Here is a 53,753-nt window from a genome sequence, read left to right as displayed (position 1 = left end):
CGCTACGGTCTTGTCGCTCTGCAAGGCGAATTCGCCAATGAAGGTCGCCGCGCCGTAAGGCACACTTGCCGTCACAGCGTAGGCGTTCAAGCTGGGATTGCCGCTGCTAGGGTCAGGCCTGTTGCGTGCCACATAAGCGCCAATACGAACCACCTTGAAGTCATAGGCTGCAGCCAGCATGGTGTGCTTGAGTGCTGTGACATCATTCGGGCCTTTCTGATTCTCGTAATCCAGGCCGATAAACAATGGCCCCTGCGCATAGCCCAAATGCAGGTTGTAGGCGCCAGTCGTTTTGTTGAGGCCGATGCCATCGCCAAACTGGTACATGGCCGCGGCATTGAAGCCGTTGATGCTGGGCGAGTAATAGGCAATTGCCTGGCTGTACCAGACGGGCTCGCCGATAGTGGCGACATTGGTATTGCCGAACGGACTCAGACTGTCGCTGTGCAAGGGATCGATGACGTAGAAGTCGCCATTGCTGAGAGTAAACATGCGCCCCATCTGGAACGTGCCATAGTCACCTTTCAATCCGACGATACTGGTGCGGCCCATGAAACCCGGGCCGCAGAATTGCGCGCTGGCACTGGTGGCCCCCGGGGCGACGCCATTGGCACAGAACGAAGTCTCGGTCTGAAAAAACACCGAAGTACCGCCACCCAAATCTTCCTGGCCTTTGAGCCCGATGACGCTGGGGTTGAGGATGCCGTTGCCTAACTTGTTGACGCTTCCAGCACCGTTGTTGAAGTGCTCAATACCTAGATCAACGGTTCCGTAGAGTTGGACGCTGGATTGGGCGTGGGCCACAGCACTCAGACCCAAGCCCAAAGCGATGGTCATGATGGCGAGTTGTTTATTCATTTCTTGTCCCTTGATGATTGTGGAAATAAAACAGCAAACAGTCGTCCGTGATGTCTAACTGCCACGGTAAGTCGAATAACTCCAGGGCGACACCAGCAAGGGCACGTGATAGTGCTGCTGCGCATCGGCCACGCCGAACTCCAGGGGAATCTGATCGAGAAAAGGCGGCTGCGGCAAGGCCAGCCCGAGCGCCCTGAAATAGGCGCCGATCTGGAACACCAGCCGGTATCTTCCGGGCTGCAGATCGGCGCCGTGCAGCAGCGGCGCATCGCAACGACCATCGGCATTGGTCTGCACGGAACGCAACAGCACCCACTCTGCGCCTTGCTCGGCGTACAGATCGATCTGCACGGCAGCGGCTGGCCGTCCGTGCGCGGTGTCGAGAATGTGTGTGGTCAAGGCGCCCATTGTGGTCATCGATCCATTCGTTGATTTCGGTCTACATTTTTTGCATACAATCGCAATTTAAGTTGTATGCTATTGCATGTCAAACGGAATCACAACAATGCAGACGCTGCAAGTGAACACGCCCTGGAGACAGCAAACACCGTCCCGGAAAACATCGCAAGGAGTGAAACCATGACAGCAAGCCGCAAAAAAACCTCCAAGGCCCAACAAACCCCAGCTGGAACGATCGTGAGTGCGGTGGCCGCTGCCGAAAGCCCGCTGCCTGACTCGACGCAGACCATCGTCGCAGCCATCACCGCAGCCATCATCGAACACCGTCTGGCGCCCGGCGCCAAGCTCACCGAGCAAAAGATTGCGGCGATCTACGGGGTGTCGCGCACCATCGTGCGGCAAGCCTTGTTCCAGCTCGCGCGCGATCATTTGGTCACGCTGGAGCCCGCCCGGGGCGCCTTTGTCTCGCAACCTTCAGTCGAGGAAGCGCAGCAGGTGTTCGCGGTGCGACGAATGCTCGAACAGCATCTGGTCGAGGAGTTTTGCGAAAAGGCCGTGGCGAGCGATTTCCGCGCCCTGCGTGCCCACCTCAAGCAGGAGCAGGCCGTGGTCAGCCGGGTGGATGTGACGGGTCGTACGCGGCTCTTGGGCGATTTTCATGTGCTGATGGCCGAGCGCATCGGCAACCATGTGCTGGCGCAGATTCTGTCGGAGCTGATCTCGCGCTGCGCCCTCATTACGCTGATGTATCAGTCGTCGCGCGCGGCGCAGCATTCGTCAGACGAACACGTCGACATCCTCAAAGCCCTGGAAGCACGCGACGTTGCCAAGGCCAAGGCTTTGATGGAGGCCCATCTTCTGGCCACCGAAAACAGTCTGCTCTATCACCCGAGAACCAGCAGCGCCGATCTCGCGCAGGCGTTGGGCAGCTACGCGGCCTGAGAGTTAACTATGTCGACCCATCCCTATCCCCGCGACCTCGTCGGCTACGGCCGCAACCCGCCCCAGGCCAACTGGCCGGGCAAGGCCCGCGTGGCGCTGCAGTTCGTGCTCAACATCGAAGAAGGCGGCGAGAACTGCGTGCTGCATGGCGACGCGGGCAGCGAGCAGTTCCTCTCCGAACTGTTCAATCCCGCCGCCTACCCGGCGCGGCACCTCACCATGGAGAGCATTTATGAATACGGCTCGCGCGCCGGCGTGTGGCGCATCCTGCGCGAGTTCGAGCGCCGCGGCTTGCCGCTCACGGTCTTCGGCGTGGGCATGGCCTTGCAACGCACACCCGATCTGGCCCGCACCTGCGTGGAACTGGGTCATGAAATCGCCTGTCACGGCTGGCGCTGGATTCACTATCAAAACCTCGACGAAGCCACCGAGCGCGAGCACATGCGGCTGGGCATGGAGGCGATTGAAGCCGTCTGCGGCGTGCGTCCTCTGGGCTGGTACACCGGCCGCGACAGCCCCACCACCCGCCGCCTGGTGGCCGACTTCGGCGGCTTCGCCTACGACAGCGACTATTACGGCGACGACCTGCCCTTCTGGCTGCAGGTGCGCAAGACCGACGGCAGCCTTGCGCCCCATCTGGTCGTGCCCTACACCCTGGACAGCAACGACATGCGCTTCGCTCTGCCCCAGGGTTTTGCGCAGGCCGAAGACTTCTACATCTACCTGCGCGACAGTTTCGACGCGCTCTACGCCGAAGGTGAAGATCAGCCGAAGATGCTCAGCATCGGCATGCACGCGCGCCTGCTGGGCAGGCCTGGCCGCATCCGCGCGCTGCAGCGCTTTCTCGACCATGTGCAACGCCACGACCGGGTGTGGATCGCGCGCCGCATCGACATCGCACACCACTGGCGCGCCGAGCATCCCTTCGATGCGGCCACCGCTTTTATCTGGGAGTGATCATGCCCACTCTGGCTGAACTCAACGCCGCGTCGGCGCCGGCTTTCACCGACCTGCTCGACGGCGTCTATGAACACTCGCGCTGGATTGCCGCGCGCACCTGGGCGGCCCGCCCTTTTGCCACCCTGGCCGCCCTCAAGGCGGCGCTGGTGCAGACGGTGCGCCAGGCCAGCCGCGATGAACAGCTCGGGCTGATTCGCGCTCACCCCGAGCTGGCGGGCAAGGCGGCCGTGGCGGGCCAGCTCACAGCCGAGTCCACGGATGAACAATCGCGCGCCGGGCTGTCGCATTGCACTCCCGGTGAGTTCGCCCGCATTACCGCGCTCAACGCCGAATACACCGCGCGCTTTGGCTGGCCCTTCATCCTCGCAGTGCGCGGTCCGCGCGGCGCCGGGCTGAGCCGGGCTCAGATCATCGCCACGCTGGAGCGCCGCACCGACAACCCGCCGGACTTCGAGTTTGCCGAAGCCCTGCGCCAGATCCACCGCATTGCCGAACTGCGGCTGAACGACAAATTCGGCTTCGTGCCGGAACAAGGCAACCGCGTGTGGGACTGGTGTGAACACCTCGCCACGCACAGCGAACCGGCGTGGAAAGAACGCGGCGAACTCACCACCACCTACCTCACCGACGCACACCGCGCCGCGGCCGCCGAGATTGCCGCCACCATGCGCGAATGCGGCTTCGACACCGTGAACATCGACGCCGTCGGCAATGTGGTCGGCGTCTACCAAGGCAGCGACCCCGCAGCCCCGCGCCTACTCACCGGCAGCCACTACGATACCGTGCGCAACGCCGGCAAGTACGACGGCCGCATCGGCCACTTCATTCCCATGGCCTGCGTGCGCGCCATGCACCGCGCGGGTCGGCGCCTGCCCTTCGGCCTCGAAGTCGTGGCCTTCGCCGAAGAGGAAGGACAGCGCTACAAGGCCACCTTCCTCGGATCGGGCGCGCTCACCGGCGCGTTCAATCCGGCCTGGCTCGACCAGCAAGACCGCGACGGCATCTCCATGCGCGACGCCATGCGACACGCCGGGCTACCCGCAGACTTGCCCGTCATTGCAGCGCTGCGCCGCGACCCGGCGCGTTACCTCGGCTTCGTCGAAGTGCACATCGAACAGGGCCCGGTGCTCAATGCGCTCGACCTGCCGCTGGGCATCGTCACCTCGATCAACGCCAGCGTGCGCTGCGTCGGCGAGATCATCGGCATGGCCAGCCACGCTGGCACCACGCCGATGAACGCGCGCCGCGATGCCGCCTGCGCCGCCGCCGAACTGGCGCTGTTTCTTGAGCGCCGCGCCGCCGCCGATGGCGATAGCGTCGGCACCGTCGGGCTGCTTGAAGTGCCCGGCGGGTCGATCAATGTGGTGCCCGGCCGCTGCCGTTTCAGCCTCGACATCCGCGCGCCCAACAATGCCCAGCGCGACGCCGTACTGGCCGACACCCGTACCGAGCTGGCCGCCATTTGCGCCCGCCGCAAGCTGCGCTTCACCCTCGAACAAACCATGCGCGAGCAGGCCGCCACCAGCGACCCGGCACTGCAACAACGCTGGGAACGCGCAGTCACCGCACTCGGCCTACCGCTGCATCACCTGCCCAGCGGCGCCGGACACGACGCCATGATGCTGCACACCGTCATGCCGCAGGCCATGCTGTTCGTGCGCGGCGAAAACGCCGGCATTAGCCACAACCCGCTCGAATCCAGCACGGCCGACGATCTCGACCTCGCCTGCGCCGCCTTCCAACATCTCCTCGACACCCTCGCCGCATCATGACCGACACCACTCGCGACTCACCTACCTACGCCGCCCTCGACCGATGGGTCGATACCCACTTCGACGAACAGACCCGCATGCTGCAGGAACTGGTGCGCGTGCCCACCGACACCCCACCGGGCAACAACGCCCCGCATGCCGAACGCACCGCCGAGCTGCTGGCCGACTTCGGCCTGACGGCCGAAAAAATCACCATTCCCGCCGAAGCCTGCAAAGAGCAGGGCCTGGAGTCCATCACCAACCTCATCGTGCGGCGCAACTATGGCGCGGGCGGCCCGGTCATCGCACTCAATGCCCACGGCGACGTGGTGCCACCGGGCGAAGGCTGGACGCACCCCCCCTACGGCGGCGAGATCGAAGACGGCAAGCTCTACGGCCGCGCCGCCGCCGTAAGCAAATGCGACTTCACCACCTACACCTTTGCCGTGCGCGCCCTTGAAGCGCTGGGCGTGCCGCTCAAGGGTGGCGTCGAACTGCACTTCACTTACGACGAAGAATTCGGCGGCACCCTCGGCCCCGGCTGGCTGCTGGAGCATGGTCTCACCAAGCCCGACCTGGAAATCGCCGCCGGTTTCAGCTATCAGGTGGTTAACGCCCACAACGGCTGCCTGCAACTCGAAGTGACGGTGCACGGCGTCATGGCGCACGCCGCCATTCCGCACACCGGCGTGGACGCACTGCAGGGCGCCGTGGCCATTCTCAATGCCCTCTATGCCCAGAACACGATCTACCGCAAGATGCATTCGCAGGTGCAAGGCATCGACCACCCGTATCTCAACGTCGGGCTGATCGAAGGAGGCACCAACACCAACGTGGTGCCGGGCAAGGTGGTGCTCAAACTCGACCGCCGCATGATTCCCGAAGAAGACCCGGCCACGGTCGAAGCCGAGTTGCGCCGTGTGATCGAACAGGCCGCCACCACCGTTCCCGGCATCACCGTGGACATTCGCCGCATGCTGCTGGCGCGTGCGCTCAAACCCATTCCCGGATTCGAGCGCCTGGCCACGCCACTGCAGCGCCATGCGCAAACCCTGTTCGGCGAACCCGTCCCGGTCATCGGCACCCCGCTCTACACCGATGTGCGGCTTTACGCCGAACACGGCATTCCCGCCGTGATCTACGGCGCGGGCCCGCGCACCGTGCGCGAGAGCAATGCCAAGCGGGCCGACGAACACATCGTGCTCGAAGACCTGCGCCGCGCGACCAAAGTGGTAGCGCGCACCTTGTTCGATCTGCTGCACTGAGTCTGCCTGCCCGCAGGCGACCGAATCGACGCCAAGCCCTATATAGTCCGCGTAGTTTCGTATTCGCCTGAAGGACGCCGCCATGCGCCAAGACAGCGTGTTATTCAAAACCGAAAAGGGCCAGGACGAGATCGCCAAGCGGGCGGTTCTGCAATCGCGTGTGTTGCGCAATGTGCTGCTTCTGGTGGACGGCAAACGCAACCTGCAAACCCTGCGGGAGTTGATGCAGGCCATCTCCGCTCCCGAAGACGCGCTGGAGCAACTGCTCGCCCTCGAACTGATCGCAGCACCCACAGTTGAGGAGGAGGCTGACTCATTTCTGCACGATGACGATGAACTGCCCTCCGAACTGGCGCTGGAGCCCGTCGACGTGCAGTCCGCAAAGGTCAACACCACTGCCGACTTTTCCAGTCTTTACGAGCAGATCAACGGCCTGGTGAGCAGCCATCTGGGCATGATCAAGGCCTACGGACTGCAACTCAGAATCGAGCAATGCCAGACGCCCGACCAGTTGCTCGCTTTGCTCCCGGAAATCAAGGCTGCACTGGTCGCCAAACATGGCGAGCCCAAGGCCATCAACCTGCTGCGCCAACTCGGACGGTAGCGCTACAAGCGCTCAATGCGGCGCGAAGAACCACGCGCATACCGCGATCGATGCCACTACTCCGGCCAGATCGGCCGCCAACGCGCAACCCACGGTGTGGCGCACGCGTTTGATGCCCACCGCACCGAAGTACACCGCCACCACGTAGAACGTCGTCTCGGTGCTGCCCTGCATGGTCGCGGCCAGCAGCGCCGGGTAGCTGTCCACGCCGTAATGCTGCATGGTCTCGATCAGCATGGCGCGCGCGGCGCTGCCGGAAAACGGCTTGACCAGCGCCGTGGGCAGCGCCGCGACGAAGTCGGTGTTCATGCCCAGCGCGTGCACCACCCAGCGGATGCCCTCCAGCGCATAGCCCAGCGCGCCCGAGGCGCGCAACACCCCCACCGCGCACAGCATGGCCACCAGATAGGGCAGCAGGTCGCGCGCCACGCCAAAGCCGTCCTTGGCGCCTTCGATGAAGGCCTCGTACACCGGCACCCGTTTGAACGCGCCCGCCAACAGGAAGGCGAGGATGACGCCGAATAACACCAGGTTGCCAACCAGCGCCGAAACGCTGGCCAGCGCCGCCGCGCTGAGCGTCGTCAGCCCCGCGAGCAGCGCGCCCAGCAGCAGCGCGCCGCCGCCCAGATAGGCCAGCGCCACCGGGTCCCAGAGTTTGAGCCGCTGCATCCACGCCACGCTGAGCAGCCCCGTCAGCGTGGACGCGCTGGTGGCGATGAGAATGGGCAGAAACACCAGCGTCGGGTCGGGCGCGCCCTGCTGCGCGCGGTACATGAAAATGCTCACCGGCAGCAGCGTCAGCGACGACGCATTGAGCACCAGGAACAGGATCTGCGCATTGCTCGCCGTGTCCGGACTGGGGTTGAGCGTTTGCAATTCGCGCATGGCGCGCAGGCCGATGGGCGTGGCGGCGTTGTCCAACCCCAGCACATTGGCGGCGAAGTTCAAGGTGATCAGGCCGATGGCCGGATGGCCTTGCGGCACTTCCGGCATCAGCCGCCGGAACAGCGGGCCCAGCGCCCGCGCCAGCACCTCAACCAGCCCCGCGCGCTCGGCGATGCGCAGCAGCCCCAGCCACAAGGTGAGGGTGCCGAACAACAGCACCATCACCTCGACCGAGAGCTTGGCCATGGCGAACAGGCTGTCGGTGATCGCGGCGAACACCGCCGCATCGCCCAGTGCCCAGCGCGTCAGAGCCGCAACGGCGGCCACCAGAAAAAAGCCGAGCCAGAGTCGGTTGAGCATCCGTTTTGCCGACGCCGCGCTTTCAGACCCCTGCTTCGTCCCGCCGCGTCAAGGCTTGCGCTTGAACGACTTGCCACCGGGCATCGGCGCGGCGCGGCGCTTGGGCGCGGGCGACGTGTCGCCCGAATCGAAACGTCGTGCGGGCGCTCGGGCCGCCGGACGTTCCCGGGCGGTATCGCGCACCGGCTCGGCTTTGGTGAGCTGCAGTTGACGCCCGCTCACCCAGGTTTTTTGCAGGGTGCGGAACACATCCTTGGGCATGCCTTCGGGCAGCTCGACAAAGCTGTGGTCGCCGCGAATGGCGATATTGCCGATGTGCTTGTTTTCAAGCCCGGCCTCGTTGGCGATGGCGCCGACCAGATTGCGCACTTCCACGCCATGATCGCGTCCGACTTCCACCCGGTAGGTCTCGAAGCGCACATCGCTGGCGGTATGCGGGCCTCGCGCGGCGCGCTCGCTGTGCGGCGGATGTTCGGCCGACGCGACCTCGCGCGGCGCCGAATGGGGCGCCGCATCGGCCGCTTCACGCGCCTGCATCAGGGTTTGGGTGAAATCGTCGAGATCGCGGGGCTTGGCGCGCTCACGCGGCGCACGCGCCGCAGGGGCCTCCTCGCGTGTGGCCCGCGTGGGGCGTGGCGCGCGCGGTTCGCGCTCGCGGCGTGGCGCGCGGCTCTCCTCGCGGGTATCAGCGTTGTAGGACGGTTCACTGCCCGGGCGCATGAGCAGCGGCTTGTTGCCTTGCACCATACGCGCCAGCGCGGCGGCAATCTCGATGGCCGGAATGTCGAACTCTTGCTCGTAGCGCTCGACCAGGCGCTGGTAATCTTCCAGCCCTTCCTGCTCGCGTGCCTCGGTGATGCGCTCCATGAAGCGGCTGATGCGGCTGTCATTCACCGCTTCGGTGCTGGGCAACTGCATCTGCGTGATGGGCTGGCGCGTGGCCCGCTCGATGGCGCGCAGCAAATGCCGCTCGCGCGGGGTAACGAACAGAATGGCGTCGCCGCTGCGCCCCGCACGACCGGTGCGGCCGATGCGGTGTACATAGCTTTCGGTATCCGTCGGAATGTCGTAGTTCACCACATGGCTGATGCGCTCCACATCCAGCCCGCGCGCCGCCACGTCAGTGGCGACAAGGATGTCGAGCTGCCCGTCCTTGAGCCGCTGCACCATGCGCTCGCGCAGCGCCTGCGGCACGTCGCCATTGAGCGCCGCTGCGGTGAATCCACGCGCTGCCAGCTTCTCGGCCAATTCCTCGGTGGCCTGCTTGGTGCGGGCGAAGATGATCATGCCTTCGAACGGCTCGACCTCCAGAATGCGGGTGAGCGCGTCGAGCTTGTGCAGACCGCTGACCATCCAGTAGCGCTGCTGAATGTGCGTGGCGGTGGTCGTGGCCGCCTTGATGGTGATCTCCTGCGGATCGCGTAAATAGGTTTGTGCAATTCGGCGGATGGCCGAGGGCATGGTGGCCGAAAACAGCGCCACCTGACGCTGCGGCGGGGTCTTTTTCAGGATGGACTCGACATCGTCGATGAAGCCCATGCGCAGCATTTCGTCGGCCTCGTCGAGCACCATGTGCGCGAGCTGGTCGAGCTTGAGCGTGCCGCGCTCCAGGTGATCGATGATGCGCCCTGGCGTGCCCACCACCACATGCGCGCCCCGCTTGAGCGAGGCGAGCTGCGGCACGTAGCTTTGCCCGCCATAGATCGGCAGCACGTTGAAACCCGGCAGATGCGCGGCATAGCGCGCAAAGGCTTCGGCCACCTGGATGGCCAGTTCGCGCGTAGGCGCCAGCACCAACGCCTGGGTGTGGCGTGCATTGCAATCGATCTTGGCCAGGATGGGCAGCGCAAACGCCGCCGTCTTGCCCGTGCCGGTCTGCGCCTGGCCGAGCACATCGCGCCCAGCCAGCAGCGGCGGAATGGTGGCCGCCTGAATGGGCGACGGGGTTTCATATCCCACATCGCGCAGGGCTTGCAGCAACGGTTCGGGCAAGCCGAGTTCGGCAAAGGGGGAGATTTGTTGTGAAGTCATGGATTGTGGGCCTTGAAGACGGCTAAACCTCTATTGTGCGCGCGACACCGAAACCTGATGCGCATCGTTCATGCGATAGCGTCGCTTCAGGCTCAAACCTTGCATATCGGCCTAGCAAAATGCTTAAAAAGCCACAATTCGTCAAGATTGCGCACTCAGAAAGCGTTTATGACCGAAAAACACCATAAAAAACTTCTAGTATCTGGCGGCTGCGCCGTCTGATAGTCGGGCAGGCCCGCTTTTTCATCGATAACAACTTGGAGTCCAGATCAATGATGCATCCATTCAAGCGCCTAACAGCCCTAGCTGCGGTCCTTTCCCTTGCCGCATGTTCCAGCATGGACATGGGATCAAAAGCTGCAAAAACCGAAGCCACAGGATCGGCTGGCGGCGCCAACAGCCAGAACGCGAACAGCAAACTCGCTCGCTGCAATGCGCCGCTGGGCACCATTGCCGTGGTGGAAGACACCAATACACCTTGGTACGGCATTCTCACCAGCCAATACCAGCTCGGCCCGACCACGCCGGTGCTCAAGCTCATGATCCAGCAGTCGAACTGCTTTGTGGTGGTCGATCGTGGCCGCGCCATGAACAACATGATGCAAGAGCGCGCGCTGGCCCAATCGGGCGAGCTGCGGCAGAACTCGAACTTCGGTAAGGGGCAAATGGTTTCGGCGGACTACACCCTGAGCCCGACCATCACCTTCTCGAACAATAACGCTGGCGGCATTGGCGGCTTAGTGGGCGGTCTGCTCGGCCCGGTTGGGGCCATTGTGGGTGGCAGCGTCAGCGCCAAGGAAGCCAGCACCCTGCTCACGCTGGTGGACAACCGTTCAGGCGTGCAGCTTGCTGCTGCCGAGGGTAGTGCGAAAAATTGGGATTTCGGCGCCATTGGTGGCTTGTTTGGCGGCGCAGCGGGCGGCATCGGCGGCGGTTATGCCAACACGGCGCAGGGCAAAGTCATTGTGGCGGCGTTCATGGATTCGTATAACGGTGTCGTCAAGGCTGTCGAGAACTACAAAGCGCAGGAAGTCAAAGGCGGCCTGGGCACCGGCGGCCAGCTCGGCGTGCAGGGCGGATCGACCCCGGCCGCACAGCCTGTGGCCGCAGCGCAGACCGCCCCCGCCACCATGACGCTCAAACAGGCGCAGGAAAAGCTCAACGCGCAGGGCTTTCCGGTCGGTACGCCCGACGGCGTCATGGGACCGCGAACCCGCGCTGAGCTCAAGCGCTTCCAGAATTCGCGCGGCCTGCCTGAATCGGGCGTGCTCGACCAGGCCACGATCGCGGCGTTCAATCAGTAATTTCAGGGTAGTCTGCCTGTGAGGGCAGACCTCCACCAAAAGCCGACGCCTGTCGGCTTTTTTCATATGCACAAAACGCAACATGTCAGACAAACTTTGCCAACAAAGTCACGAAATTTGACTATAAAGCGGCCTGCAGCGGCAAAAGTTCCTGCCGCCGCATCCCGGGGAACAACGACAAACTTGGAGTCATGAATGGCATCTTCTCTTAGCACCCCCCTCTCTAAACCGGGCCTGCTCGACCGCGAAAGCACGGTTGCAGGTCCCAATTTCAACCGCTGGCTGGTGCCTACCGCCGCGCTTGCGATTCACCTGTGTATCGGCATGGCCTACGGCTTCTCCGTGTTCTGGCTGCCGATGAGCAAGCTGCTTGAAGGCACCGATCCTGCCGTATGCGGCTCGATGGGTTTCTGGGGCCATCTCACCACCACGACTTGCAACTGGACGGTGCCGTCGGTGACGCACATCTTTGAAGTATTCATCGCCTTTCTGGGTATTTCGGCCGCCATCTGGGGCGCCTGGCTGGAACATGCGGGCCCACGCAAGGCCGGTTTCATCGCCGCGCTGTGCTGGGGCGGCGGCCTGGTGCTCGGCGGCATCGGCGTTTACATCCATCAGCTCTGGCTGGTGATCCTCGGGGCCGGCGTGCTGGGAGGCATTGGTCTGGGGCTGGGCTATATCACGCCCGTCTCGACCCTCATCAAATGGTTCCCGGATCGTCGCGGTCTGGCCACCGGCTTTGCCATCATGGGATTTGGCGGCGGCGCGATGATCGGTGCACCGCTGGCTGTGGCGCTGATGAAGTATTTCAGCGCTTCGGGCACGCTGGGCGTCGCTCAGACTCTGATCATCATGGGCTTGCTCTATTTCGTGGTGATGTCGGCGGGGGCGTTCGGCTTCCGGGTGCCGCCCACTGGCTGGAAGCCGCGGGGATGGACGCCCAAGGCCAAGGGCGGCAATGCCATGATCACCGACCATGAAGTGCATCTGAACAAGGCGATGAAAACGCCGCAGTTCTGGCTGGTCTGGTGGATTCTGTGCCTGAACGTGACGGCGGGCATCGGCGTGATCGCCATGGCCAGCCCCATGCTGCAGGACGTGTTCGGCGGCCGTCTCATCGGCCTCGACAGCGGCGCAGCACTCGATGCGGCGCAGAAGGCCGCGCTGGTCGCGGCAGCCGGTGGCCTGGTCGGTTTGATCAGCCTGTTCAACAGCGGTGGACGTCTGTTCTGGGCCGCGCTGTCTGATTACATCGGCCGCAAGGCGACTTATGCGGTGTTCTTTGCGCTGGGCGTGGCGCTTTACGCCAGCCTCCCCGCGCTGGGCCATAGCGGTGCGGCAGGTCTGTTCATTCTGGTGGTCTGCGTCATCATGACCATGTACGGCGGCGGCTTTGCCACTGTGCCGGCCTATCTGGCCGACTTGTTCGGCACGCAGATGGTGGGCGCGATTCACGGCCGTCTGCTCACGGCGTGGTCGGTTGCCGGTGTGGCCGGGCCCTTCCTCATCGCCGCCATCCGCCAGACCCAGATCGACGCCGGTGTGGCGAAGAACCTGGTCTATGACCGCACGCTCTACATCCTGGCCGGACTGCTGCTGGTGGGCTTCATCCTCAACCTGCTGGTGCGCCCTGTGGCGGCCAAGTACCGCATGACGCCGGAAGAACTCGCCCGCGAACGCGCCCTCAAGCACGAAGACCGCATCGCCGGTGACGCCGAGCACGCGGCACGCGGCAGCTTCGGCATGGTTGGCGTGCTGGCCTGGGCTGCGGTCGGTATTCCCTTCTTTATCGGCGTCTATATCGCCCTACAGAAGGCAGCCGTACTGTTCTGAGCTTGCGGCAGGGGGCTGATTGCTCAGCCCCCGTTCAGCGCCGGGTGCGAAGCCCGGAGCCGCGCGCATCGACCAGGGCGATCTGGTGCCGACCGGGCTGCGGAAACCAGGGCAAGCGCGCGCCACGGCCCAGAGGGCGACCATCAACTTGCCTGCGCGCATCGGCCGTGGAAGCGGCGGTCAGCCAAACGCGCGGCAGATCGCTCGGCGGCGTCTGTTGGCGGCTTGGCGTTTTTGGCGTGCAGAGCCCGCATCACCGCAGCCCAGACGAGCGCAGCGCCGCCGCCATCGCGCATGGGAGCGCTTGGCATCAATCCCAGAAACAGGCTAAATGCGGCCCACCAGCGTTCGTAACCCATCTCTCACCCTCATCGCCTGCAAAGTTGTTTTTATATGCGATAAGAATGACAAAACGTGACAACTTGTTTGGCTACAAACCGTGAAACTGCGCGGGAAAGTCGGCCCGTTGCCAGAATTTCCAGTCTTGCGGACGGCGGATCTGCAGGGTGCGCCAGCGCAGCTCGCCCGCGAGGGTGAGACGCACGCCGCCCGTCTGCTGCACCGCCTGCGCAATGGCGGCGGAAAGGCTGGCATCGAGCTGACGCAGACCGGCGGCGGGGTCATCGGCCAGCAGCGCGCGGGCGTCGAACAGACGCAGGATGTCGAGCGGCCCGTTGCGCAGGCGCAAAGCAAGGCCGCGCAGCGCGGCGGCGAGGGCCGGATCGCTCACCGCATCGCCGTCGTGGGCCTGTTCGGCAAGGCGCACCGGGCTGCGCCAATCGGCCGCCAGGGGGCCGCAGCCGTGTATCCAGAGGGTATTGATGTCGGGCAGGCCGCGCTGTTCGCGCGCTTCGTTGACGGCATGGTGCTGCCAGGTCATTTGCACTTCGGTGAGCAGTTGCCGCCAAGGCCGGGCCGCCGGGCCGCCGGGCATCCAGGCTGCGACGCTGCGGCCAAGAGAGCGCGCCACGCCCGCCGTCACCACTGCGCTAAGGCTTGGGTGGGCGGCGTACCAGCGCATCGGCGTGACTTGGCGCAGCGTCCATCCCGCGCTGGCAAACAAGGGCTCGACGGCGGCGAAGAGCGGCTGAGCTTCATCCACCGTGAGATCGAGCGCGGCAGGATCGGTGAGCGTCAGGCTGTCGCGCCCCAGCCGCAGATGTGCAGGGGTGAGCAGGCACAGCGCCTGATCTGCGGGAAAAGCGTCGGCCACGCCATCGGCCAGCGCGGCCAGACGCGCCCAAGGCGCCTGCTCCGCTTCGGCGCCTTCCAGACGCAGGGCGTGCAGCAGCCAGCGCTCGGCGGGCGTCAGCCAGGCGGCTTGGGCATCTTCTCGAGGGGCTTCCTGCTCCAGCACTACGGCCTGACGGCAAAGAGCGGCGGTTGCAGGCAAGCCGGGCTGCGCCAGCAGTTGCACAAACGCCGGCGAGGTCGAGGGCAGATCGGACAGCAGCAGATGTTCACTCATAGCGCAAAGCCTGCGCCGGTTGCACCCGCGAGGCGCTCCAACTGGGATAAAGCGTGGCCAGCAGCGACAACACCAGCGACGCCACGGTGATGGTGGCGATGTCTGAAAAGCGCGGATCGCTGGGCATGGTGTGGATCAGGTACACGCTGCGCGGCAGGAACTGGGTGTGCAGCACGGCTTCGAGAAACGAGACAATGGGATCGAGGTTGAACGCAATCAGACAACCCAGCGCGACACCGGCGAAGGTGCCGAGAAAACCCGTCACCGCGCCCTGGAGCAGAAAGATGGACATGATGGAGCCGGGGCTCGCACCCTGCGTGCGCAGAATGGCGATATCGGCCAGCTTGTCGGTCACCGTCATGACCAGGGTAGAGACGAGGTTGAACGCCGCCACCGCCACGATCATGGTGAGAATGATGAACATCATGCGCTTCTCGATCACCACGGCCTCGAACCAGGTGCGGTTCTGCTCGGTCCAGGGCTGGGCCACGAGTTCAGGTGGCAGCACGCGCTGCAGGTCTTGCGCAATCTGTGGGGCGTCATTCATATTGCGCGTCTGCACCCGCAGTCCGGTGGGGCCTCCGGTGCGGAACAGCGCCGAAGCGTCCTGCAGATTCACCAGCGCCAGGGTGCTGTCGTACTCGTAGTGCCCAACATTGAAAATGCCCACCACCCGCAGGGTGCGCAGGCGTGGAATCATGCCCGCCGGGGTGATGGAGCCGCTGGGCACCACCATGGTGATCTGGTCGCCCACGCCAACCCCCAGCGCATTCGCCAGCTCGTTGCCCAGTACCACACCGAAGTCGCCCGGCTTGAGCGCGGCCAGACTGCCCGCCACCATGTGCTCGGGAATCTGCGACACCTGGGTTTCTTCGCTCGGCTCCACCCCCCAGACCAGCACGCCCTGCAACTGACTGCCCTGCGCCACCAGCGCCTGACCTTGCACAAAGGGCGCCACCCCGGTCACTGCCGGATTGCTTTTGACCTGCTGCGCCACGCCGCGCCAGTCGGGCAAGGCCTGACCATTGACATTGAGAATCTGGATGTGCGGAATGACGTTGAGCATGCGGTCTCGCACCTCTTTCTGAAACCCGTTCATCACCGAGATGACCACGATCAGCGCGGCCACCCCGAGGGCGATGCCGCCAACGGAGACCGCAGAAATGAAGGAGATGAAGCCGTTGCGCCGACTGCGCCGCCCGCTGCGGGTATAGCGCCAACCGATAAGCAGCTCAAAAGGCCAGGAGAAGGATGCAGACATAACTGCGCAGTGTAGGCGACGGCCGCAGGCAAGACGGCGCGCGGGACATGTGGATTCGTGATGCCGGGCAAAGGCACAATGTCGGTTTATCGCGTTTCTCTACCGCACCCCATGTTGCACGCCACCGCCCTGTCCGCCCTGCTCTGCTGGCTGGGATGCGCCGCCCTCATCGTGCTGGGTCGGCACAGGCATTTCGGCCTGGACGAAACCCAGGGCGTGCAGAAATGGCATCGCCACCCCACGCCGCGCACCGGCGGCTTCGCCCTGGCGCTGGGCATATTGGTGGGCCTGCTATGGCTCATGCACCTCACCTATGTCAGCGAGCCCGTCACAATCCGATTGGCCGTCGCCATTGCGCCGGTGCTGCTCGCCGGGGTGGTGGAAGACCTGCGCCGCCATGTGCCCCCCTTGTGGCGGGCGCTGGCCACGGTGCTCGCCGCGGGGCTAGCGGTCTGGCTGCTTGAGGCCAGCGTCACCCGTCTGGGGCTGTGGCCGCTGGACGCATGGATACACGCCTGGCCGGTGCTGGGTTGGCTTATCGCACTCGTCGCCATCAGCGCCCTGCCGCATGCGGTCAATATGATCGACGGCTACAACGGCCTGGCCGGCATGGTGAGCTTCATGATTTTCGGCGCCATCGGCTATGTGGCGTTCAAGGTCAGCGACCCGCTGATCATGGCGCTCAGCCTCACCGCCATCGGCGCGCTGCTGGGCTTTCTGTTCTGGAACTGGCCGCGCGGCCAGATCTTCCTGGGCGATACCGGCGCTTATCTGCTCGGCTTCTGGATGGCGCTGCTCAGCGTGTTGCTGGTGGCGCGCAACCCTGCCGTTTCACCCTGGTTCGCCCTCATGGTGCTGGCCTACCCGGTGTGGGAGTTACTGTATTCGCTGTGGCGGCGCAAGTTTCGCCAGCGCGCGGGCACGGCGCCAGACACGCTGCATCTGCATCATCTGGTCTACTGGCGGCTTACCCGCCTGCTCAACGAGGACGATCATCCCGATCCTCGGCAACGCCGCAATGCGGCCACCTCGCCTTATCTCTGGGCCGTCGCGGCTTTCAGCGTGGGCCCGGCCATGCTGTGGTGGGGCAACACCCCCCTGCTCATGGCCTGCTGTGTGGGCTTCGTTACCCTCTATCTGCTGGCCTATCGTCTGCTGGTTCAGCGCCGCATCTGAGCTACAGCGTCAGGCCACGTCCTGCCAGTCGAAGCTCCAGGTGTTTTGCAGCAATTTTTCCAGCCAGAACGCGCCGATCACGGTCTTGACGTCGGTGAGCTGACCATTGCGCACCCAGTCGAGGGTGTCTTGCGGGCTGGCCTCGAAAACATCGAGCAGTTCGTTGTCGTCGAGCGATTGGCGACCTGCGACCAGACCGCGCGCGAAAGCGAGATGAATGGTTTCGTCTGAGTAGGAAATCGCGTTGTTGATCGGTCCGATATAGGCCCACTGCTTCGCGCTGTAGCCGGTTTCCTCGCGAAGTTCGCGCTGGGCACAAGCCAGCCAGCTCTCACCCGCATCGAGTTTGCCCGCGGGAAACTCCACCATCACCCGCTGCATCGGCGTGCGGAACTGGCGCTCCATCAGCACCTTGCCGTTATCGAGCAGGGGAATGATCATCACCGCGCCGGAGTGGCGGATGTATTCGCGGGTCACCTGCGCGCCGTTGGCCAGACGCACCAGATCGCGCGAAATATTGAGGAAGGTGCCGCGAAACACCATCTCGCTGTCGAGCGTATGTTCGCGCAAGGCCGCTGCCTGCGGCACACGCGCCGGATCGCCGCTCATGTGCGACTCGGGGCCGGATGACGCTTGACCATGTAACGCAGCACATAACCCGGAAAGGCCAGCACCAGGAACATGGCGACAGAGACGGCATAGAACTCCCAATGCTGTGGATAGTTCTGGCCGATCCGCGCTTCAAGCGCCATGCCAATAAAGCCGACGACAAAGAACAGGATCAGCAGCTCGAGCAGACGTAGCCAGATCGACTTGGGGGTTTTCTTGAGCGGAATGACCAGGAAGAAGCGGTTGGAAACAAACGGCAGGTTGGCGGCGACGAACGCCAGAACGATAACCAACCAGATTGCGGAATTCTGCATAGGGAAACGCTTTCAGTGCAGGGTATTGGCGATGGCCTGATAACACAAGGTCATCAAACCACCGGGCATCAACCCAAGAAATAAAACCGCCAGACCATTGAGCGACAGCAGAGCACGCGCTCCGCCCACTCCACTTGCGCGCGAGGCCGAAAGCGCCGTGGGTGCATCAAAATACATCACCTTGATCACACGAATGTAGTAATACGCACCGATGACCGAGAGGATGACCGAGTACACCACCAGCCAGACCCGCCCGGTATTGAGCAGAATGGTGAGCACTTCGAGCTTGGCATAAAAACCAGCGAACGGCGGTATGCCTGCCAGAGAGAATAAAAGAAACGTCATGACACCTGCCATCCAGGGGTCAGTTTTGGCCAGACCGGCAAAATCGCGGATGTCTTCGGCCTCGAAACCTTCGCGGGCGAGCAGCAGAATCACGCCGAAGGTGCCCAGCGTGGTGAGCACGTAAATGACCATGTAGAACATCGCGCCGCTGTAGGCAGTGGAGGCGGAGAGCCCATTGCCGTTGAGCATGCCTGAGAGCAGCGCGAGGAGCACGAAGCCGATCTGGGCGATGGTGGAATACGCCAGCATGCGCTTGAGGTTGGTCTGCGCAATGGCCGCCAGATTGCCCAGACCGATGGACAGCACCGCCAGCACCACCAGCATGCCCTGCCAGTCCATCGCCAGCGGGAACATGCCTTCCACCAGCAGGCGAATCGCCATGGCGAAGGCCGCCAGTTTGGGCGCCGCGCCCACCATCAGCACCACAGCCGTGGGCGCGCCCTGATAGACGTCGGGAATCCACATGTGGAAGGGCACGGCTCCGAGCTTGAACGCCAGACCTGCAACGATGAACACCACCCCGAGCACGAGCACGGCGCGGTTGATCGGCTCGACCGCGATCATGCGGAAGATGGTGACCAGATCAAGCGAACCGGTGGCGCCATACAGCATCGACATGCCATAGAGCAGGAAACCCGAAGCCAACGCGCCGAGGATGAAATATTTCATCGCCGCCTCGGTGGACTGCGTGTGATCGCGGCGCAGCGCAACCAAGGCGTAGAGCGCGAGCGAGAGCAATTCCAGCCCGAGGTAGATGGTCAGCAGGTTGTTACCCGAGATCATGATGAACTGCCCGAGCAGCGACAGCAGCACCAGGCTGAACAACTCGCCGCCCCACATGCCGCGATCCAGGGCGTAGCGCCGAGAGTAAACCAAGGTGACGATGGTGGCGATGACCGTGAAAAGCTTGAGCAGCATGGCCATCGGATCGACGATGAGTGCACGCGCCATGGCGAACTGCTGCATGCCCGAGGCGTAGTAAAGCCCGCAAAGCGCGCCGATGCCCACCAGTCCCAGCAGCGTCAGCCAATAGCTCAATCGGTGCTGCGCATCTTTGACGAACAGGTCGACGAGCATGACCACGCAGGCCAGCACGAGCAGGAGAATTTCCGGATAAATGGCGATCCAGTTCATGGCGGTTGTTGTCACTGCAATTTGGAAGACGCCGCAAACTGCAGCAGATGTTGCACCGAAGCCTGCATCGGATTGGTGAAGAATTTGGGATACACGCCCATCCACAGCACCGCGCCGACCAGCACGGCGAGCATAAAGAATTCACGGGCGCCGATGTCCTTGAGCGCGGCTACATGGTCATTGCCCACCGGCCCGAAATACACCCGTTTGATCATCCACAAGGTATAGCTCGCAGCCAGAATGAGCGTGGTCGCGGCCAGCAGGCCGATCCAGAAATTGAATTTCACCGCAGCCAGAATCACCATCCACTCGCCGACAAAACCGCTGGTGCCCGGCAAGCCGGCGTTGGCCATGCCGAACAGCACGGCCAGTGCGGCGAACTTGGGCATGGTGTTGGTCACTCCGCCGTAATCGGCAATCTGGCGGGTGTGCATGCGGTCATACAGCACCCCGATGGTCAGAAACATGGCGCCGGAAATGAAACCATGCGAGATCATCTGCACCAACCCGCCCTGCACACCCAGGTCGGAGAACAGGAAAAAACCCAGAGTGACAAAGCCCATGTGCGCGATGGAGGAATACGCCACCAGCTTTTTCATGTCGGCCTGCACCAGCGCGACAAAACCGATGTAGATCACCGCAATGAGCGACAAGGCGATCATGACCGGCGCGAGCGCATGGCTGGCATCAGGCAGCATGGGCAGAGAGAAGCGGATGAAACCGTAGGCGCCGAGCTTGAGCATGATGGCCGCCAGAATCACCGAGCCGCCGGTAGGCGCTTCAACGTGCGCATCGGGCAACCAGGTGTGCACCGGCCACATCGGAATCTTCACCGCGAAGGCGAAGAAGAAGGCGATGAATATGAAAATCTGCGCGGTCATCGACAGCGGCACGTGGTACCAGTTGGCGATGTCGAAACTGCCGCCCGACTGCAGATAGAGATAGATCAGCGCCACCAGCATGAGCAGCGAACCAGCCAGGGTGTAGAGGAAGAACTTGAAGGCGGCATACACCCGCCGCGGCCCGCCCCAGATGCCGATGATCAGATACATCGGAATGAGCGTGGCCTCGAAGAACACATAGAACAGCAGGGCATCGGTCGCGGCAAACACGCCGATCATCAGGCCCGACAAAATGAGGAAAGCGCCGAGATAAAGGCTGACGCGATCTTTGATGACCTCCCAGGCGCTGATGATCACGATCACGGTCATCAAAGCGGTCAGCGGCACGAACCACAGCGACACGCCGTCGATGCCCAGCGCGTAATTGATGTTGAAAGGCCGAATCCAGGGCACGGACTCGACAAACTGCATGCCCGCCTGAGCGTTGTCGAAGCCTGTGATCAGCGGCAGGGTGATGAGAAAGGAGATCAGCGAGCCGATCAGCGCCAGCCAGCGAGCAGCCGCAGCGCGTTGCTCGCCTTGAACAAAGAGCAGCAAGACACCGAAGGCGATGGGAATCCAGATGGACAGACTGAGCAAAGGGAGAGATTGCATGCTTGTATCGCGCTTCGCTGTTATCGGATGAACCAGCCGGACAACAGCTTGCCCGGAACAAAATAGCCCATGAACACCACCACGCCGGCAATCATCGCCAGGGCGTAGTAATAGATGTAGCCGGTCTGCAGCAGGCGCACCACCCGTGCTGTCCAGCCGACCACGCGCGCCGTACCGTTGACCAGCAGACCATCGATCAGACCCACATCCCCGCCTTTCCATAGGCCCGTGCCCAGCAGACGCATGCCAGAAGCCAGCACGTTCTGGTTGAACCAGTCGAAGAAGTAATTGTTTTCAAGCACGGTATAGATCGGCCCCAGCATGCGCCGCACAGCCTGAGGGAAGCGCAGGTTCACCATATAGCCGTAGTAGGCCGTGGCAATGCCGGCAAGCGCCAGCCACAGCGGCATCGACAACAAGCCGTGAATCATCATCTGAATCTGGCCGTGCCAGTGCTCAGCGAGATCCCGCATGGCTGGATGGGCTGCCGCGTTGACAAAAATCGAGTTCCCGAAGAAATGCCCGTACAGCAGCGGCTGAATGAAGAGATAGCCTGCGAGGACGGACGGAATGGCCAGCATGATGAGCGGCACCGTCACCACCCACGGCGACTCGTGCGGCTCGTGAGCGCCAGCGTGTCCGTGATCATGCCCATGATCATGTCCATGAGCATCGTGCGCCACGTGCCGGAAGCGCTCTACGCCATGGAATACCATGAAATACATGCGGAAGGTGTAGAGCGCGGTGACGAACACACTAGAGAGCACGGCGAAGTAAGCAAAGCCCGCTCCCGGCAGATCGCTGGCATGCACCGCCTCGATGATGCTGTCTTTGGAGAAAAAGCCAGCGAACGGCGGAATGCCGCTGAGCGCCAGACCGCCGATCAGGAAGGTGATCCAGGTGATGGGCATGTATTTGCGCAGACCGCCCATATGGCGCATGTCCTGGTCATGATGCATGCCGATGATCACCGAGCCCGCCGCGAGGAACAGCAAAGCCTTGAAGAACGCATGGGTCATCAGGTGGAAAATCGCTACCGAGTAGGCCGAAGCCCCCAGCGCCACGGTCATGTAGCCGAGCTGCGATAGGGTGGAGTAGGCAATGACCCGCTTGATGTCGGTTTGCACCACGCCCAGGATGCCCATGAACAGCGCGGTGATGGCGCCGATGACCAAAATAAAGGACAGCGCAGTGTTCGACAACTCGAACAGCGGCGACATGCGCGCCACCATGAAAATACCCGCCGTCACCATGGTGGCAGCGTGAATGAGCGCGGAAATCGGCGTCGGACCTTCCATCGAATCGGGCAGCCAGACATGCAGCGGGAATTGCGCGCTCTTGCCCATGGCGCCGATGAACAAAGAGATGCACGCCACGGTGATCAGCATCCAGTCGGTGCCCGGCAGGTGCAACAGCGCGAGTTCGGGCCCCTTGGCGAAAATTTCGGTGTAGTTCAGGCTGCCGGTGTAGGCCGCCAGCAGACCAATGCCCAGAATGAAGCCGAAGTCGCCCACGCGGTTGACGATGAAGGCCTTCATATTGGCGAATACCGCCGTGGGCCGCGTGTACCAGAAGCCGATCAGCAGATAGGACACCAAGCCCACCGCCTCCCAGCCGAAAAACAGCTGCAGCATGTTGTTGCTCATCACCAGCATCAGCATGGAGAAGGTGAACAAGGAGATATAGCTGAAAAAGCGCTGGTAGCCATCGTCATCGGCCATGTAGCCGATGGTGTAGATGTGCACCGCGAGAGAAACGAACGTGACGACAGCCATCATCAGCGCCGACAGGCCGTCGATCATGAAACCGACTTCCATGTGCAGCTTGCCCACCACCATCCACTCATAAATCGTGGCGTTGAAGCGGGCGCCGTTGATGACGTCATTGAGGACGATGAGCGACAGCACGAAAGACAATCCGACCGAGAGCGTGGTCAGCCAGTGCGAAGCCGATCGACCGATGCTTCGGCCGAACAGGCCGACGATGATGGACGAGACGAGAGGCGCCAGTGCGATGACCAGCAGCAAGGTGGGATTCAGCGTGGCTTGCATCGATCAGCCCTTGAGTTGGTCGAGATCCTCGACGTCGATGGTGTTGAGGTTGCGGAACAGCACCACCAGAATGGCCAGACCGATGGCCGACTCCGCCGCAGCGACGGTGAGGATGAAGAACACGAACACCTGTCCGCCAAAATCCTGCAGGTAGTGCGAGAAGGCGATGAAATTCAGGTTCACCGCCAGCAGCATGAGCTCAATAGCCATGAGGATGACAATGAGATTGCGGCGATTGAGAAAAATGCCGACGACCGAGATAGCGAACAGAATGGCGCCGAGCACCAGGTAATGCGCCAGGGTGAGTGAACCGAGCATGGCTTACTCCTTGGGTTGGGCGGGCATGGACACCAGCCGCACGCGGTCTGCACGGCGGGCCTTGATCTGCTCGGAAGCCGGCATATGCCGCACATCCTTGCGCCGGCGCAACGTGAGCGCGATGGCCGCGATGATGGCCACGAGCAATATGACCGCCGCAATTTCCACCGCGAACAGGTATTGCGAATACAGCACCACGCCCAGCGCGCGGGTGTTGGACAGATGGGTGAGCGGATTGTCGGCAGAGGCCGCTGCCCCGACCTGCGCAGCGCGCGTCATGCCGCCAATCTGGAAGCCCTGCATCAGCACGGCGGCCATTTCCAGCACGATGAGCACGCCCACCAGCGCTGCTACAGGAAAATAGCGCCAGAACCCCTTGCGAATGCTGTCGAGGTTGATGTCGAGCATCATCACCACAAAGAGGAACAGCACCATCACCGCGCCGACGTAAACCAACACCAGCACGATGGCGAGAAACTCGGCGCGCAGCAGCAGCCAGATGGCCGACATCTGGAAGAACGCCAGCACCAGATAAAGCGCTGAGTGCACCGGGTTACGCGCCGTGATCACACGCAGCGCGGCAAATAGCAGCACGGCGGAGAACAGGTAGAACAGGATGGTTTGAACGTCCATGGTCACAATAAGGGCCTTGCCGCAGCGCAAGCCGTCGGCCTAGAAACAGTGGGGACAATCGCCAGAGCCCGCCCATGCCTTGCGGCGAGCTTCAGCGATCAGCGGTATGGGGCGTCGGCCTCCTTGGTGGCGGCGATGTCTTTTTCATAGCGGTCTCCCACGGCCAGCAGCATCTCTTTGGTGAAGTAGAGATCGCCACGCTTTTCACCGTGGTATTCAAAAATCGAGGTTTCGACGATGGAGTCGACCGGGCAGCTTTCTTCGCACAGCCCGCAGAAAATGCACTTGGTCAGATCGATGTCGTAGCGGGTGGTGCGGCGGGTGCCATCGTCACGCTGCTCCGATTCGATGGTGATGGCCATTGCCGGGCACACGGCCTCGCAGAGCTTGCAGGCGATGCAACGCTCTTCGCCATTGGGATAACGGCGCAGCGCATGCAGGCCACGAAAACGCGGCGACAGCGGCGTCTTCTCTTCCGGGTACTGCACCGTGATCTTGCTCTTGAAGGCGTATTTGCCCGTCAGAGCCAGACCCTTGAAGAGTTCGACCAGAAAAAAGCTGTTGAAGGTGTCACGCAAAGCGGCCATGGTTCTGCCTCACTTCCAGATATTCCAGGGGGTTTGCATCCAGGCGGCCACCACGACAAGCCAGATGAGGGTGACGGGAATGAAAATCTTCCAGCCCAGGCGCATGATCTGGTCGTAGCGATAGCGCGGGAAGGTGGCCCGCAGCCAGAGAAACATGCTGACCACGACAAAAGTCTTTATGCCCAGCCAGATCCACCCCGGAATGAAACCGAGGAAGGCCACCGGCGCATCCCATCCGCCCAGGAACATGACCGTGGTGAGGATGGAGATCAGGATCATGTTGGCGTATTCGGCCAGGAAGAACATGGCGAAGGCCATGCCCGAATACTCGACCATGTGGCCGGCAACGATTTCCGATTCGCCTTCCACCACGTCGAAGGGCGCACGATTGGTCTCGGCCACACCGGCAATGAAATAGACCACAAAAATGGGCAGCAGCGGCAGCCAGTTCCAGGAGAGGAAGTTCAGGCCCATGGAGGCAAAAGTGCCATGGGTCTGCCCCATCACGATTTCGGTCATGTTCAGGCTGCCGGACACCATGAGCACGATGACCATGGCGAAACCCATGGCGATTTCATAGCTCACCATCTGTGCCGAAGCGCGCATGGCGCCCAGGAAGGCGTATTTGGAGTTCGACGCCCAACCGGCGATGATCACGCCATAGACCTCAAGAGAAGTGAGCGCCAGCAGCAAGAGCAATCCGGCGTTGACATTGGCGAGCGCGACGTCCGGCCCGAACGGAATGACCGCCCAGGCGGCCAAGGCCGGCATGATGGTCATCACCGGCCCCAGCAGGAACAGACGCTTGTTCGAGCGGAACGGGATGACGATTTCCTTGAGCAGCAGCTTGAGGCCATCGGCGATGGGCTGCAGCAGGCCGAACGGACCGACGCGGTTGGGGCCGATGCGGATCTGAATCCAGCCGATCAGCTTGCGCTCCCAGAGCGTGAGATACGCCACGGCTCCCATCAGCGGCGCGACGATGACGATGATCTTGATCAGGTTCCAGACGATCGGCCAGGCAATCGGCCCGAGCAGGGAAAGTCCACCTTGGTTGAAGGATTCGAGCATGATCAGCAGGATGCGTGGGATCGCGCCAGGCGCGCTTCATTCCCCTTGGGAGAGGGAAAACTTTGCGAACATTGTGAGGGCCAAGAGTATTTCATCTCAGACCCTTTCAGGGCTTGCAGGGGCGGTGGGAACTGCGGCGGCAGGAACGGCAGCCACGGCGCTCACCCGCTCGACCTGAACCGCACCAGACATCGCTCCGAGCGCACCCAAGGGCGCCGCCTCGGCCCAGGCCGCAGCAATGCTGACCACGGTGGGGGCCAGCGCGTCGTCACAGCGCGCGGGTAACACCACGCTTTGCGCATCAACCGTATCAACCTTCACGCGCACCGAATCGCCGTTCTGCAGGCCGAGTTGTTCCCACAAGGCGGTGGACACGCCCACCATGCGGGCGTTGCGTGCATCGCGCGTGCGTTGCAGGCTAGGCGCGCGACGCACGATGGCGTCGCTCGAATAGATCGGCACCGGCGCAAAACGCTCGATCGCAGGGGCCACCGCGGCAGGCAACTGGGGTGGCAAGTCCAGGGGCGTGGACTGCGCCAGACGGGCGGCGATCTGGTCGGCGCCGCCTTGATCAACGCCACCCAGGCCCGCGAAGGCCTCAGTGCGAACCTCTGCAGCACTCTGGTAATCGAAGCCCTGCAGCTCGAACAAATTGCCCAGCACGCGCAGCACTTTCCATCCGGGACGGGTCTCACCCAGAGGCTGTACGACGGGGTTGAAACTCTGCAGCCGACCTTCGGCATTGACCACGCTGCCCGCCGTTTCGGTAAAGGGCGCGATCGGCAGCATGACGTGCGCGTAACCCTCAGCCGCGTCAACAAAGGGGCTGAACGAGACGATGAACTCGGCCTGCTCCAGCGCTTTGTGCAGGGCGACCGGGTCAGCGCTGTCTTCCTCCGGTTCGACGCCGAACAGCATCATGGCGCGCGGCGGCTGAGCGATGATTTTGGCGACATCACGGCCAGGAGCCAGGGGCGATACCCCCAGCAGCGCGGCGCCCACCGTGTTGCCCGCCTCAGTCAGATCGCCGCAGATGCCGCCGACCTCACGTGCGATCCACTGCGCGAGGGCGCGCAGCGTCGCAGCCTGCGGATGTTGCACGGCTGAGTCGCCCAGGAACACGGCCTTGTGTTCGCCGCCGAGCAGGCTGGCCGCGATCGCCTGAGCCTGAGCACTCGGCGTCGCCACGGCCTGAAGACCGGCCGGCGCCTCGATGCCTTTGACCTGTGCCACGGCACGCGCCACCCCAGCCAACTCGGCAACCCATAGACTGGGCGCAGCGGCAATGCGTGCGTGCAGGGGCATGAGCCAATCGTCGTTTGCCGCGTGCAGGGTGGAAATTTTGGCCCCGGCCTTGGCCGCTTGCCGCACGCGCGCCGACAGTAGCGGCTGCTCCTTGCGCAAGGTGCTGCCGATGAACAGAGCGGCCTGCAACTGTCCCATGTCGGCAATCGGCATGCCCAGCCAGGGAATGGCCGCTGCGTTGGCGTCACCGGAAAAATCGCTCTGGCGCAGACGGGTGTCCAGGCTGTTGCTGCCCAGCGCGGTCAGCAGTTTTTTCAGCAAATACAGCTCTTCCACCGTACTGGTGGGCACGGCCAGGGCTGCGAGCGCGGCGCCGCCCTCCTGCCCCATGGCGCGACGCAGACCTTGCACGGTAAATTCGAGCGCGGTTTGCCAGTCGACTGACTTCCACTGCCCGTTTTCGCGGATTTGCGGCGCGGTCAATCGTTCTTCGCTGTTGAGCCCTTCGTAGGCGAAACGATCTCGGTCGGAGATCCAGCATTCGTTGACGGCTTCGTTCTCTTGCGGCACCACGCGCATCACGCGGTCGCCCTTGACCTGCACGATGAGATTGGCGCCCACGCTGTCGTGCGGGCTGATGGAAGCGCGGCGCGACAGTTCCCAGGTGCGGGCGCTGTAGCGGAACGGCTTACTGGTGAGCGCGCCGACCGGACAGATGTCGATCATATTTCCCGACAGCTCGGAATCGACCGTGCTGCCGACGAAAGTCATGATCTCGGAATGCTCGCCGCGGTTGGCCATGCCGAGTTCCATGATGCCGGCAATTTCCTGGCCGAAGCGCACGCAGCGCGTGCACTGGATGCAGCGGCTCATCTCTTCCATGGCGATGAGCGGGCCGACATCTTTGTGAAAGACCACGCGCTTTTCTTCGGTGTAGCGCGAGACCGAACCGCCATAGCCCACGGCCAGATCCTGCAATTGGCATTCGCCGCCTTGGTCGCAGATCGGGCAATCGAGCGGATGGTTGATGAGCAGAAACTCCATCACCCCTTTCTGCGCCTGAAGCGCACGCTCGGAATGGGTGCGCACGACCATGCCCTGCGCGGCCGGGGTGGCGCAGGCCGGCAGCGGCTTGGGCGCCTTTTCCACATCGACCAGGCACATGCGGCAGTTGGCGGCGATGGTCAACTTGTGGTGATAGCAAAAATGCGGCACATAGATGCCGAGTTGCGTGGCCGCATCCATGACCATGGCGCCCTCGGGCACCTGGACTTTTTGACCGTCGATTTCGAGTTCAACCATGATGGTGCGTCCTGTGCAGAATCGGGACAAAGAGCGGCTCAAACATAGGCTGGCACGAGGCAGGTCTTGTGGGTGATGTGATGCTCGAACTCAGGCCGGAAGTGCTTGACGAACGACTTCACCGGCATGGCCGCCGCATCGCCCAGCGCGCAAATGGTGCGCCCGGCGATGTTGTCGGACACCGAGTTGAGCAGGTCGAGGTCTTCCATCCGTCCCTGGCCGTTTTCGATGCGATGCACCACGCGGTACAGCCAGCCCGTGCCTTCGCGACACGGCGTGCACTGCCCGCAGGACTCATGCTGGTAGAAGTAGGACAGACGCATCAGCGACTTCACAATGCAGCGGGTATCGTTGAGCACAATCACCGCCCCCGAACCCAGCATGGAGCCTGCCTTGGCGATGGAGTCGTAATCCATGGTGCAGTCCATCATGATGCTGGCGGGCAGCACCGGAGCCGATGATCCGCCGGGAATCACAGCCTTGAGCTCGCGCCCTTCGCGCATGCCCCCGGCGAGTTCGAGCAATTTGGCAAACGGCGTGCCCATGGGCACTTCGTAGTTGCCCGGTTTGGCGACGTCACCCGACACCGAATAAATTTTGGTACCGCCGTTGTTGGGTTTGCCCACTTCGAGATAAGCCTGGCCGCCGTTGCGGATGATCCACGGCACCGCGGCAAAGGTCTCGGTGTTGTTGATCGTGGTGGGTTTGCCATACAGGCCAAAGCTCGCGGGAAAAGGCGGCTTGAAGCGTGGCTGGCCCTTCTTGCCTTCGAGCGATTCGAGCAGCGCGGTTTCCTCGCCACAGATGTAGGCGCCAAAACCATGCGCGGCATGCAACTGGAAGCTGAAGTTGCTGCCCAGGATGTTGTCGCCCAGATAGCCTGCATCGCGTGCTTGTCGCAGCGCTTCTTCGAACCGGTCGTAATCCTCGAAAATCTCGCCGTGGATGTAGTTGTAGCCCACGGTGATGCCCATGGCGAAGGCGGCGATGGTCATGCCTTCGATCACCGCATGCGGGTTGAAGCGCAGGATGTCACGGTCTTTGAAGGTGCCCGGCTCGCCCTCGTCGGAGTTGCACACCAGATACTTCTGCCCCGGAAACTGACGCGGCATGAAACTCCATTTCAACCCGGTGGGAAAACCGGCACCGCCCCGCCCGCGCAACGCGGAAGTCTTGACCTCGGCGATGACCTGCTCGGGCGTCCAGCCTTCGGTGAGGATTTTGCGCAGCGCCTGGTAGCCATCGCGCGCCAGGTAGCCCTGCAGATCCCAATTCTCGCCGTTCAGCCCGGCGAGGATCTGCGGCTGCAGATGACGGCCGTGAAAACAGCTTTCCTGCCCAGTGCTTTGTCCGAATGGCCGACTCATTTCGACTCTCCCTTGGCCGCCTCTGCACGCAGTTCTTCCACCAGCGCATCGAGACGCTCGGGGCGCATGAAGCTGCACAGCCGACGATCGTTGACCAGCATGGCCGGGGCATCGCCGCAGGCGCCCAAGCATTCGGACTCTTGCAGGGTGAAAACTCCGTCGGGCGTGGTTTCGCCCAGCGCCACACCCAACTTTTCGCTCAAATACTGGGCCGCCGCTTCGCCGCCGCTCAGGGCGCACGGCAGATTGGTGCAGACGTTGAGCTTGAAGCGTCCGACCGGCCGGGTGTTGAACATGTTGTAGAAGGTCACCACCTCATGGACGGCGATCGGCGGCATGCCAAGGTAGTCGGCCACCGCCTTCTCGGCCTCGGGCGACACCCAGCCCTGCTCCTGCTGGACGATGGACAGCGCCGCGATGACCGCCGACTGTTTCTGCTCGGGCGGATATTTGGCCACTTCCAGGTCGATGCGCTGGCGGGTGGATTCGGACAACATCATGCGTTGCATTTCACAAGTGACAGGCGAGCGGTCCATCAGCGGTCGATCTCCCCGAAAACGATGTCGAGCGTGCCGATGATGGCGACGACGTCAGCGATCATGTGGCCGCGCGACATTTCATCGAGCGCAGCCAGATGGGCAAAGCCGGGCGCGCGGATCTTGAGACGATAAGGCTTGTTCGCCCCATCGGACACGAGGTAGATGCCAAACTCGCCCTTGGGATGCTCGACAGCGGCATAGGCCTGGCCTTCAGGCACGCGCATGCCTTCGCTGAACAGCTTGAAATGATGGATCAGCGCTTCCATGCTGGTCTTCATTTCCTCGCGCGCGGGGGCCGCAACTTTATGGTTGTCGGTAATCACCGGGCCGGGGTTGGCCCGCAGCCAGTCCACGCATTGCTTGATGATGCGATTGGACTGGCGCATTTCTTCCATGCGCACCAGATAGCGGTCATAGCAGTCGCCGTTCTTGCCCACGGGAATATCGAAATCCATGCGGTCATAGACGTCGTAGGGCTGGGTCTTGCGCAGGTCCCACACCACTCCGGAGCCGCGCAGCATCGGGCCGGTCATCCCCAGATTCATCGCCCGCTCCGGAGAGACCACGCCGATTCCCACCGTGCGCTGCTTCCAGATGCGGTTGTCAGTCAGCAGGGTTTCGTATTCATCGACATAGGCCGGGAAACGCTGGGTAAAGTCGTCGATGAAATCGAGCAGCGAGCCCTGGCGCCCGGCGTTGCGGGCCTCGACGGCGCGGGCATTGCGAATCTTCGACTCACCGTATTGCGCCATGCTGTCGGGCAGATCGCGGTAGACGCCGCCCGGGCGGAAATAGGCCGCATGCATCCGCGCACCCGACACCGCCTCGTACATATCGAACAAATCTTCGCGCTCGCGGAAGGCGTAGAGGAACACGGTCATCGCGCCGCAATCCAGCCCATGCGCGCCCAGCCACATGAGGTGGTTGAGCAAGCGGGTGATTTCGGCAAACATCACCCGGATGTATTGCCCACGCAGCGGAACCTCGACACCCAGCAGCTTTTCAATCGCTAGGCAGTAGGCATGCTCGTTGCACATCATGGACACGTAATCCAGACGATCCATATACGGCAGCGCCTGGATGTAGGTCTTGTGCTCCGCCAGTTTTTCGGTCGCCCGGTGCAACAGGCCAATGTGCGGATCTGCCCGCTGCACCACCTCGCCGTCGAGCTCAAGCACCAGACGCAGCACGCCGTGCGCAGCCGGATGCTGCGGGCCGAAGTTGAGGGTGTAGTTTTTAATGTCAGCCATATCAGTGCCCTAAGCAGTGCCCCAAGCTCAGCGCCCCAGACCTGCGCGACTGACACCGCCCAGACCCCCATAGCCCGTCTCGCGAATGACACGCGGAGTGATCTCGCGGGGTTCAATGGTGACAGGCTGGTAGATCACGCGCTTGCTGTCGGGGTCGTAGCGCATTTCCACCGTGCCGGAAAGCGGGAAGTCTTTACGGAAGGGATGACCGATGAAGCCGTAATCGGTAAGGATGCGGCGCAAATCCGGGTGGCCTTCAAAAATGATGCCGTAGAGATCGAAGGCCTCGCGCTCGAACCAGTTGGCCGAGTTCCAGATGTCGTTGATCGAGGCTACCAGCGGCAGATCATCGTCGGCACAGCGCACGCGCACACGCAATCGCCAGTTGTGCTTGAGCGACAACAGGTGCACGACCACCATGAAACGGCCAGCTTCCTCGCGCACGGCATTGCCGTATTGCGCGTAATCGACGCCGCAAAGATCGATGAGTTGCTCGAAATGCAGTTCGGCGTCATCGCGCAGAGCCAGACAAACGTCGCGGTAATGTGCCGGAGCAACGTCCAGGGTGAGTTCGCCCACGCTGGCCTGCAGGGCCAGAATGCGCTCGCCCAATGCGGCGCGCAGCGCGGTGTCGAGTTGTTCGAGCTTGCTGGTCATGGCATCGATTTGCGAAGTGAATGAGGGCGCGTTTTTGAAGGCAGTTCAGCGCGCGATCGTTTCGGTTCTGCGGATCTTGTTCTGCAACTGGATCAGTCCGTAAAGAAGCGCTTCGGCAGTCGGCGGGCAGCCCGGCACATACACATCCACCGGCACGATGCGGTCACACCCACGCACCACCGAGTAAGAGTAGTGGTAATAGCCGCCGCCGTTGGCGCAAGAGCCCATGGAGAGCACCCAGCGCGGCTCGGCCATCTGGTCGTAGACCTTGCGCAGCGCGGGCGCCATTTTGTTGCACAGCGTACCGGCCACGATCATCAAGTCGGACTGACGCGGGCTGGGGCGAAACACGATGCCAAAGCGGTCCAGGTCATAGCGCGCAGCACCTGCATGCATCATTTCCACCGCGCAGCAGGCCAGACCGAAGGTCATGGGCCAGAGCGAGCCGGTGCGCGTCCAGTTGATCAGCTTGTCTGCGGAAGTCGTGATGAAACCTTCCTGCAGAACGCCTTCAATGCTCATGATGCTTTACTCCTCATCGATTCAGATTGGCGCTGCAGGGCAAGCCCAACCACGAGTCTATGTCGCAGGGACTCATTCCCAATCGAGCGCTCCCTTTTTCCATTCGTAAATGAAGCCTATCGTGAGGATGGCGAGAAAAATCATCATCGCCCAGAAACCAATCTGGCCAATGTCTTTCAGGGCGACGGCCCAGGGAAACAGGAAGGCGATTTCAAGGTCGAACAGGATGAAGAGAATAGCGACGAGGTAGTAGCGCACGTCGAACTTCATCCGCGCGTCTTCGAACGCTTCGAAGCCGCACTCATAGGGGGAGTTTTTCTCGGCGTCGGGATGACGCGGAGCGATCAGGTAACCGAGCAGTTGGGGCACCACGCCCACACCAATGCCCACCAGGATGAACAACAACACCGGCAGATACTGCTCAAGGTTCATCGCACTCCATCTCCTGTTGTTATGGGGCTCGGGTTGAAACCCCGCCCTTCAATCTTTTGGTGCCGACGGCGAGACTCGAACTCGCACAGCTTTCGCCACTACCCCCTCAAGATAGCGTGTCTACCAATTCCACCACGTCGGCTCAAAACCGGATACCACCTGAACACCACCGCTTGACCTGCACGGCGAAAGTGGCCCGGCGCAACAAAACTTTTTAAGGACAGTCCACAGCGATCATGAGGATCATCGCCGTTGTGTGGCCTATCTTCAGCGCGGCAGCTTAAAGCGCTTCGTAAAGCGCGCTTACCTTACCCTTACCGCCCCGCATCTTGTTTGTTACCGGATTTGCAAAACAAAAGAATCTTACATGCTTCCAATACAGCGAAGCAACACGCAACAGTCGGATATTGCTCTAACGCAATGCTCAACCGCAGATCAGATTGACAAGTCGCAGAGCCTGTGTTTGCTGCAATGCACCATCAATGATGAGCGATGGTGCATGACACGCGAATTTACCGGCTCGCGGACGCCGCAGACGCGGCCGTCTTGGGCTGCGTGGTGGCTTGCGAAGCCTTGCTCACCGCGCCCGGCACTCCAGGAATTTCGCTGACCGGGCCCGCTGGTTTGGCGGGCGCCGCAACCGAGGCTACGGGCGCGGGCGCAGCGAGTTTTTCCATCAGTCCGCCATCGCCGGAATTGGCGCGGTTGCCGAAATACGCCATCATCAGCGTGGTAACGAAAAACAGTGTGGCGGCAACCGCTGTGCTGCGGCTCAAAAAATTCGCCGAACCGGTTGCCCCGAACAGGCTGCCCGAGGCTCCAGAGCCGAAAGAGGCGCCCATGTCGGCCCCTTTGCCGTGCTGCATCAACACCAGAACGATCATCACCAGCGCAGACAGGATCTGCACCACCAGAGTCAAGGTCAAAAGAATTTGCATTTGTGCACTCATCCGCGCCAGGCGCGATTTACAACTTCACTTCACAAAGCAGGACGAACCTGCGAATCAATCAGTCTTGGCGCGTTGCCGCGGTGATCGCCAGAAAATCAGCCGCCTTGAGCGACGCCCCACCGATAAGGCCGCCATCGATGTCGGCCTGCGAAAACAACACCGCCGCATTGTCGGGCTTCACACTGCCGCCGTACAGAATCCGCACACCCGCAGCGGCTTCGCTCACCGTGCGCAGATGCTCCCGCAGCACAGCGTGCACTTCTTGCGCCTGCTCCGGGGTCGCCGTGCGGCCCGTGCCGATCGCCCAGACGGGTTCGTAAGCCACGACGATGCGCGATGTCTGCTCTCGCAGAAGATGGGTGACGGCCAGCAACTGACGCAGCACCACGGCACGGGTCAGCCCCGACTCCCGCTCAGCCAGTGTTTCTCCCACGCAAACGATAGGCGTCATACCCGCTTCGAGCGCACGCTCGGCCTTGGCCGCGACGAGCACATCGGATTCATGATGATCGGCACGGCGCTCGGAGTGGCCGACGATGACATAGCTGCAGCCAAAATCCTGCAGCATGCTCGCGGACACTTCGCCCGTGTGTGCGCCACTTTGATGCACCGAACAATCCTGCGCCCCGAGCGCAACCTGGCTGGTCTGCAGCAGTTGTTGCACTTGAGAGAGATAGGGATAGGGCACGCAGATCGCCACTTCACAACGCGCGGTTCCTACGCCGGCAAGAACCTCGGCCAGCAGCGCGGCATTGCTCGCCAGGCTGCCATGCATTTTCCAGTTTCCTGCGACGAATTGCTGACGCATACTTTGCTCCTGTCTGATGTCGTTTACGGCGCGCGGTTCAAGACCAGCGCAGCACGAGTTTGCCAATGTGTTGCCCTTGCTCCATGCGCTGGTGCGCCTGCACGATGTCCTCGGCGGGGAATACCGCGTCGATCACTGGTCGCACACGACCTTGCTCGATCCAGGGCCAAACTGTTTTGTGCAAGGCCTGCGCAACGGCGCTCTTGAAGGCCACGCTGCGCGCGCGCAAAGTCGAGCCGGTGAGGGTCTGACGCCTGCGCATCAGCAGACCGGCATCGATTTCGGCCTTCACGCCCCCCTGCACGGCGATGACCACGAGCCGCCCCTCTTCTGCAAGGCAACGCTGCTCACGGGCGAGATAGCTGCCCGCCACCATGTCCAGAATGACGTCGGCGCCACGCTCTGCTGTGTGCGCCCGTACGGCCTCGACAAAATCCTGCGTGCGATAGTTGATGGCCACTTCAGCGCCGAGTTGGAGGCAGGCGGCACATTTTTCGTCAGAGCCAGCCGTGGCGACAACGCGAGCGCCACTGGCCACAGCCAATTGAATGGCCATCGTGCCAATCCCGCTGCTACCCCCCTGCACCAGCAGCATCTCACCTGCTTGCAAGCGCCCACGCTCGAACACGTTGTGCCAGACGGTGAATGCAGTTTCCGGCAGGGCAGCGCCCTCCTCCGCACTCAGCCCGCGCGGCAAGGGCAGGCACTGGCCAGTGGGCGCCACGCAATATTCGGCGTAGCCCCCCCCAGCGACGAGCGCGCAGACGAGATCGCCCTGGTGCAAATCGGTTCCCGCCAGATCGCCCGAGACGATTTCACCGCAGACTTCTAGCCCCGGAAGGTCGGGCGCACCCGCAGGCGGCGGATACAGACCGCGCCGCTGCAAGGCATCGGGTCGGTTGACGCCGAACGCTCGCACGCGCAGCAACACCTCGCCTGCACCGGCTTGCGGCATGGGCCGCTCGCAAAGACGCAGGACATCAGGTCCGCCGGGCTGGGAGATTTCGATGGCGCGCATGAAACCCGTGGCGATCAGACGCCCGGCTCAAGGTCGGCATCGGCGGCAGCGGGCGCCACGACCGGCTGCGCAGGCGCTGAAGAGGAATCCTCACCCAGCAGTGCCTTGATCGACAGACGGAAGCGGCCCTTGTCATCGGTTTCGATGACCTTGACGCGAACCTTCTGGCCCTCTTGCAGGAAGTCGCTCACCTTGTTGATGCGCTCGTTGGCGATCTGCGAGATGTGCAGCAGACCATCCTTGCCCGGCAGCACGTTCACCAGGGCGCCGAAATCGAGAATCTTGACCACGGCGCCGTCATACACCTGACCGACTTCCACTTCAGCGGTGAGGTCGATGATGCGCTGCTTGGCGATTGTGGCCTTGTCGGCGTCGGTCGAGGCGATGGTGATGGTGCCGTCCTCGCCGATGTTGATCTGCGTGCCGGTTTCTTCGGTGAGCGCACGGATGGTGGCGCCACCCTTGCCAATCACGTCGCGGATGCGCTCGGGATTGATCTTAAGGGTGTAGAGACGCGGCGCGAACTGCGAAACCTCTTCACGCGCACCGCCGACTGCCTGCTGCATGACGCCCAGGATGTGCATGCGGGCCTCGCGCGCTTGTGCCAGCGCCACCTGCATGATCTCGCGGGTAATGCCCTGAATCTTGATGTCCATCTGCAGCGCGGTCACGCCCGAGGCCGAACCCGCCACCTTGAAGTCCATGTCTCCGAGGTGATCTTCATCGCCCAGAATGTCGGTCAGCACCGCAAAACGATTGCCTTCCTTGATCAGACCCATGGCGATACCGGCCACATGCGCCTTCAGCGGCACACCGGCGTCGAGCAGTGCCAGGCAGCCGCCGCACACCGAGGCCATGGACGAAGAGCCGTTGGACTCGGTCACTTCCGACACCACGCGCATGGTGTAGGCGAAGTCTTCTTTTTTCGGCAGCACCGCAAGCAGCGCGCGCTTGGCCAGGCGACCATGGCCGATTTCGCGGCGCTTGGGCGTGCCCACGCGGCCCGTCTCGCCCGTGGCGAACGGCGGCATGTTGTAGTGCAGCAGGAAGCGGTCGCGGTATTCGCCGCCCAGCGCATCGATGATCTGCGCATCCTGGTCGGTGCCCAGCGTGGCCACGGCCAAAGCCTGGGTTTCACCACGGGTGAACAGCGCGCTGCCATGCGTGCGCGGCAACAACGAAGTACGGATGCTCAAAGGACGCACGGTGCGGGTGTCGCGACCATCGATGCGGGGCTCGCCCGCGAGAATCTGGTCACGCACGATGCGCGCTTCCATGTCGAACAGGATGCCGTCGACCTTGGCCGCATCAGCGGCGATGCCCGCCTCGGCCAAACCGGTATGCACCTTGGCCGTCGCTTCGCGCAAGGCCTGCGTGCGCGCCTGCTTCTGGGTGATTTTGTAGGCGGCGCGGATATCGTCACCAGCCAGCGCCTGAATGCGGTCGATCAGCGCCTGATCTTTCTCGGGCGCGGCCCAGTCCCAGGCAGGTTTGCCGCCATCGCGCACCAGCTCGTGGATGGCGTTGATCGCCGTCTGGAACTGCGCATGGCCGAACATCACGGCTTCGAGCATGACCTCTTCAGACAACTGATCGGCCTCGCTCTCGACCATCAGCACGGCCGATTCCGTACCCGCCACCACCAGTTCGAGGCGACTGTCGGCCAGTTCGGCGCGGCTGGGGTTGAGCACATAGTTGCCGTTGACATACCCCACGCGGGCTGCGCCCACCGGGCCATTGAACGGCAAGCCCGACACCGCGAGCGCGGCGCTTGAAGCCAGCAGGGCCGGAATATCGGCTTCGACCTCCGGGTTGATGGACAGCACATGCACCACCACCTGAACCTCGTTGAAAAACCCCTCAGGAAACAAGGGGCGGATCGGGCGATCGATCAAACGCGAGGTCAGCGTTTCATTTTCGCTGGGGCGGCCCTCCCGCTTGAAAAATCCACCGGGAATGCGGCCCGCCGCATAGGTCTTCTCGATGTAATCGACGGTCAGGGGGAAAAAATCCTGCCCCGCCTTGGCCGTACGCGCGCCCACCACCGTGGCGAGCACCACGGTATCGTCCATATTGAGCAGCACCGCACCGCTGGCCTGGCGCGCAATCTCGCCCGTTTCCATCGTGACTTGATGGCGTCCCCACTGGAAGGTTTTGACGACTTTGTTGAACATGGCTAACTCCTTGATCAAGGCGCAACTGCGATCTTCGTCCTGAGGGACTGAGATCGCCACGAGCAGCGCCCGTTAAAAACCTGGCGGAGTGATGCCATTCCAGCGACGCCCGGCTATCCGGTGCGTCGGTGGAATGACACGGGTCACACCGCCCCCTTGAAAACCACGCCGCACCCCATCAGAGGCGCGACGCTTCAAACCTTGCAAACCACAACGCCCATACAAAAAAACGCCTGTGCCGACAAACTCACACAGGCGTTCTTGCAAAGCAGGCACTTACTTACGCAGACTGAGCTTGGCGATCAGGGCGCGATAACGATCAACGTCCTTGTCTTTCAGGTAGTCGAGCAACTTGCGACGGCGGCTCACCATCTTGAGCAGGCCACGACGACCATGATGATCTTTGGCGTGCGTTTTGAAGTGATCGGTCAAATGATTGATGCGCGCGGTCAGCAAAGCGACCTGCACTTCCGGAGATCCGGTATCACCCGTAGCGCGGGCATTGTCGGCGACGATTTGCGCCTTGTTGATTTCTGCAACAGACATGTCAGTTTCCTAGTAGAGAACACGCGAACGCAGAAGAAACCATTCCGCGCCGTGAAGATGAAAAGCCACTGATTCTAACCTGAACTGAAATCGCCACGACTTGAATCGACGCACTGCCTGACCCACAACGCAAACCGCTCGGATTCGGCTCCAAGCTGCCACAGGGCGGCTTGGAGCTGCAGGTCTCATCCCCCTCGGGGGACCTGACGCGAACGCGGCAGGTCTGGGGCGCGATTGGAGAACTTGAAAACTGTCACACTGGCGGCATATCCTGGTTATCGGGGCTTCGATCCCCTATTTCTTAAGGAGAATCCTCATGGCTTATTCCATTACTACCCCATCCAGCCGTTCTTCTCTCTATAGCAGCGGTTTGGAGCCTGTTTTTGGTCGGCTGTTCGATCAGGCATTCCGCGACTTTTTCGCCGCGAGCGACAGTCCTGATCAGGCCTTGAAAAAGCTCAGCATGGATGTGACCGAGACCGACAAGGGCTATACCGTCCACGCCGATCTTCCGGGTATCGAAAAAGACGCGGTCAAAATCCAGATCGATGGCCCGCGCGTCACCATCTCGGCAGAGTCGAAGAAGGAAGACGAGAAGACTGAGGGCGGCAAGGTGATCTACCGCGAACGCAGCGCAAGCCAGTTTTATCGCTCTTTTGAACTGCCCGCCGAGCTAGACGCCGCCGCTGCAGAAGCGAAGCTGGAAAACGGCGTGCTCACCCTCACCCTGCCACGCAAAGCACAAGCCGTAATTCAGCAAATTGCGGTGAAGTAAGTCACCCGTTGGGAACGGCAGCGCACCGCCGCTCCCAACGGTCAAGCGCTTGCAGCGCCAGCACGCAGGCTGTGGATTTGTTCACAGCCTGCGTATTTTCGTGGCGCTTCGGCGGGGTCAAACGGCGCGAACGGGTTTACAGTGCGTTAACAAACCCAACAACGCACCGATCACCGCGCTATGCGCATTCAACTTCTCTCCGATCTGCATCTGGAAACCGAGACCTTCGCGCCGCAACCCGCGCCCGATGCCGATCTGTTGGTTCTTGCGGGCGATATCGACGCCCATCACACCCAGGTCGACCTGTTCCGCGACTGGCCGGTACCGGTCATTTACGTGCCTGGCAACCACGAGCATGACCACAAGGATTTTGATCAAGCCCTGGACGCGTTGCGCGAGCGCTGCGACCGTCTGGGCTTCACCATGCTGCACCGCGAGCAGACTCGAATCGAACACCAGGGACGCACCATCCGGGTGCTGGGCACCACGCTGTGGAATGATTTCGAGCTGTTCGGCGCCGAGGGCATCGAGCGCTGCATGCGCGCAGCTCGCTACTTTGCCGAACAGGTGCAATGCGCCACACGCCACGGCAAACCCATGGGCGTGGCCGAGCTACGCGAAGAAGGGCTACTTTGCCGTGACTGGTTGCGCGATCAACTCACCAACCCCGCCCATCTCTCGGATGCGGACGATGCCACTCTGGTCATCACCCATTTCGCGCCCAGCCTGCGCAGCAACGACGCGCGCTATCCCGTCAACGCCTCGACGGCGAGTTTCTGCAACGCCTATGACGATCTGATTCCACACAGCACGCTGTGGCTGCACGGCCATCTGCACTGTCGGCACGACTACCGGGCAGGCGCTTCGCGAGTGGTGTGCAACGCCCGCGGTCTGGCGAGCAAGGGCGAGGACAGCGACTTTCAGCCGCAAGGCGTGTGGGAAATCTAGCCCGAAACGGCTTTTAGGCCGCCCCGATCTGCGTCAAATCCCAGCGCGGCAGCACATCGAACGGCCCGGCCGCACGGGCCGCTTCCGGGTGCGCCTGCAAGCGCAGGGCGCCGGCCAGGGCAATCATCGCGCCGTTGTCGGTGCACCATTCCAATTCGGGAAAAAACAAGGCCACACCGCGCGCCGACAGCGTCGCAGCCAGTTTCTCCCGCAATTGCCGGTTCGCGCCCACGCCGCCCGCGACGACCACCGACCTTCTTTTCGTCGCTTGCTGCGCGCGCGCGGTTTTGTGCACCAGCACATCGGTGATCGCTTCTTGCGCGGCCGCGGCCAGATCGGCCCGGGCCTGTTCGCACAGATTCGAGCCCAGGCCGCGCACCCGCGTAAGCACGGCGGTTTTCAGTCCGGCGAACGAAAAGTCGAGATCCGGGCTGTGCATCTTCGGCCTCGGAAGATCGAAGGCGGCCGGATTGCCGAAGGCTGCGAGCCGGGCCAGTTCCGGCCCGCCGGGATAACCCAGCCCGAGCAATTTCGCCGATTTGTCGAAAGCCTCGCCGGCCGCATCATCGACCGTCTCGCCCAGCAGGGTGTACTGACCGAAGGCCTGCACATCGAGCAGCATGGTGTGCCCGCCAGACACCAACAGCGCAAGGAAGGGGAAGCTGGGCGGCTGCTTCGAAAGCAGGGGAGACAACAGATGTCCTTCGAGGTGATGAACCCCGATCAGCGGCTTGCCCAATGCCATGCCTAAAGCCGAGGCCACGCCCGCGCCGACCAGCAGCGCCCCCGCCAGCCCCGGCCCGCGGGTGTAGGCGATGGCGTCCACCTGATCCAGCCGCACCCCGGCCTGCTTGAGAGCCAGGTCGGTCAAAGGCAGTAGGCGGCGGATATGGTCGCGCGAGGCCAGCTCAGGCACGACCCCGCCATAGGCCTGATGCATATCGACCTGCGAATGCAGCGCGTGACCGCGCAGACCCGCATCGGTGTCGTACAGTGCGGCGGCGGTTTCATCGCACGACGTTTCAATTCCAAGAACCAGCATGCCCGGCAGTCTAGCCTTCCCAACCACCTTCCGCTCCCCCGCACCTCATCAGCCCCGCTTCGACGCCGTCATCATCGGTGCGGGCGCAGCCGGGCTGCTCTGCGCCGCGCTAGCCGGACAACGTGGGCGGCGCGTACTGTTGCTCGACCACTGGCCCAAGGTCGCCGAGAAAATCCGCATCTCCGGCGGCGGGCGTTGCAACTTCACCAATCTGCACACGCGCCCTGAAAACTTCCTTTCAGGCAACCCGCATTTCTGCAAATCGGCGCTCTCCCGATACGGGCCGCGAGACATCATCGCGTTGCTGCGCAAGCACCGCATCGGCTTTCACGAAAAGCACAAGGGACAACTGTTTTGCGATGACTCGGCAGAGCAACTCATCACCGCACTGCTTGAAGAATGCGCAGCAGGCCAGGTGACGCACTGGCAACCGTGCGCGGTGGAAGCGGTCGAAGCCGCCGCCCCCGGCTTTCGCGTGCGCACCGCAAAAGGCTGGGTGAGCACTGACGCCCTGGTTGTCGCCACCGGAGGGTTGTCGATTCCGCAGATTGGCGCCAGTCCGTTCGGCTATCAACTCGCCGAGCAATTCGGCCTGCCGATCGTCCCGCCCCGCCCCGCCCTGGTGCCGCTGGCATTCGATCCGGCATTGTGGGCGCCGTTTGCCGACCTCAGCGGCGTCTCGCTCGAGGTGGACATTCAGACGGACTATGAGCATCGCACCGTCAATTTCCGCGAAGACCTGTTGTTTACCCACCGCGGACTCAGCGGCCCGGCGATCCTGCAGTCTTCGAGTTACTGGCAAGCGGGCAAACCCCTGCGGATCAACCTGATGGGCGAAGTCTCCGAAGCGGCGTTGCTTCAATCCAAGCAGGGCAATCGGCGCACCCTCGCAGGCGAACTCAGCCAACACCTGCCGCAACGCCTGGCCCACGCCCTGTGCGCACAGACGGGCGACGCTGACCGTCGCATGGCTGATTTCAGCGACAAAGCGCTGCGAACCCTCTGGCAACACTGGCACGCCTGGCCCGTGCTGCCCAGCGGCACGCTGGGCTGGCGCAAAGCCGAGGTCACTGCCGGAGGCATCGATACCCGCGCACTCTCGTCATCGACTCTCATGGCGATGGATGTCCCGGGGCTGCATTTCATCGGCGAAGTCGTCGACGTCACCGGTTGGCTTGGCGGCTACAACTTCCAGTGGGCCTGGAGTTCCGCCGCCGCCTGCGCGCAGGCGCTCTGATAACGTCTTGTGGCCGGGTATTTGTTGCCTTCAAAATTAGGGCATATAATCTTTAGGTTTTTACTCCTCGACACGGCAGGCCACACTCGGCTTGGCTGCTGCGAGTTTGGCCCACGCAGCCCAGTACCCAAGCAGTTGAACCGCGTCGTTGAAACGTCTAATACGACAACGACGGCGGCAGCACGACAAACCCACCTGGCCTGCCTACATTGGATTGAAGCTCATCAATGACCACCATTCGCGTTAAAGAAAACGAGCCGTTCGACGTCGCACTGCGTCGCTTCAAGCGCACCATCGAAAAACTCGGCCTGCTCACCGAACTGCGCGCTCGCGAGTTCTATGAAAAGCCGACCGCAGAGCGCAAGCGCAAGAAGGCCGCAGCGGTCAAGCGCCACTACAAGCGTATCCGCAGCCAAACGCTGCCCGAGCGCAAATACTGATTCCACCCGCCTGATTTCCCGCTGATTTTTTTCGTTTCCGCGCGCTGACTTTTGTTTTGTCTGGCGCCCGTAACGGAATGCGCAAGGCAGCAACGCGCATCTGCAGCTCGCCTCATAGCCCGCCCATCGATGCGGGCTTTTTGCATTGGACTCACCATGACAATCAAAGACCGTATTCAGGATGACATGAAGGCCGCCATGCGCGCCAAAGATGCGCCGCTGCTTGGTGCCATTCGCCTGCTGATGGCCGCAATGAAACAGAAAGAAGTCGACGAACGCATCGAGTTGGACGACGCGGCCATCGTGGCGATCATCGACAAAATGATCAAGCAACGCCGCGACGCCATTGCGCAATTCACCCCGGCCGGGCGCCAGGATCTGGTGGACAAAGAGGCCGCCGAGATCGTCGTTCTCGAACGCTACCTGCCCGCACGCCTGGACGCCGCAGCCATTGACGCCGAGATCCGCGCGCTGATGGCGCAAACCGGCGCCAGCGGCCCGCAGGATTTGGGCAAGCTCATGGGCCCGCTCAAGACGCAGCTTGCCGGTCGGGCCGACATGGCTTTGGCTGCAGCCCGCGCCAAAGCCCTGCTCAGCGGCGCCTGATTCCGGGTACGGCGCCGTGAACCCAAGCTCCGACGCCAGTTCGCGCCCTTTGTTGGTGTTCTCCCACGCCAACGGCTTTCCCGCTCCGGTGTATCGCAAGCTGTTTCAGGCGCTCGAACCGGCATTTCGGGTGCGCGCCGTGCCCATTTACGGTCACGACGCCCGGTATCCCGTGCGCGATGGCTGGAAGCCGCTGGCGCAGCAACTGATCGATTACCTGCAGCACGATTGCCACGGCGAGCCGGCCGTACTGGTCGGGCACTCGCTGGGGGGCTATTTGAGCCTGATGGCTGCACATGCCCGCCCCGAAATGGCGCAGCAGGTCATTCTGCTCGACTCGCCCGTGGTGTCTGGCTGGCGCGCGCGGCTGCTCTGGCTGTCCAAACGCACCGGGCTGGGCGAGCGATTCTCGCCCGCTGCGGCGGCCAAACGACGGCGCACGCGCTGGCCCGACGTTGACGCCGTGCGCACCCATTTCTCCTCGAAAACCGCCTTTGCACAATGGGACCCGGAAATGCTGGGCGACTACTGCGCGTTCGGCACCCGGGCCGATCCGCAGGGCCGGGCGCTGGCCTTCGAGCGCGACATCGAATATCGCATTTACAAAACTCTGCCGCACCAGCTCGGCGCCCTGGCGCGCAAGCCCTTTCCCGTGCCGGTGAGTTTCATCGGTGGACGATCATCGCGCGAAATCCGCATGGCCGGAATGCAGACCACGATGCGCCTGGCGCAAGACCGCCTGCAGTGGATCGATGGCTCGCACCTGTTCCCATTCGAGGCGCCGCAGCAGACTGCACGCCTGATCGAGCGGGCTTTCGACCTCGCCAGCAACGCCTGTCATCCAGGTCTCAAAACCTGCTCCCTATAATGCACTTTTACCGGCATTCGTCGCGGCTATGACCAAATATGTGTTCGTCACCGGCGGAGTGGTGTCCAGCTTAGGCAAGGGCATCTCATCCGCATCTCTCGCCGCGATTCTCGAATCGCGCGGCCTCAAAGTCACCCTCATCAAACTCGATCCCTACATCAACGTCGATCCAGGGACCATGAGCCCCTTCCAGCACGGCGAAGTCTTCGTCACCGAAGACGGCGCCGAGACCGATCTCGATCTGGGGCATTACGAGCGCTTCATCACCACCCGCATGCGGCGGGTGAACAATTTCACCACCGGCCAGATTTACGACAGCGTGCTGCGCAAGGAACGTCGCGGCGAATACCTCGGCAAGACGGTGCAGGTGATTCCGCACATCACCAACGAAATTCAGGATTTCGTTCGTCGCGGCGCTGGCGAGGGCACCGCTGACGCGGTGGACGTCGCCTTGGTAGAAATCGGCGGCACGGTGGGCGACATCGAATCCCTGCCTTTTCTCGAAGCCGCGCGGCAGATGAGCCTGCGCATGAAGCGGGGCGACTGTGCCTTTGTTCACCTCACCCTCGTGCCCTACATTCCGGCCGCTGGCGAACTCAAGACCAAGCCCACGCAGCACAGCGTGCAAAAACTGCGCGAGATCGGCATCTCGCCCGACGCCTTGCTGTGCCGCGCCGACCGCCCGATTCCCGACGATGAGCGTGCCAAGATTTCCATGTTCTCGAACGTGCGCGAAGACGCGGTGATTTCGGTGTGGGACGTGGACACGATCTACAAGATTCCGCAAATGTTGCACCAGCAGCATCTCGACGACATCATTTGTGAAAAGTTGGGCATCACGGCGCCTCCTGCCAACCTCAAGGTCTGGAACGATCTGGTGCAGGCGCTCGAACATCCGCAGCACAACGTGCGCATCGCCATGGTGGGCAAGTACGTCGATCTGTCGGACTCGTACAAGTCGCTCAACGAAGCCTTGCGCCACGCCGGCATCAAGACCAGCTCGCGCGTCGAGATCAGCTATCTCGACTCGGAAACCCTAGAGCCGACCAACATCGCCCAGCTCGACGGCTATGACGCCGTGCTCGTGCCCGGCGGATTCGGCAAGCGCGGCGTCGAGGGCAAGATTCTTGCCGCGCAATATGCTCGCGAACACCGCATTCCCTACCTGGGCATCTGTCTGGGCATGCAGGTGGCCACCATCGAATTCGCCCGCCACGTCGCTGGGCTGCCGCAAGCCAACAGCACCGAGTTCGAGCCCGACACCCCGCAGCCCGTGATCGCGCTGATCGACGAGTGGCTCGACCGCGACGGCAGCGTGCAGAAGCGTCACGCCGGATCCGATCTCGGCGGCACCATGCGGCTGGGCGCCCAAAGCTCCGATGTGAAACCGGGCACCCTCGCTCACAGCATCTACGGCAATGTGGTGACCGAACGTCATCGCCATCGCTACGAGGCCAACGAGCACTATCTGGCTACCCTGCAAAAAGCCGGGCTGGTCATCTCGGCCATCACGCAGCGCGAGCACCTCACCGAAATCATCGAGTTGCCGCAAACCGTGCATCCGTGGTTCGTCGGCGTGCAGTTCCACCCGGAATTCAAATCGACGCCCTGGGGCGGCCACCCGCTGTTCACGGCCTTCATTCAGGCCGCCCTGCAACGCCACGCCGCAAACGCCTGATCCGCACGCCTCGCCATGCCCACTCCACAAACCCTTTGCGGATTTCCCGTCGGCCTCGATCAGCCATTCTTTCTCATCAGCGGCCCCTGCGTAGTCGAGTCCGAGCAGTTGCAAATGGATGTAGCCGGGCAGTTGCGCGACATCTGCCGTTCCCTCGACATCCCGCTGATTTTTAAATCGAGCTACGACAAGGCCAATCGTTCGAGCGGAGCGTCGTTTCGCGGCCCCGGCATGGAGCAGGGTCTGGAAATTCTGGCCAAGGTGCGCCGCGACATCGGCGTGCCCGTTCTCACCGATGTGCATACCGCCGAAGAGGCCCCGCGTGTGGCCGAGATCGTCGATGTGCTGCAGACCCCGGCCTTCCTCTGCCGCCAGACTGACTTCATTCATGCGGTCAGCAGTCTGGGCAAGCCGGTAAACATCAAAAAAGGCGGGCGACATGAAAAACGTCATCGCCAAGGCGCGCGCCGCCGCCGCACAGGCGGGGCATCCTGACACCTTGTTCATGGCCTGCGAACGTGGTGTGAGCTTTGGCTACAACAATCTGGTCTCCGACATGCGCTCGCTGGCCATCATGCGCGAAACGCAAAGCCCCGTCGTCTTCGACGCCACCCATTCGGTGCAACTGCCCGGCGGCCAAGGCACGAGTTCCGGCGGACAGCGCGAGTTCGTTCCGGTGCTCGCCCGCGCGGCCATTGCCGCGGGTGTGGCGGGCGTTTTCATGGAGACCCACCCCGATCCGGCCCATGCGCTGAGCGACGGCCCCAACGCGGTGCCGCTGCACCACATGCGTGCCCTGCTCGAAAGCCTCAAAGACATCGACGCCGCAGTCAAGCGCCGCGGTTTCCTCGAAACCCAATTCAACTAATCCCCATGAGCGCCTACATCATCGCCGACGTCGATGTGACCGACCCCCAGCAATACGACCAATACAAGGTGTTGTCGTCCCAGGCCATCGCGGCGCACGGTGCGGAGGTCTGCATCCGTGGCGGCGTGGTCGAGGTGCTCGAAGGCGACTGGTCGCCTACTCGCATCGTGCTGCTGAAGTTTCCAGACCTTGCAGCGGCGCGCAGTTTCTACGACAGCGCCGAGTATCTGCTGGCGCGGCAGGCGCGTGCCGGCGCCGCCACCATGCGCATGATCGCCGTGCAAGGCGTCTGAAACCCATCTTTGTTCCCATCTTTTCTCACATTCCCTGACAGGAGTCTCCATGAGTGCCATCGTTGACCTCACCGCCCGCGAAATCCTCGATAGCCGCGGCAATCCCACAGTCGAATGCGACGTGGTGCTGGAAACCGGCTTCATCGGCCGCGCCGCCGTGCCGTCGGGCGCATCCACCGGCACGCGCGAAGCCATGGAGCTGCGCGACGGCGACAAGTCGCGCTTCGGCGGCAAAGGCGTGCTGCGCGCGGTTGAGCACATCAACACCGAAATCACCGAAGCGGTGATGGGCCTGGACGCCACCGAGCAAACCTTCCTCGACCAGACTCTGATCGACCTCGACGGCACGCACAACAAGTCACGCCTGGGCGCCAATGCCATCCTGGCCGTCAGCATGGCCGTGGCCAAGGCGGCCGCCGAAGAAGCCGGCATGCCGATCTACCAGTATCTCGGCGGCTTTTCGGCGCGCGAGCTGCCGGTGCCGATGATGAACGTGATCAACGGCGGCGCCCACGCCAACAACAGCCTGGACATGCAAGAGTTCATGATCATGCCGGTGGGCGCGCCCAACTTCCACGAGGCGCTGCGCTACGGCGCCGAGGTGTTTCACGCGCTCAAGGGCATCCTGAATGATCGCGGCCTGCCTACCACTGTGGGCGACGAAGGCGGCTTTGCGCCGAACGTGGCCAACCATGAAGCCGCGCTGCAACTCATCGTCGAAGCCATCGAGAAGGCGGGCTACCGCCCGGGCGAGCAGATCGCCATCGCCCTCGACCCGGCTTCGAGCGAGTTCTACAAGGACGGCAAATATCACCTCGAAGGCGAAGGTCTGGTGCTATCCACCGAGGAAATGGTCGATTTCTACGACAACTGGCTGGGCAAATATCCCATCGTGTCCATCGAAGACGGCCTGGCCGAACAAGACTGGGACGGATGGAAGCTGCTCAACTCCCGTCTGGGCAAGAAGGTGCAGTTGGTGGGCGATGACATTTTTGTCACCAATACCTCCATCCTGAAAAACGGCATTGCCGACAAGCTGGCCAACTCCATTCTGATCAAGGTGAACCAAATCGGCACCCTGACCGAGACCTTCGCCGCCATCGAAATGGCCAAGCGCGCAGGCTGGACCGCCGTGGTGTCGCACCGCTCCGGCGAAACCGAAGACAGCATCATCGCCGACATCGCCGTGGCCACCAATGCCGGGCAGATCAAGACCGGCTCGCTGTCGCGCAGCGACCGCATCGCCAAGTACAACCAGTTGCTGCGCATCGAGGAAAACCTGGGCGAGACCGCCCGCTTCCTCGGCCGCGACGTGTTCTACAACCTGCGCTGATTTCACCGCACGCGGCCGATCGTCATGCGCTGGGTCACCGTTCTGCTCGTGAGTTTGCTGCTGTTGCTGCAGTGGCCGCTGTGGTTCGGCGAGCGGGGCTGGTTCGCGGTGCAACGGCTGGAAAATCAGCTCAGCCAGCAAGAGCAGGCCAACGCGCTGGCCCAGCAGGACAACGACCGCCTAGCCGCCGAGGTCCACGACCTGAAAGCCGGTCTTGGCGGTGTTCAAGACCAAGCCCGTCGCGAAATGGGCATGGTCAAGCCTGACGAGATTTTTGTGCAGATCGTGCCGCCCGCGCGGGCGGCCAGCGCCAGCGCCCGATAAAAAGGGGTCCGGAAGCCCTCAGTGGCGTATGAGTGGCCTATGAGTGACGTATCAATGACGTACTGATGCCACCGGCGGTTGAACCAGGGTGTTGACAAACACTTGAGCCGCATCGATGGCATCAAAGGCATAGCCCTGACCGCAGAATTCGCAGCGCACATCCACCTCGCCGCGCTCCGCGATAATCGACTCCACCTCCTCGCGCCCCAGCATGCGCAACATGCCCACAACGCGATCACGCGAACAGGTGCAGTGAAAACGCGGGGTCTGCGGCTCGAAAACCCGGGCACCCTCTTCCCAGAACAGGCGCCTGAGCACTTCCTCAGGCGCGAGCTGCAGCAGTTCATCGGAAGTCAAGGTTGCCGCCAGATGGCGGGCACGCTGAAAGTCCTCGTCGGGTTGTTCCGCCCCCTCGGCGGTCTGTTTCTCACCGGGCATGCGTTGCAGCAGCAGACCGCACACAGCCTCGTCGTTGCTGGCCAGCAGAAGCAGCGAGTCGATCTGCTCCGATTGCGCCAGATACTGTTCCAGCATGGCAGCGAGCGACGGCAGCGTCTGACCGTGCTCATCGGTCAGCGCCACGATACCTTGGTAGGGCTGCAGGCCGGATTCGGGATTGCGCGGATCGAGGGTGATGGCGCAGCGTCCTTTGCCATCTGGATTGACCAGCGACGCCAGGTCTTGGGGCAAGGCCGCAGCCTCCTGCAAATCGTCGGCCATCTTGGCCGTTGCCCGCAACCCGAAGTCGGGCTGACACTCGGCGACGGCGAGCTTCAGCGGGCCGTCGCCCTGAATCTGCAAAATCAAGGCGCCATCGAATTTCAGGCTGCCCGCCAGCAAGGCGCTGGCTGCCGCCATCTGCCCCACCAGTGCGGCGACCTCCTGCGGATAGGTGCGGCGCTTGCACAGTTCGGCCCAGGTGGACTCCAGACGGACGAGAACACCGCGCACATGGCCCGTGCCCAGCATGAATTTGACGAGTTGATCGCTCATGAATGCATTAGTTGAAGTTCTTGGGCAAAGCGCTGGGCGCGCTCGACGTAGTGTTCGGCACTGCCTTTCAGCGCGGCAATGGCCTCGGGCGTGAGTTCGCGCGCCACGCGTGCGGGCGCACCCAAAATCAGCACCCCATCGGGAAACACTTTTCCCTCGGTGACCAAGGCGCCGGCGCCCACCAGGCAATTGCGGCCAATCTGCGCGCCATTCAAGACCACCGCGCCAATGCCGATCAGGCTGCCCTCGCCGATGGTGCAGCCATGCAGCATGGCCTGATGGCCGATGGTGACGCGCGGCCCTACCGTGAGCGGATAGCCGGGGTCGGTGTGGAGCACCGAACCATCCTGCACATTCGATTCCTCTCCGATCTCGATGAGTTCGTTGTCACCGCGCAGCACGGCAGAAAACCACACGCTCGAACGCGGCTGCAGCCGCACTTTGCCCATGACCTGCGCGCCCGGCGCCACATAGGCATCGGCGGCGATCTCGGGGCGCCAGTCGGCGAATTGGTAAATTGGCATGATGGATCACTCCAGAAAAATCAGGCCATGAACTGGCAAATCCCCCGGCTTGAACCGGGCGATGACTTTCCGCCCGCATCGCAGGCGCTCCCCGCATTGTCGCCGTTCCCCGGCTTGCTTGCCGTGGGCGGGCAACTCGATGCCGACACCCTGGAGCGGGCCTACCGGCAGGGTATTTTCCCCTGGTTCAGCCCGGGCGAGCCGCTGCTGTGGTGGAGCACCGATCCGCGCATGGTGCTGCGGTCCGAGCAGTTGCATGTGACGCGCTCGCTGAAAAAATCGGCACGTCGGTTCGGTCGCAGCGCCGATTGGCATCTTCGGATCGACACCGCCTTCCCCCGCGTGATGCAGCAGTGCGGCGCGCAGCGCGCCGACACCGGCACCTGGATCACCCCCGACATGCTTCAGGCCTACACCACCCTGCACACGCGCGGCCTGGCCCACAGTTTCGAGCTGTGGGAGGGCGATGCGCTGCGCGCCGGTCTGTACGGCGTGTGCATCGGCCGCATGTTCTACGGCGAATCCATGTTCACCGAGGTGAGCGATGGCTCGAAAACCTTGCTGATGGCGCTGTGCGGGTTTTGTCTGCGCCACCGCATCGACCTGATCGATTGCCAGCAGCAGACCGACTATCTGGCGCAGATGGGCGCTGCGCCGATCGCACGCGATGCGTTTTTGCACCATGTGGCGCAAGCCACAAGGCAATCGGCCGTACCGGGCTGGCAGTATGATGATTCAACCTTTCTCACCGACTGCGCGCGCTGGCTGTGACCCATCCCAAAGAACTTCCACTCACGACCCTGCAGTTCTACGCCACGGCAAGTTACCCGTGCAGTTACTTGCCGGGCCGCATGGCGCGCTCGCAGGTGGCCACGCCCAGCCATCTGATCAACGCCGATGTGTACTCCGATCTGGTGCGCGCCGGCTTTCGTCGCAGCGGTCTGTTCACCTACCGCCCGCAGTGCGACGACTGCCAGGCCTGCCTACCCATCCGCGTGCTGGCAGCGCAGTTTTCGCCCAACCGCACGCAGCAAAGAGCCTGGAAGCGACATGGCGATCTCTCGGTGCGCGTGCTCAAGCTAGGCTTCATTCCCGAGCACTATCAGCTTTATCTGCGCTATCAGGCCGCGCGCCACACCGGCGGCGGCATGGATCACGACAGCATCGACCAGTACGCCCAATTTCTGCTGCAAAGCCGGGTGAACACACGGCTGGTCGAGTTTCGAGCCCCCGCGCAGGCTGGCGCAGAGCTTGGCGCCCTCAAGATGGTCTCAGTGGTCGACGTGCTGTCCGACGGCCTTTCTGCGGTGTACACCTTCTTTGAAACGGCGGACGCCGGCACCAGCTACGGCACCTACAACATCCTCTGGCAGATCGAGCAGGCGCGCTCCATGCAGTTGCCGCATGTGTATCTGGGCTACTGGATCGCGCACAGCCGCAAAATGGCCTACAAATCCAATTTCACGCCGTTTGAAATCTACCGCGACGGCGGCTGGTTCAACCCGCTATCCGCAAGCGTATGACCTCCGCGGTCACCCTGCCGCCTTGCCCTTGGCGCGCTGTGCGAACTGCTGTTTGAAGGTTGCCTGCGACGGCACGGACAGATCGCGGTAAGCCGTCCACCCCGAGGCGCCTGGCAGGTCATCAGCCGCAAGACCCTCGACGCCAGCCGCGCCCCCGGCCGATACAGCCAGGGATGCCGCGCGGCATAGCTCCACAGCCTCAAGGCCCAGCGCTCCATGCCCGGCCGCATTTCGCGCTCGAATTGCTGTTCGCGCATTTTGCGCAGCAGATCGGGCAGCGGGATTTTCATCGGGCACACGACCTGACATTGCCCGCACAACGTGGCGGCCTGCGGCAAATCCTGCGTGCTTTCAAGCCCCTGGTAACTCGGCGTCAGCACCGACCCCATCGGCCCCGGATACACCCAGCCGTAGGCGTGCCCGCCGATTTTCTGATAGACGGGGCAATGGTTCATACAGGCGCCGCAGCGTATGCAGCGCAACATCTCGGCAAACGCACCGCCCACCAGACTGGTGCGTCCGCCATCGAGCAGCACCACATACATATGCTCCGGCCCGTCGCGGTCGCCCTCGCGCTTCGGGCCGGTGAGCACGGAGAAGTAGTTGCTGATGGTCTGCCCCGTCGCCGAACGAGGCAGCAGGCGCATCACCGCCGCTAGGTCTTCAAGCGTGGGCAGCACCTTCTCCACCCCGGTCACCGCCACATGCACCCGCGGCAGGATGGTGCACATACCCTCGTTGCCCTCATTGGTGACCAGGGCGACGGAACCGGTTTCAGCCACCACGAAATTGCCCCCGGTAATGCCCATATCGGCCGACAGAAACTTCGCCCGCAGCACCTCGCGGGCCTCACGGGTCATCTCGGGGATGTCGGTCTTACGCTGCGTGTGGTGCGTGCGCGCGAACAGATCGGCGATTTCCTCTTTGTCCTTGTGCACCACGGGCGCAATGATGTGCGAAGGGGGTTCGTTGCCGTTGATCTGCAGGATGTACTCGCCCAGATCGGTCTCCGTCACCTGCACGGCTGCGGCTTCCAGCGCCGCGTTCAAGCCCATCTCCTCCGACACCATCGACTTCGACTTGATGGCCTGCTTGCAATCGTGCTTTCGGGCGATCTGCACCACCAGATCGGCGGCTTCCTGCGGGGTTTGCGCCCAGAGCACCGTGGTGCCGCGGCGCTGCGCTTCGGCTTCGAATCGCTCCAGCCAGACATCGAGCGTCTTGAGCGCCACGTTGCGACGATTCACCGCAGCATCGCGAATCTGCTCGAACCCGTCCAGCGCGGCGATGGCCGCTGCCCGGCCGGTCACAAACTTGGTCGAGAGCTTCTTGAGGTTTTGCTGCAAACGCTGATCGGCCAGCTTCTGGCCGGCGCGCGCCTTGAAATGCAGAGTCTGTGATTCCATGATCAGCGCTTTCCACTCAGCACTTCAGCGATATGAAGCACCTGAGTTGTGTTGTCTCCCTGCCGCCGCAGCCGTCCTTCGATTTGCATCATGCAGCCCAGATCGCCCAGCACCACGGCACGCGCCTTGGTCGCCTGAATATTGGCGCACTTGTCGTCGGCAATGGCGGCGGAAATATTGCCGTACTTCACCGCGAAGGTGCCCCCAAAGCCGCAGCACTGCTCGCATTGCTCCATTTCGCACAGACTGAGTCCGGGCACGAGCGACAGCAGTTGGCGGGGCTGTTGCTTGATGCCCAATTCGCGCAAACCCGAGCAGGAATCGTGATACGTCACCTCGCCCTCGAACGCGCCGGGCACCTCGGTCAGATGGGCCACACGCACCAGAAAGTCGGTAAGTTCAAACAGACGCGACTGTATGGCGGCGAAAC

Annotated in this window: 53 protein-coding genes, 1 tRNA gene and 2 pseudogenes; 21 read left to right on the top strand and 35 right to left on the bottom strand. The window is 62.6% G+C overall.

Annotation, left to right across the window (positions count from 1 at the left end):
• Together ABT24_RS08125 and uraH are read right to left on the bottom strand one after the other, a co-directional pair.
• On the bottom strand, positions 1 to 858 hold an 858-nt coding region (locus tag ABT24_RS08125), incomplete at its 3' end, for a porin (RefSeq protein WP_286737637.1).
• 54 nt (positions 859 to 912) lie between these two features.
• Positions 913 to 1,266, bottom strand: coding sequence for a hydroxyisourate hydrolase (uraH, locus tag ABT24_RS08120; protein ID WP_276727160.1), 354 nt, complete (start codon positions 1,264 to 1,266; stop codon positions 913 to 915).
• Between the two features lie 171 nt (positions 1,267 to 1,437).
• On the opposite strand from uraH, the gene ABT24_RS08115 reads away from it, so the two are divergent.
• The 5 genes from ABT24_RS08115 (at position 1,438) to ABT24_RS08095 (ending at position 6,779) form a co-directional block, all read left to right on the top strand.
• A complete protein-coding gene (locus ABT24_RS08115) occupies positions 1,438 to 2,199 on the top strand; it encodes a GntR family transcriptional regulator (protein WP_276727058.1) in 762 nt (253 codons plus the stop codon).
• 9 nt (positions 2,200 to 2,208) lie between these two features.
• Complete coding sequence (gene puuE / locus ABT24_RS08110; RefSeq protein ID WP_276727056.1) at positions 2,209 to 3,156, top strand: allantoinase PuuE; 948 nt, start codon at positions 2,209 to 2,211, stop codon at positions 3,154 to 3,156.
• Between the two features lie 2 nt (positions 3,157 to 3,158).
• On the top strand, positions 3,159 to 4,931 hold the full coding sequence (gene uraD, locus ABT24_RS08105; protein ID WP_286737635.1) for a 2-oxo-4-hydroxy-4-carboxy-5-ureidoimidazoline decarboxylase: 1,773 nt from the start codon (positions 3,159 to 3,161) through the stop codon (positions 4,929 to 4,931).
• Positions 4,928 to 6,175: a M20/M25/M40 family metallo-hydrolase gene (locus tag ABT24_RS08100; RefSeq protein WP_276727052.1), complete on the top strand. Its 1,248-nt coding sequence runs from the start codon at positions 4,928 to 4,930 to the stop codon at positions 6,173 to 6,175. The genes uraD and ABT24_RS08100 overlap by 4 nt, the downstream gene beginning before the upstream one ends.
• Before the next feature lie 82 nt (positions 6,176 to 6,257).
• On the top strand, positions 6,258 to 6,779 hold the full coding sequence (locus tag ABT24_RS08095; protein ID WP_276705976.1) for a hypothetical protein: 522 nt from the start codon (positions 6,258 to 6,260) through the stop codon (positions 6,777 to 6,779).
• Between the two features lie 12 nt (positions 6,780 to 6,791).
• On the opposite strand, the gene ABT24_RS08090 is transcribed toward ABT24_RS08095, so the two are convergent.
• A complete protein-coding gene (locus ABT24_RS08090; RefSeq protein WP_156054702.1) occupies positions 6,792 to 8,024 on the bottom strand; it encodes a spore maturation protein in 1,233 nt (410 codons plus the stop codon).
• 48 nt (positions 8,025 to 8,072) lie between these two features.
• Positions 8,073 to 10,055: a DEAD/DEAH box helicase gene (locus ABT24_RS08085; RefSeq protein WP_276705977.1), complete on the bottom strand. Its 1,983-nt coding sequence runs from the start codon at positions 10,053 to 10,055 to the stop codon at positions 8,073 to 8,075.
• A gap of 275 nt (positions 10,056 to 10,330) precedes the next feature.
• Here ABT24_RS08085 and ABT24_RS08080 point away from each other — a divergent pair, with 275 nt between their 5' ends.
• Together ABT24_RS08080 and ABT24_RS08075 are read left to right on the top strand one after the other, a co-directional pair.
• Entirely contained in the window at positions 10,331 to 11,359 is a 1,029-nt protein-coding gene (locus ABT24_RS08080; RefSeq protein WP_423837723.1) for a peptidoglycan-binding protein, read from the top strand.
• 195 nt (positions 11,360 to 11,554) lie between these two features.
• Positions 11,555 to 13,192 (top strand): OFA family MFS transporter, encoded by a 1,638-nt coding sequence (locus tag ABT24_RS08075; RefSeq protein WP_276727050.1) that lies wholly within the window; start codon positions 11,555 to 11,557, stop codon positions 13,190 to 13,192.
• Positions 13,193 to 13,226: 34 nt separating this feature from the next.
• Here the strand turns inward: ABT24_RS08075 and ABT24_RS08070 are convergent, their stop codons facing one another.
• From ABT24_RS08070 to ABT24_RS08055, 4 genes are all read right to left on the bottom strand, one after another.
• A complete protein-coding gene (locus ABT24_RS08070; RefSeq protein ID WP_276727158.1) occupies positions 13,227 to 13,376 on the bottom strand; it encodes a hypothetical protein in 150 nt (49 codons plus the stop codon).
• Complete coding sequence (locus ABT24_RS08065; RefSeq protein WP_276727048.1) at positions 13,336 to 13,551, bottom strand: hypothetical protein; 216 nt, start codon at positions 13,549 to 13,551, stop codon at positions 13,336 to 13,338. The genes ABT24_RS08070 and ABT24_RS08065 overlap by 41 nt, the downstream gene beginning before the upstream one ends.
• 71 nt (positions 13,552 to 13,622) lie before the next feature.
• Positions 13,623 to 14,660 (bottom strand): hypothetical protein, encoded by a 1,038-nt coding sequence (locus tag ABT24_RS08060; protein ID WP_276727046.1) that lies wholly within the window; start codon positions 14,658 to 14,660, stop codon positions 13,623 to 13,625.
• Positions 14,653 to 15,921: a lipoprotein-releasing ABC transporter permease subunit gene (locus ABT24_RS08055; protein ID WP_013123802.1), complete on the bottom strand. Its 1,269-nt coding sequence runs from the start codon at positions 15,919 to 15,921 to the stop codon at positions 14,653 to 14,655. Before ABT24_RS08055 ends, ABT24_RS08060 begins: the two co-directional genes overlap by 8 nt.
• A gap of 111 nt (positions 15,922 to 16,032) precedes the next feature.
• Between ABT24_RS08055 and ABT24_RS08050 the strand changes: the two genes are divergently transcribed.
• Positions 16,033 to 17,097, top strand: coding sequence for a glycosyltransferase family 4 protein (locus ABT24_RS08050; RefSeq protein WP_276727044.1), 1,065 nt, complete (start codon positions 16,033 to 16,035; stop codon positions 17,095 to 17,097).
• A 9-nt stretch (positions 17,098 to 17,106) separates the two neighbouring features.
• Here ABT24_RS08050 and ABT24_RS08045 read toward each other — a convergent pair whose 3' ends face one another.
• The 22 genes from ABT24_RS08045 to rpsO form a co-directional block, all read right to left on the bottom strand.
• Complete coding sequence (locus ABT24_RS08045; RefSeq protein WP_276727043.1) at positions 17,107 to 17,706, bottom strand: NUDIX domain-containing protein; 600 nt, start codon at positions 17,704 to 17,706, stop codon at positions 17,107 to 17,109.
• Positions 17,703 to 18,020 carry a DUF2818 family protein gene (locus ABT24_RS08040; RefSeq protein ID WP_013106527.1) on the bottom strand — a complete coding sequence of 106 codons (318 nt, stop codon included), beginning with the start codon at positions 18,018 to 18,020 and terminating at the stop codon, positions 17,703 to 17,705. The genes ABT24_RS08045 and ABT24_RS08040 overlap by 4 nt, the downstream gene beginning before the upstream one ends.
• A 12-nt stretch (positions 18,021 to 18,032) precedes the next feature.
• On the bottom strand, positions 18,033 to 19,499 hold the full coding sequence (nuoN, locus tag ABT24_RS08035; RefSeq protein WP_276727041.1) for an NADH-quinone oxidoreductase subunit NuoN: 1,467 nt from the start codon (positions 19,497 to 19,499) through the stop codon (positions 18,033 to 18,035).
• An 11-nt stretch (positions 19,500 to 19,510) separates the two neighbouring features.
• Positions 19,511 to 20,995, bottom strand: coding sequence for an NADH-quinone oxidoreductase subunit M (locus ABT24_RS08030; protein WP_276727039.1), 1,485 nt, complete (start codon positions 20,993 to 20,995; stop codon positions 19,511 to 19,513).
• Positions 20,996 to 21,015: 20 nt separating this feature from the next.
• Positions 21,016 to 23,046, bottom strand: a complete 2,031-nt coding sequence (gene nuoL / locus ABT24_RS08025; protein ID WP_276727037.1) for an NADH-quinone oxidoreductase subunit L — start codon at positions 23,044 to 23,046, stop codon at positions 21,016 to 21,018.
• Positions 23,047 to 23,049: 3 nt separating this feature from the next.
• Positions 23,050 to 23,364, bottom strand: a complete 315-nt coding sequence (gene nuoK / locus ABT24_RS08020; protein WP_013106531.1) for an NADH-quinone oxidoreductase subunit NuoK — start codon at positions 23,362 to 23,364, stop codon at positions 23,050 to 23,052.
• Positions 23,365 to 23,367: 3 nt separating this feature from the next.
• The gene (locus tag ABT24_RS08015; protein ID WP_013106532.1) at positions 23,368 to 23,997 is read right to left on the bottom strand and encodes an NADH-quinone oxidoreductase subunit J; all 630 of its coding nucleotides are present in this window, start codon (positions 23,995 to 23,997) and stop codon (positions 23,368 to 23,370) included.
• A 98-nt stretch (positions 23,998 to 24,095) separates the two neighbouring features.
• Positions 24,096 to 24,584 carry an NADH-quinone oxidoreductase subunit NuoI gene (gene nuoI / locus ABT24_RS08010; protein ID WP_276727035.1) on the bottom strand — a complete coding sequence of 163 codons (489 nt, stop codon included), beginning with the start codon at positions 24,582 to 24,584 and terminating at the stop codon, positions 24,096 to 24,098.
• Between the two features lie 9 nt (positions 24,585 to 24,593).
• Positions 24,594 to 25,655 carry an NADH-quinone oxidoreductase subunit NuoH gene (gene nuoH, locus ABT24_RS08005; protein WP_013106534.1) on the bottom strand — a complete coding sequence of 354 codons (1,062 nt, stop codon included), beginning with the start codon at positions 25,653 to 25,655 and terminating at the stop codon, positions 24,594 to 24,596.
• 96 nt (positions 25,656 to 25,751) lie between these two features.
• Entirely contained in the window at positions 25,752 to 28,202 is a 2,451-nt protein-coding gene (gene nuoG, locus ABT24_RS08000) for an NADH-quinone oxidoreductase subunit NuoG (protein ID WP_276727032.1), read from the bottom strand.
• 38 nt (positions 28,203 to 28,240) lie between these two features.
• Positions 28,241 to 29,569: an NADH-quinone oxidoreductase subunit NuoF gene (nuoF, locus tag ABT24_RS07995; protein ID WP_276727030.1), complete on the bottom strand. Its 1,329-nt coding sequence runs from the start codon at positions 29,567 to 29,569 to the stop codon at positions 28,241 to 28,243.
• Positions 29,566 to 30,066 (bottom strand): NADH-quinone oxidoreductase subunit NuoE, encoded by a 501-nt coding sequence (gene nuoE, locus ABT24_RS07990; protein WP_041608708.1) that lies wholly within the window; start codon positions 30,064 to 30,066, stop codon positions 29,566 to 29,568. Before nuoE ends, nuoF begins: the two co-directional genes overlap by 4 nt.
• A 38-nt stretch (positions 30,067 to 30,104) precedes the next feature.
• The gene (locus tag ABT24_RS07985) at positions 30,105 to 31,358 is read right to left on the bottom strand and encodes an NADH-quinone oxidoreductase subunit D (RefSeq protein ID WP_013106538.1); all 1,254 of its coding nucleotides are present in this window, start codon (positions 31,356 to 31,358) and stop codon (positions 30,105 to 30,107) included.
• A 27-nt stretch (positions 31,359 to 31,385) separates the two neighbouring features.
• Positions 31,386 to 32,015: an NADH-quinone oxidoreductase subunit C gene (locus ABT24_RS07980; protein WP_276727027.1), complete on the bottom strand. Its 630-nt coding sequence runs from the start codon at positions 32,013 to 32,015 to the stop codon at positions 31,386 to 31,388.
• A 45-nt stretch (positions 32,016 to 32,060) separates the two neighbouring features.
• Entirely contained in the window at positions 32,061 to 32,537 is a 477-nt protein-coding gene (locus ABT24_RS07975) for a NuoB/complex I 20 kDa subunit family protein (protein ID WP_013106540.1), read from the bottom strand.
• A 72-nt stretch (positions 32,538 to 32,609) separates the two neighbouring features.
• Complete coding sequence (locus tag ABT24_RS07970) at positions 32,610 to 32,969, bottom strand: NADH-quinone oxidoreductase subunit A (RefSeq protein WP_013106541.1); 360 nt, start codon at positions 32,967 to 32,969, stop codon at positions 32,610 to 32,612.
• A gap of 57 nt (positions 32,970 to 33,026) precedes the next feature.
• Positions 33,027 to 33,111, bottom strand: a tRNA-Leu gene (locus ABT24_RS07965).
• Between the two features lie 370 nt (positions 33,112 to 33,481).
• A complete protein-coding gene (secG, locus tag ABT24_RS07960; RefSeq protein WP_276727025.1) occupies positions 33,482 to 33,907 on the bottom strand; it encodes a preprotein translocase subunit SecG in 426 nt (141 codons plus the stop codon).
• A gap of 70 nt (positions 33,908 to 33,977) precedes the next feature.
• A complete protein-coding gene (gene tpiA, locus ABT24_RS07955) occupies positions 33,978 to 34,727 on the bottom strand; it encodes a triose-phosphate isomerase (protein WP_276727023.1) in 750 nt (249 codons plus the stop codon).
• 37 nt (positions 34,728 to 34,764) lie between these two features.
• Positions 34,765 to 35,745 carry an NAD(P)H-quinone oxidoreductase gene (locus ABT24_RS07950; protein ID WP_276727021.1) on the bottom strand — a complete coding sequence of 327 codons (981 nt, stop codon included), beginning with the start codon at positions 35,743 to 35,745 and terminating at the stop codon, positions 34,765 to 34,767.
• Positions 35,746 to 35,759: 14 nt separating this feature from the next.
• Positions 35,760 to 37,919: a polyribonucleotide nucleotidyltransferase gene (pnp, locus tag ABT24_RS07945; RefSeq protein WP_276727019.1), complete on the bottom strand. Its 2,160-nt coding sequence runs from the start codon at positions 37,917 to 37,919 to the stop codon at positions 35,760 to 35,762.
• A 276-nt stretch (positions 37,920 to 38,195) separates the two neighbouring features.
• Positions 38,196 to 38,465 (bottom strand): 30S ribosomal protein S15, encoded by a 270-nt coding sequence (gene rpsO, locus ABT24_RS07940; RefSeq protein ID WP_276727017.1) that lies wholly within the window; start codon positions 38,463 to 38,465, stop codon positions 38,196 to 38,198.
• 316 nt (positions 38,466 to 38,781) lie between these two features.
• On the opposite strand from rpsO, the gene ABT24_RS07935 reads away from it, so the two are divergent.
• Both ABT24_RS07935 and ABT24_RS07930 read left to right on the top strand, forming a co-directional pair.
• On the top strand, positions 38,782 to 39,240 hold the full coding sequence (locus ABT24_RS07935; protein WP_013106548.1) for an Hsp20/alpha crystallin family protein: 459 nt from the start codon (positions 38,782 to 38,784) through the stop codon (positions 39,238 to 39,240).
• A 180-nt stretch (positions 39,241 to 39,420) separates the two neighbouring features.
• A complete protein-coding gene (locus ABT24_RS07930; RefSeq protein WP_276727014.1) occupies positions 39,421 to 40,188 on the top strand; it encodes a metallophosphoesterase in 768 nt (255 codons plus the stop codon).
• A gap of 13 nt (positions 40,189 to 40,201) precedes the next feature.
• Here ABT24_RS07930 and tsaD read toward each other — a convergent pair whose 3' ends face one another.
• Positions 40,202 to 41,230, bottom strand: a complete 1,029-nt coding sequence (gene tsaD, locus ABT24_RS07925; protein WP_156054686.1) for a tRNA (adenosine(37)-N6)-threonylcarbamoyltransferase complex transferase subunit TsaD — start codon at positions 41,228 to 41,230, stop codon at positions 40,202 to 40,204.
• On the opposite strand from tsaD, the gene ABT24_RS07920 reads away from it, so the two are divergent.
• The 9 genes and pseudogenes from ABT24_RS07920 (at position 41,229) to ftsB (ending at position 48,877) form a co-directional block, all read left to right on the top strand.
• Positions 41,229 to 42,467, top strand: coding sequence for a BaiN/RdsA family NAD(P)/FAD-dependent oxidoreductase (locus ABT24_RS07920; RefSeq protein WP_276727012.1), 1,239 nt, complete (start codon positions 41,229 to 41,231; stop codon positions 42,465 to 42,467). The genes tsaD and ABT24_RS07920 overlap by 2 nt on opposite strands.
• Positions 42,468 to 42,694: 227 nt before the next feature.
• Complete coding sequence (gene rpsU / locus ABT24_RS07915; protein ID WP_013106552.1) at positions 42,695 to 42,907, top strand: 30S ribosomal protein S21; 213 nt, start codon at positions 42,695 to 42,697, stop codon at positions 42,905 to 42,907.
• A gap of 156 nt (positions 42,908 to 43,063) precedes the next feature.
• Positions 43,064 to 43,513 (top strand): GatB/YqeY domain-containing protein, encoded by a 450-nt coding sequence (locus tag ABT24_RS07910; RefSeq protein WP_013106553.1) that lies wholly within the window; start codon positions 43,064 to 43,066, stop codon positions 43,511 to 43,513.
• A 16-nt stretch (positions 43,514 to 43,529) separates the two neighbouring features.
• Positions 43,530 to 44,381, top strand: a complete 852-nt coding sequence (locus ABT24_RS07905) for an alpha/beta fold hydrolase (RefSeq protein WP_276727009.1) — start codon at positions 43,530 to 43,532, stop codon at positions 44,379 to 44,381.
• 28 nt (positions 44,382 to 44,409) lie between these two features.
• Positions 44,410 to 46,059, top strand: coding sequence for a CTP synthase (gene pyrG / locus ABT24_RS07900; RefSeq protein WP_276727007.1), 1,650 nt, complete (start codon positions 44,410 to 44,412; stop codon positions 46,057 to 46,059).
• 15 nt (positions 46,060 to 46,074) lie between these two features.
• Positions 46,075 to 46,927, top strand: a pseudogene (gene kdsA / locus ABT24_RS07895) (3-deoxy-8-phosphooctulonate synthase).
• 5 nt (positions 46,928 to 46,932) lie between these two features.
• Positions 46,933 to 47,220 carry a DUF1330 domain-containing protein gene (locus tag ABT24_RS07890; RefSeq protein WP_276727002.1) on the top strand — a complete coding sequence of 96 codons (288 nt, stop codon included), beginning with the start codon at positions 46,933 to 46,935 and terminating at the stop codon, positions 47,218 to 47,220.
• Between the two features lie 49 nt (positions 47,221 to 47,269).
• Entirely contained in the window at positions 47,270 to 48,553 is a 1,284-nt protein-coding gene (gene eno, locus ABT24_RS07885) for a phosphopyruvate hydratase (protein ID WP_276727000.1), read from the top strand.
• 24 nt (positions 48,554 to 48,577) lie between these two features.
• Positions 48,578 to 48,877 carry a cell division protein FtsB gene (ftsB, locus tag ABT24_RS07880; protein WP_013106559.1) on the top strand — a complete coding sequence of 100 codons (300 nt, stop codon included), beginning with the start codon at positions 48,578 to 48,580 and terminating at the stop codon, positions 48,875 to 48,877.
• 51 nt (positions 48,878 to 48,928) lie between these two features.
• Here the strand turns inward: ftsB and hslO are convergent, their stop codons facing one another.
• Both hslO and ABT24_RS07870 read right to left on the bottom strand, forming a co-directional pair.
• Entirely contained in the window at positions 48,929 to 49,870 is a 942-nt protein-coding gene (gene hslO / locus ABT24_RS07875; RefSeq protein WP_276726998.1) for an Hsp33 family molecular chaperone HslO, read from the bottom strand.
• A complete protein-coding gene (locus ABT24_RS07870; RefSeq protein ID WP_276726997.1) occupies positions 49,867 to 50,394 on the bottom strand; it encodes a gamma carbonic anhydrase family protein in 528 nt (175 codons plus the stop codon). The genes hslO and ABT24_RS07870 overlap by 4 nt, the downstream gene beginning before the upstream one ends.
• Positions 50,395 to 50,421: 27 nt before the next feature.
• Here ABT24_RS07870 and aat point away from each other — a divergent pair, with 27 nt between their 5' ends.
• Together aat and ABT24_RS07860 are read left to right on the top strand one after the other, a co-directional pair.
• Positions 50,422 to 51,165, top strand: coding sequence for a leucyl/phenylalanyl-tRNA--protein transferase (gene aat / locus ABT24_RS07865; protein WP_276726995.1), 744 nt, complete (start codon positions 50,422 to 50,424; stop codon positions 51,163 to 51,165).
• On the top strand, positions 51,162 to 51,917 hold the full coding sequence (locus ABT24_RS07860; protein WP_276726993.1) for an arginyltransferase: 756 nt from the start codon (positions 51,162 to 51,164) through the stop codon (positions 51,915 to 51,917). The genes aat and ABT24_RS07860 overlap by 4 nt, the downstream gene beginning before the upstream one ends.
• 9 nt (positions 51,918 to 51,926) lie before the next feature.
• On the opposite strand, the pseudogene ABT24_RS07855 reads toward ABT24_RS07860, so the two are convergent.
• A pseudogene (locus ABT24_RS07855) lies at positions 51,927 to 53,323 on the bottom strand (LutB/LldF family L-lactate oxidation iron-sulfur protein).
• Between the two features lie 2 nt (positions 53,324 to 53,325).
• Positions 53,326 to 53,753: heterodisulfide reductase-related iron-sulfur binding cluster (locus ABT24_RS07850; RefSeq protein WP_286737630.1), on the bottom strand; the 428-nt coding region annotated here is incomplete at its 5' end.

Source organism: Thiomonas sp. SCN 64-16 (assembly GCF_001725585.1).
Classification (GTDB): domain Bacteria; phylum Pseudomonadota; class Gammaproteobacteria; order Burkholderiales; family Burkholderiaceae_C; genus Thiomonas; species Thiomonas arsenitoxydans.
Note: the sequence above shows the minus strand (reverse complement) of the source record. Positions and strands in the feature narration are given on the sequence as shown.

Bases quoted from the DNA above. Each gene is read 5' to 3' on its own strand.
- uraH (WP_276727160.1), bottom strand. From the start codon at position 1,266: ATGGGCGCCTTGACCACACACATTCTCGACACCGCGCACGGACGGCCA.
- ABT24_RS08115 (WP_276727058.1), top strand. From the start codon at position 1,438: ATGACAGCAAGCCGCAAAAAAACCTCCAAGGCCCAACAAACCCCAGCT.
- puuE (WP_276727056.1), top strand. From the start codon at position 2,209: ATGTCGACCCATCCCTATCCCCGCGACCTCGTCGGCTACGGCCGCAAC.
- uraD (WP_286737635.1), top strand. From the start codon at position 3,159: ATGCCCACTCTGGCTGAACTCAACGCCGCGTCGGCGCCGGCTTTCACC.
- ABT24_RS08100 (WP_276727052.1), top strand. From the start codon at position 4,928: ATGACCGACACCACTCGCGACTCACCTACCTACGCCGCCCTCGACCGA.
- ABT24_RS08095 (WP_276705976.1), top strand. From the start codon at position 6,258: ATGCGCCAAGACAGCGTGTTATTCAAAACCGAAAAGGGCCAGGACGAG.
- ABT24_RS08090 (WP_156054702.1), bottom strand. From the start codon at position 8,024: ATGCTCAACCGACTCTGGCTCGGCTTTTTTCTGGTGGCCGCCGTTGCG.
- ABT24_RS08085 (WP_276705977.1), bottom strand. From the start codon at position 10,055: ATGACTTCACAACAAATCTCCCCCTTTGCCGAACTCGGCTTGCCCGAA.
- ABT24_RS08080 (WP_423837723.1), top strand. From the start codon at position 10,331: ATGCATCCATTCAAGCGCCTAACAGCCCTAGCTGCGGTCCTTTCCCTT.
- ABT24_RS08075 (WP_276727050.1), top strand. From the start codon at position 11,555: ATGGCATCTTCTCTTAGCACCCCCCTCTCTAAACCGGGCCTGCTCGAC.
- ABT24_RS08065 (WP_276727048.1), bottom strand. From the start codon at position 13,551: ATGGGTTACGAACGCTGGTGGGCCGCATTTAGCCTGTTTCTGGGATTG.
- ABT24_RS08060 (WP_276727046.1), bottom strand. From the start codon at position 14,660: ATGAGTGAACATCTGCTGCTGTCCGATCTGCCCTCGACCTCGCCGGCG.
- ABT24_RS08055 (WP_013123802.1), bottom strand. From the start codon at position 15,921: ATGTCTGCATCCTTCTCCTGGCCTTTTGAGCTGCTTATCGGTTGGCGC.
- ABT24_RS08050 (WP_276727044.1), top strand. From the start codon at position 16,033: ATGTTGCACGCCACCGCCCTGTCCGCCCTGCTCTGCTGGCTGGGATGC.
- ABT24_RS08045 (WP_276727043.1), bottom strand. From the start codon at position 17,706: ATGAGCGGCGATCCGGCGCGTGTGCCGCAGGCAGCGGCCTTGCGCGAA.
- ABT24_RS08040 (WP_013106527.1), bottom strand. From the start codon at position 18,020: ATGCAGAATTCCGCAATCTGGTTGGTTATCGTTCTGGCGTTCGTCGCC.
- nuoN (WP_276727041.1), bottom strand. From the start codon at position 19,499: ATGAACTGGATCGCCATTTATCCGGAAATTCTCCTGCTCGTGCTGGCC.
- ABT24_RS08030 (WP_276727039.1), bottom strand. From the start codon at position 20,995: ATGCAATCTCTCCCTTTGCTCAGTCTGTCCATCTGGATTCCCATCGCC.
- nuoL (WP_276727037.1), bottom strand. From the start codon at position 23,046: ATGCAAGCCACGCTGAATCCCACCTTGCTGCTGGTCATCGCACTGGCG.
- nuoK (WP_013106531.1), bottom strand. From the start codon at position 23,364: ATGCTCGGTTCACTCACCCTGGCGCATTACCTGGTGCTCGGCGCCATT.
- ABT24_RS08015 (WP_013106532.1), bottom strand. From the start codon at position 23,997: ATGGACGTTCAAACCATCCTGTTCTACCTGTTCTCCGCCGTGCTGCTA.
- nuoI (WP_276727035.1), bottom strand. From the start codon at position 24,584: ATGGCCGCTTTGCGTGACACCTTCAACAGCTTTTTTCTGGTCGAACTC.
- nuoH (WP_013106534.1), bottom strand. From the start codon at position 25,655: ATGCTCGAATCCTTCAACCAAGGTGGACTTTCCCTGCTCGGGCCGATT.
- nuoG (WP_276727032.1), bottom strand. From the start codon at position 28,202: ATGGTTGAACTCGAAATCGACGGTCAAAAAGTCCAGGTGCCCGAGGGC.
- nuoF (WP_276727030.1), bottom strand. From the start codon at position 29,569: ATGAGTCGGCCATTCGGACAAAGCACTGGGCAGGAAAGCTGTTTTCAC.
- nuoE (WP_041608708.1), bottom strand. From the start codon at position 30,066: ATGTTGTCCGAATCCACCCGCCAGCGCATCGACCTGGAAGTGGCCAAA.
- ABT24_RS07985 (WP_013106538.1), bottom strand. From the start codon at position 31,358: ATGGCTGACATTAAAAACTACACCCTCAACTTCGGCCCGCAGCATCCG.
- ABT24_RS07980 (WP_276727027.1), bottom strand. From the start codon at position 32,015: ATGACCAGCAAGCTCGAACAACTCGACACCGCGCTGCGCGCCGCATTG.
- ABT24_RS07975 (WP_013106540.1), bottom strand. From the start codon at position 32,537: ATGAGCATTGAAGGCGTTCTGCAGGAAGGTTTCATCACGACTTCCGCA.
- ABT24_RS07970 (WP_013106541.1), bottom strand. From the start codon at position 32,969: ATGAACCTTGAGCAGTATCTGCCGGTGTTGTTGTTCATCCTGGTGGGC.
- secG (WP_276727025.1), bottom strand. From the start codon at position 33,907: ATGCAAATTCTTTTGACCTTGACTCTGGTGGTGCAGATCCTGTCTGCG.
- tpiA (WP_276727023.1), bottom strand. From the start codon at position 34,727: ATGCGTCAGCAATTCGTCGCAGGAAACTGGAAAATGCATGGCAGCCTG.
- ABT24_RS07950 (WP_276727021.1), bottom strand. From the start codon at position 35,745: ATGCGCGCCATCGAAATCTCCCAGCCCGGCGGACCTGATGTCCTGCGT.
- pnp (WP_276727019.1), bottom strand. From the start codon at position 37,919: ATGTTCAACAAAGTCGTCAAAACCTTCCAGTGGGGACGCCATCAAGTC.
- rpsO (WP_276727017.1), bottom strand. From the start codon at position 38,465: ATGTCTGTTGCAGAAATCAACAAGGCGCAAATCGTCGCCGACAATGCC.
- ABT24_RS07935 (WP_013106548.1), top strand. From the start codon at position 38,782: ATGGCTTATTCCATTACTACCCCATCCAGCCGTTCTTCTCTCTATAGC.
- ABT24_RS07930 (WP_276727014.1), top strand. From the start codon at position 39,421: ATGCGCATTCAACTTCTCTCCGATCTGCATCTGGAAACCGAGACCTTC.
- ABT24_RS07920 (WP_276727012.1), top strand. From the start codon at position 41,229: ATGCCCGGCAGTCTAGCCTTCCCAACCACCTTCCGCTCCCCCGCACCT.
- tsaD (WP_156054686.1), bottom strand. From the start codon at position 41,230: ATGCTGGTTCTTGGAATTGAAACGTCGTGCGATGAAACCGCCGCCGCA.
- rpsU (WP_013106552.1), top strand. From the start codon at position 42,695: ATGACCACCATTCGCGTTAAAGAAAACGAGCCGTTCGACGTCGCACTG.
- ABT24_RS07910 (WP_013106553.1), top strand. From the start codon at position 43,064: ATGACAATCAAAGACCGTATTCAGGATGACATGAAGGCCGCCATGCGC.
- pyrG (WP_276727007.1), top strand. From the start codon at position 44,410: ATGACCAAATATGTGTTCGTCACCGGCGGAGTGGTGTCCAGCTTAGGC.
- ABT24_RS07890 (WP_276727002.1), top strand. From the start codon at position 46,933: ATGAGCGCCTACATCATCGCCGACGTCGATGTGACCGACCCCCAGCAA.
- eno (WP_276727000.1), top strand. From the start codon at position 47,270: ATGAGTGCCATCGTTGACCTCACCGCCCGCGAAATCCTCGATAGCCGC.
- ftsB (WP_013106559.1), top strand. From the start codon at position 48,578: ATGCGCTGGGTCACCGTTCTGCTCGTGAGTTTGCTGCTGTTGCTGCAG.
- hslO (WP_276726998.1), bottom strand. From the start codon at position 49,870: ATGAGCGATCAACTCGTCAAATTCATGCTGGGCACGGGCCATGTGCGC.
- ABT24_RS07870 (WP_276726997.1), bottom strand. From the start codon at position 50,394: ATGCCAATTTACCAATTCGCCGACTGGCGCCCCGAGATCGCCGCCGAT.
- aat (WP_276726995.1), top strand. From the start codon at position 50,422: ATGAACTGGCAAATCCCCCGGCTTGAACCGGGCGATGACTTTCCGCCC.